The organism is Flavobacterium sp. CG_9.1 (assembly GCF_015751645.1).
Lineage (GTDB): Bacteria > Bacteroidota > Bacteroidia > Flavobacteriales > Flavobacteriaceae > Flavobacterium > Flavobacterium xanthum.
Map to the genome: position 1 here is coordinate 1 of NZ_JADOVC010000012.1, position 57671 is coordinate 57671.

General features: G+C 33.4%; 55 protein-coding genes and 1 pseudogene (1 of these 56 running past the window's edge). 31 read left to right on the forward strand and 25 right to left on the reverse strand.

What is annotated here, in order from left to right:
• The first annotated feature begins 612 nt into the window (after window positions 1-612).
• The 4 genes and pseudogenes from IWX83_RS08075 to IWX83_RS08090 all read left to right on the forward strand — a co-directional run bounded on the left by IWX83_RS08075 (window position 613) and on the right by IWX83_RS08090 (window position 3881).
• Window positions 613-876, forward strand: coding sequence for a hypothetical protein (locus tag IWX83_RS08075; RefSeq protein ID WP_073353190.1), 264 nt, complete (start codon window positions 613-615; stop codon window positions 874-876).
• 12 nt (window positions 877-888) lie between these two features.
• A pseudogene (locus IWX83_RS17455) lies at window positions 889-1266 on the forward strand (YIP1 family protein); the annotation flags it as partial.
• A 101-nt stretch (window positions 1267-1367) separates the two neighbouring features.
• The gene (locus IWX83_RS08085; RefSeq protein WP_196828909.1) at window positions 1368-1913 is read left to right on the forward strand and encodes a DUF1697 domain-containing protein; all 546 of its coding nucleotides are present in this window, start codon (window positions 1368-1370) and stop codon (window positions 1911-1913) included.
• A gap of 483 nt (window positions 1914-2396) precedes the next feature.
• Entirely contained in the window at window positions 2397-3881 is a 1485-nt protein-coding gene (locus tag IWX83_RS08090) for an aminopeptidase P N-terminal domain-containing protein (protein WP_196828911.1), read from the forward strand.
• Between the two features lie 64 nt (window positions 3882-3945).
• Here IWX83_RS08090 and IWX83_RS08095 read toward each other — a convergent pair whose 3' ends face one another.
• Complete coding sequence (locus IWX83_RS08095; RefSeq protein WP_196828913.1) at window positions 3946-4683, reverse strand: diphthine--ammonia ligase; 738 nt, start codon at window positions 4681-4683, stop codon at window positions 3946-3948.
• A 104-nt stretch (window positions 4684-4787) separates the two neighbouring features.
• Between IWX83_RS08095 and IWX83_RS08100 the strand changes: the two genes are divergently transcribed.
• From IWX83_RS08100 to IWX83_RS08105, 3 genes are all read left to right on the forward strand, one after another.
• Entirely contained in the window at window positions 4788-6488 is a 1701-nt protein-coding gene (locus tag IWX83_RS08100; protein WP_370568400.1) for a M1 family metallopeptidase, read from the forward strand.
• The gene (locus IWX83_RS17460; protein ID WP_370568402.1) at window positions 6489-6851 is read left to right on the forward strand and encodes a hypothetical protein; all 363 of its coding nucleotides are present in this window, start codon (window positions 6489-6491) and stop codon (window positions 6849-6851) included.
• 339 nt (window positions 6852-7190) lie between these two features.
• Window positions 7191-8201, forward strand: a complete 1011-nt coding sequence (locus IWX83_RS08105) for a serine hydrolase (protein WP_231379887.1) — start codon at window positions 7191-7193, stop codon at window positions 8199-8201.
• Between the two features lie 189 nt (window positions 8202-8390).
• On the opposite strand, the gene IWX83_RS08110 is transcribed toward IWX83_RS08105, so the two are convergent.
• On the reverse strand, window positions 8391-8912 hold the full coding sequence (locus IWX83_RS08110) for a hypothetical protein (RefSeq protein WP_196828916.1): 522 nt from the start codon (window positions 8910-8912) through the stop codon (window positions 8391-8393).
• Window positions 8913-9041: 129 nt separating this feature from the next.
• Here IWX83_RS08110 and IWX83_RS08115 point away from each other — a divergent pair, with 129 nt between their 5' ends.
• From IWX83_RS08115 to IWX83_RS08125, 3 genes are all read left to right on the forward strand, one after another.
• Window positions 9042-9809 (forward strand): TSUP family transporter, encoded by a 768-nt coding sequence (locus tag IWX83_RS08115; RefSeq protein WP_073353178.1) that lies wholly within the window; start codon window positions 9042-9044, stop codon window positions 9807-9809.
• A gap of 118 nt (window positions 9810-9927) precedes the next feature.
• Entirely contained in the window at window positions 9928-12261 is a 2334-nt protein-coding gene (locus IWX83_RS08120) for an ATP-dependent helicase (RefSeq protein WP_196828918.1), read from the forward strand.
• Window positions 12262-12340: 79 nt separating this feature from the next.
• A complete protein-coding gene (locus tag IWX83_RS08125) occupies window positions 12341-12961 on the forward strand; it encodes an L-threonylcarbamoyladenylate synthase (protein WP_196828920.1) in 621 nt (206 codons plus the stop codon).
• 273 nt (window positions 12962-13234) lie between these two features.
• Here the strand turns inward: IWX83_RS08125 and IWX83_RS08130 are convergent, their stop codons facing one another.
• The 3 genes from IWX83_RS08130 to IWX83_RS08140 are packed head-to-tail and all read right to left on the reverse strand — an operon-like array spanning window position 13235 to window position 15586.
• A complete protein-coding gene (locus IWX83_RS08130; RefSeq protein ID WP_073353173.1) occupies window positions 13235-14068 on the reverse strand; it encodes an OmpA family protein in 834 nt (277 codons plus the stop codon).
• 53 nt (window positions 14069-14121) lie between these two features.
• The gene (locus IWX83_RS08135) at window positions 14122-15123 is read right to left on the reverse strand and encodes a glycosyltransferase family 2 protein (protein ID WP_196828922.1); all 1002 of its coding nucleotides are present in this window, start codon (window positions 15121-15123) and stop codon (window positions 14122-14124) included.
• 13 nt (window positions 15124-15136) lie between these two features.
• Complete coding sequence (locus IWX83_RS08140) at window positions 15137-15586, reverse strand: type I restriction enzyme HsdR N-terminal domain-containing protein (RefSeq protein WP_073353169.1); 450 nt, start codon at window positions 15584-15586, stop codon at window positions 15137-15139.
• 94 nt (window positions 15587-15680) lie between these two features.
• Here IWX83_RS08140 and holA point away from each other — a divergent pair, with 94 nt between their 5' ends.
• The 3 genes from holA (at window position 15681) to ettA (ending at window position 18681) form a co-directional block, all read left to right on the forward strand.
• On the forward strand, window positions 15681-16685 hold the full coding sequence (gene holA / locus IWX83_RS08145; protein WP_196828924.1) for a DNA polymerase III subunit delta: 1005 nt from the start codon (window positions 15681-15683) through the stop codon (window positions 16683-16685).
• Between the two features lie 75 nt (window positions 16686-16760).
• A complete protein-coding gene (locus tag IWX83_RS08150; protein WP_073353166.1) occupies window positions 16761-16943 on the forward strand; it encodes a CAL67264 family membrane protein in 183 nt (60 codons plus the stop codon).
• A gap of 43 nt (window positions 16944-16986) precedes the next feature.
• Complete coding sequence (gene ettA / locus IWX83_RS08155) at window positions 16987-18681, forward strand: energy-dependent translational throttle protein EttA (RefSeq protein WP_196828927.1); 1695 nt, start codon at window positions 16987-16989, stop codon at window positions 18679-18681.
• A gap of 64 nt (window positions 18682-18745) precedes the next feature.
• On the opposite strand, the gene IWX83_RS17395 is transcribed toward ettA, so the two are convergent.
• From IWX83_RS17395 to IWX83_RS08165, 3 genes are all read right to left on the reverse strand, one after another.
• Window positions 18746-18877 (reverse strand): hypothetical protein, encoded by a 132-nt coding sequence (locus tag IWX83_RS17395; protein ID WP_255546366.1) that lies wholly within the window; start codon window positions 18875-18877, stop codon window positions 18746-18748.
• An 81-nt stretch (window positions 18878-18958) separates the two neighbouring features.
• Window positions 18959-19375, reverse strand: coding sequence for a thiol-disulfide oxidoreductase DCC family protein (locus IWX83_RS08160; RefSeq protein ID WP_196828928.1), 417 nt, complete (start codon window positions 19373-19375; stop codon window positions 18959-18961).
• A gap of 96 nt (window positions 19376-19471) precedes the next feature.
• Window positions 19472-21640, reverse strand: coding sequence for a DNA mismatch repair protein MutS (locus tag IWX83_RS08165; protein ID WP_196828930.1), 2169 nt, complete (start codon window positions 21638-21640; stop codon window positions 19472-19474).
• Window positions 21641-21808: 168 nt separating this feature from the next.
• Between IWX83_RS08165 and ung the strand changes: the two genes are divergently transcribed.
• Window positions 21809-22486, forward strand: a complete 678-nt coding sequence (gene ung / locus IWX83_RS08170) for a uracil-DNA glycosylase (protein ID WP_196828932.1) — start codon at window positions 21809-21811, stop codon at window positions 22484-22486.
• A 380-nt stretch (window positions 22487-22866) separates the two neighbouring features.
• On the opposite strand, the gene IWX83_RS08175 is transcribed toward ung, so the two are convergent.
• The 6 genes from IWX83_RS08175 to uvrA form a co-directional block, all read right to left on the reverse strand.
• Window positions 22867-23241 (reverse strand): DUF4258 domain-containing protein, encoded by a 375-nt coding sequence (locus IWX83_RS08175; RefSeq protein ID WP_073353158.1) that lies wholly within the window; start codon window positions 23239-23241, stop codon window positions 22867-22869.
• Between the two features lie 36 nt (window positions 23242-23277).
• Complete coding sequence (locus IWX83_RS08180) at window positions 23278-24477, reverse strand: alanine dehydrogenase (RefSeq protein WP_066081973.1); 1200 nt, start codon at window positions 24475-24477, stop codon at window positions 23278-23280.
• 92 nt (window positions 24478-24569) lie between these two features.
• A complete protein-coding gene (locus tag IWX83_RS08185; protein WP_073353156.1) occupies window positions 24570-25046 on the reverse strand; it encodes a GNAT family N-acetyltransferase in 477 nt (158 codons plus the stop codon).
• Window positions 25047-25056: 10 nt separating this feature from the next.
• A complete protein-coding gene (gene tsaE, locus IWX83_RS08190; protein ID WP_196828934.1) occupies window positions 25057-25464 on the reverse strand; it encodes a tRNA (adenosine(37)-N6)-threonylcarbamoyltransferase complex ATPase subunit type 1 TsaE in 408 nt (135 codons plus the stop codon).
• 73 nt (window positions 25465-25537) lie between these two features.
• Window positions 25538-27091, reverse strand: a complete 1554-nt coding sequence (locus IWX83_RS08195; RefSeq protein WP_073353153.1) for a bifunctional response regulator/alkaline phosphatase family protein — start codon at window positions 27089-27091, stop codon at window positions 25538-25540.
• Between the two features lie 562 nt (window positions 27092-27653).
• Entirely contained in the window at window positions 27654-30485 is a 2832-nt protein-coding gene (uvrA, locus tag IWX83_RS08200) for an excinuclease ABC subunit UvrA (RefSeq protein ID WP_196828936.1), read from the reverse strand.
• Window positions 30486-30599: 114 nt separating this feature from the next.
• Between uvrA and IWX83_RS08205 the strand changes: the two genes are divergently transcribed.
• Complete coding sequence (locus IWX83_RS08205; RefSeq protein WP_196828938.1) at window positions 30600-31532, forward strand: ketopantoate reductase family protein; 933 nt, start codon at window positions 30600-30602, stop codon at window positions 31530-31532.
• Between the two features lie 15 nt (window positions 31533-31547).
• Here IWX83_RS08205 and IWX83_RS08210 read toward each other — a convergent pair whose 3' ends face one another.
• Together IWX83_RS08210 and IWX83_RS08215 are read right to left on the reverse strand one after the other, a co-directional pair.
• Window positions 31548-32138 carry an RsmD family RNA methyltransferase gene (locus IWX83_RS08210; RefSeq protein ID WP_196828940.1) on the reverse strand — a complete coding sequence of 197 codons (591 nt, stop codon included), beginning with the start codon at window positions 32136-32138 and terminating at the stop codon, window positions 31548-31550.
• Complete coding sequence (locus IWX83_RS08215; protein ID WP_196828942.1) at window positions 32135-32956, reverse strand: DUF3822 family protein; 822 nt, start codon at window positions 32954-32956, stop codon at window positions 32135-32137. Before IWX83_RS08215 ends, IWX83_RS08210 begins: the two co-directional genes overlap by 4 nt.
• Window positions 32957-33186: 230 nt before the next feature.
• Here IWX83_RS08215 and IWX83_RS08220 point away from each other — a divergent pair, with 230 nt between their 5' ends.
• The 4 genes from IWX83_RS08220 to kdsB all read left to right on the forward strand — a co-directional run bounded on the left by IWX83_RS08220 (window position 33187) and on the right by kdsB (window position 37018).
• Window positions 33187-34608 carry an ATP-dependent RecD-like DNA helicase gene (locus IWX83_RS08220; RefSeq protein ID WP_196828944.1) on the forward strand — a complete coding sequence of 474 codons (1422 nt, stop codon included), beginning with the start codon at window positions 33187-33189 and terminating at the stop codon, window positions 34606-34608.
• A gap of 83 nt (window positions 34609-34691) precedes the next feature.
• Window positions 34692-35522: a 4,5-DOPA dioxygenase extradiol gene (gene ygiD, locus IWX83_RS08225; protein WP_196828946.1), complete on the forward strand. Its 831-nt coding sequence runs from the start codon at window positions 34692-34694 to the stop codon at window positions 35520-35522.
• A 329-nt stretch (window positions 35523-35851) separates the two neighbouring features.
• Entirely contained in the window at window positions 35852-36286 is a 435-nt protein-coding gene (locus IWX83_RS08230) for a hypothetical protein (RefSeq protein WP_196828948.1), read from the forward strand.
• A 6-nt stretch (window positions 36287-36292) separates the two neighbouring features.
• Window positions 36293-37018 (forward strand): 3-deoxy-manno-octulosonate cytidylyltransferase, encoded by a 726-nt coding sequence (gene kdsB / locus IWX83_RS08235; RefSeq protein WP_196828950.1) that lies wholly within the window; start codon window positions 36293-36295, stop codon window positions 37016-37018.
• A gap of 1 nt (window position 37019) precedes the next feature.
• Here kdsB and IWX83_RS08240 read toward each other — a convergent pair whose 3' ends face one another.
• Both IWX83_RS08240 and IWX83_RS08245 read right to left on the reverse strand, forming a co-directional pair.
• On the reverse strand, window positions 37020-37730 hold the full coding sequence (locus IWX83_RS08240; protein WP_196828952.1) for a potassium channel family protein: 711 nt from the start codon (window positions 37728-37730) through the stop codon (window positions 37020-37022).
• An 89-nt stretch (window positions 37731-37819) separates the two neighbouring features.
• The gene (locus tag IWX83_RS08245; RefSeq protein WP_196828954.1) at window positions 37820-38488 is read right to left on the reverse strand and encodes a spermidine synthase; all 669 of its coding nucleotides are present in this window, start codon (window positions 38486-38488) and stop codon (window positions 37820-37822) included.
• A 61-nt stretch (window positions 38489-38549) separates the two neighbouring features.
• On the opposite strand from IWX83_RS08245, the gene IWX83_RS08250 reads away from it, so the two are divergent.
• A complete protein-coding gene (locus IWX83_RS08250) occupies window positions 38550-39101 on the forward strand; it encodes a 1-acyl-sn-glycerol-3-phosphate acyltransferase (protein ID WP_196828956.1) in 552 nt (183 codons plus the stop codon).
• A gap of 361 nt (window positions 39102-39462) precedes the next feature.
• On the opposite strand, the gene IWX83_RS08255 is transcribed toward IWX83_RS08250, so the two are convergent.
• Window positions 39463-39939 (reverse strand): helix-turn-helix transcriptional regulator, encoded by a 477-nt coding sequence (locus IWX83_RS08255; RefSeq protein ID WP_196828958.1) that lies wholly within the window; start codon window positions 39937-39939, stop codon window positions 39463-39465.
• A gap of 311 nt (window positions 39940-40250) precedes the next feature.
• Here IWX83_RS08255 and IWX83_RS08260 point away from each other — a divergent pair, with 311 nt between their 5' ends.
• The 4 genes from IWX83_RS08260 (at window position 40251) to IWX83_RS08275 (ending at window position 45174) form a co-directional block, all read left to right on the forward strand.
• Window positions 40251-41405, forward strand: coding sequence for a M14 metallopeptidase family protein (locus tag IWX83_RS08260; protein ID WP_196828960.1), 1155 nt, complete (start codon window positions 40251-40253; stop codon window positions 41403-41405).
• A gap of 76 nt (window positions 41406-41481) precedes the next feature.
• Window positions 41482-41961: an Lrp/AsnC family transcriptional regulator gene (locus IWX83_RS08265; protein ID WP_066082003.1), complete on the forward strand. Its 480-nt coding sequence runs from the start codon at window positions 41482-41484 to the stop codon at window positions 41959-41961.
• 101 nt (window positions 41962-42062) lie between these two features.
• On the forward strand, window positions 42063-44648 hold the full coding sequence (locus IWX83_RS08270; RefSeq protein WP_196828962.1) for a phosphoenolpyruvate carboxylase: 2586 nt from the start codon (window positions 42063-42065) through the stop codon (window positions 44646-44648).
• A 10-nt stretch (window positions 44649-44658) separates the two neighbouring features.
• Window positions 44659-45174 carry a DinB family protein gene (locus IWX83_RS08275; protein ID WP_196828964.1) on the forward strand — a complete coding sequence of 172 codons (516 nt, stop codon included), beginning with the start codon at window positions 44659-44661 and terminating at the stop codon, window positions 45172-45174.
• A gap of 1 nt (window position 45175) precedes the next feature.
• Here IWX83_RS08275 and IWX83_RS08280 read toward each other — a convergent pair whose 3' ends face one another.
• From IWX83_RS08280 to aroB, 6 genes are all read right to left on the reverse strand, one after another.
• Window positions 45176-45652 (reverse strand): DNA-deoxyinosine glycosylase, encoded by a 477-nt coding sequence (locus IWX83_RS08280; protein WP_196828966.1) that lies wholly within the window; start codon window positions 45650-45652, stop codon window positions 45176-45178.
• Between the two features lie 8 nt (window positions 45653-45660).
• Window positions 45661-47772 carry a DNA helicase RecQ gene (gene recQ, locus IWX83_RS08285; RefSeq protein ID WP_196828968.1) on the reverse strand — a complete coding sequence of 704 codons (2112 nt, stop codon included), beginning with the start codon at window positions 47770-47772 and terminating at the stop codon, window positions 45661-45663.
• A gap of 88 nt (window positions 47773-47860) precedes the next feature.
• Window positions 47861-48268, reverse strand: a complete 408-nt coding sequence (locus IWX83_RS08290) for a DNA primase (RefSeq protein ID WP_196828970.1) — start codon at window positions 48266-48268, stop codon at window positions 47861-47863.
• Between the two features lie 9 nt (window positions 48269-48277).
• The gene (locus IWX83_RS08295) at window positions 48278-49249 is read right to left on the reverse strand and encodes a deoxyhypusine synthase family protein (protein WP_073353127.1); all 972 of its coding nucleotides are present in this window, start codon (window positions 49247-49249) and stop codon (window positions 48278-48280) included.
• A gap of 93 nt (window positions 49250-49342) precedes the next feature.
• Entirely contained in the window at window positions 49343-50743 is a 1401-nt protein-coding gene (locus IWX83_RS08300; protein ID WP_073353126.1) for an arginine decarboxylase, read from the reverse strand.
• A 288-nt stretch (window positions 50744-51031) separates the two neighbouring features.
• Complete coding sequence (aroB, locus tag IWX83_RS08305; protein WP_196828971.1) at window positions 51032-52099, reverse strand: 3-dehydroquinate synthase; 1068 nt, start codon at window positions 52097-52099, stop codon at window positions 51032-51034.
• A 93-nt stretch (window positions 52100-52192) separates the two neighbouring features.
• Here aroB and IWX83_RS08310 point away from each other — a divergent pair, with 93 nt between their 5' ends.
• From IWX83_RS08310 to sufD, 7 genes are all read left to right on the forward strand, one after another.
• On the forward strand, window positions 52193-53362 hold the full coding sequence (locus IWX83_RS08310) for a proline dehydrogenase family protein (protein ID WP_196828973.1): 1170 nt from the start codon (window positions 52193-52195) through the stop codon (window positions 53360-53362).
• A 633-nt stretch (window positions 53363-53995) separates the two neighbouring features.
• Window positions 53996-54478, forward strand: coding sequence for an Rrf2 family transcriptional regulator (locus tag IWX83_RS08315; RefSeq protein WP_073351071.1), 483 nt, complete (start codon window positions 53996-53998; stop codon window positions 54476-54478).
• Between the two features lie 18 nt (window positions 54479-54496).
• Window positions 54497-54823: an iron-sulfur cluster assembly accessory protein gene (locus IWX83_RS08320; RefSeq protein WP_074723354.1), complete on the forward strand. Its 327-nt coding sequence runs from the start codon at window positions 54497-54499 to the stop codon at window positions 54821-54823.
• Between the two features lie 76 nt (window positions 54824-54899).
• Window positions 54900-55253 (forward strand): 4Fe-4S binding protein, encoded by a 354-nt coding sequence (locus IWX83_RS08325; RefSeq protein WP_074723353.1) that lies wholly within the window; start codon window positions 54900-54902, stop codon window positions 55251-55253.
• A gap of 65 nt (window positions 55254-55318) precedes the next feature.
• Window positions 55319-56767, forward strand: coding sequence for a Fe-S cluster assembly protein SufB (gene sufB / locus IWX83_RS08330; protein ID WP_196828975.1), 1449 nt, complete (start codon window positions 55319-55321; stop codon window positions 56765-56767).
• A gap of 49 nt (window positions 56768-56816) precedes the next feature.
• Window positions 56817-57575 carry a Fe-S cluster assembly ATPase SufC gene (sufC, locus tag IWX83_RS08335; protein WP_196828977.1) on the forward strand — a complete coding sequence of 253 codons (759 nt, stop codon included), beginning with the start codon at window positions 56817-56819 and terminating at the stop codon, window positions 57573-57575.
• An 11-nt stretch (window positions 57576-57586) separates the two neighbouring features.
• Window positions 57587-57671, forward strand: the 5' end (the start) of a protein-coding gene (sufD, locus tag IWX83_RS08340; protein ID WP_196828979.1) for a Fe-S cluster assembly protein SufD. 1238 nt of this gene lie beyond the right edge of the window; 85 of the gene's 1323 nt are visible here — the first part of the coding sequence; it begins with the start codon at window positions 57587-57589; the stop codon falls past the right edge of the window.

The following is a 57671-nucleotide window of genomic DNA, read 5'->3' on the forward strand; positions in this document are numbered from 1 at the left end:
TTATCGGTGAATTCTAAAATACTTTCTCCTGTAAATTTTTCCATTCTTTAAATTTACATAAAAAGTATAAGTAATTATCCGAACACCTCAAAAATAATATTTTAAACTACTGCAGTTTGTTGCTAATTCACGTTGCATTTTAGTAGTGAAAGCCTCCACCAAAACGATGTTTTGTTGGAGGCTTTTTTTTATTTTTTTTAAGCGATTACAGGAAAATGGAAACAGGTGCGTTTATTTAGGAATAATTTTGGGAAAGTATTGTAACATAAAAATTTAAACTTATTAGTACTATATTTGGAAAACACGAAAAATCAAAATTAATCCAAGATAAAAAATAATAGGCATTGTCGTGGATAATTTTTACACTTATTATAAAGTGCGAAAATTATTAGAATGTAGTATTATCAAGTGTAAGGTGTTATAAACAAGATAGTAGCTAATTATTTTTTGATATAACAGTTCAATGAGCTCTATATATTACAAATGTAATCTTGAGACTAATTTTAACAAATAAACTGCTGCTGATGTACTTTTATAATAAGAAAGAAGTATATTATTTTTGATTATTCCAGCGCCTGAACAAATAATCAATTAAAAAATGACAATAATACTATGAATGAAACAGAACAACCACCGGAAAGAATTAAAATCGCTGAGAAAGAGCTGTTCCTAAAATTAATGATCGCTCCACGAACAGCTTTTCAATTTATAAATGAATACAAATATGAGAAACATTTGTATATTTTATTATTTCTAGCTGGTATTGTAAGAACTTTTGATAGAGCATCAACGAAAAATATGGGAAATAACTTTTCCCTTTGGAATACCATCGCTGTCTGTGTTATTTTTGGTGGTATTTTTGGCTGGATTTCCTAATATCTATATGCTGCGCTTATTAGCTGGACTGGCGCTTGGTTGAATGGAAAGGGAAATACACAATCTATAGTAAGAGTTTTAGCTTATGCTTTTTTTCCTTCTATTTTCATTTTAATACTTCTGATTCCGCAGCTTGCGTTATATGGAAATCAATTATTCCAATCAGATTCTGATTTATACAATTTAGCTTCAACTAAAAGTGTGATTTTGTATCTACTGCTTTTTGTAGAGTCGGGACTGGGAATTTGGTCGCTTGTATTGTGCATAATTGGAATAGCTGAAGTACAGCAATTATCTATTGGTAAAGCAATATTAAATGTATTATTTCCTGTAATAATACTAATTTTTGCTATTTTAGTTTTGGTCTTAATTATTAAAATATTCGAATAATCACCCTAAAATGAGTATTACTAAGTTGAGAAGAACTGATAATAAAATATGTATTTATCTTTTTAAACACAATACCTTCGCAAAAAATAAAATTTCAACAAATGATAACTCATCTCGCATTACTTCGTGGCATCAACGTTTCTGGTCACAGTATGATAAAAATGGAAGCCCTAAAAACGACTTTGGAAACCATTGGTTTTCAAAATGTGCAAACGTATATTCAATCCGGAAATGTTTTTGTGGATACCGAAGAAGAAAATGGAGCTGCCGTTGGATTCAAAATAAAACAGGAAATTTTTAAGATTTTTGGATATGAAGTGCCTGTTGTTGTTATTAAAAAAGAGGATTTAGAAGCTTGTTTCAAAAAGAATTCATTTTTGAAGGAAAAAGACATTGATACAAAGAAGTTGTATGTGGCTTTTATTTCGACCACGTTGCAAAGTACGAGTATGAATGATTTGAAAATTAGCCAATTCAAACCAGATGAAGCAAGTATTGATGGTAACAAAATCTTTATAAAATATGCTGTTGGCGCCGGAAAGACCAGATTTGATCAAAAATACATCGAGAAAAAACTGAATGTTATTGCAACAATCCGAAATTGGAATACAGTGACACAATTGCTGAAAATGTACGAAGAACGATAATAAGACTTCTAGTCCGGTTCAACCGCTAATTTGCAAATTATAAATGGTATAATCCATCTTAAATTTGCGAATTAGCGGTATTTTTTTGGAGTTTAAACAAAGATTTTTAAGACTCTATTTTAGCTTTAGAAAAAAATAGTTAAAATTTGACGCAACCTATTGCAAGAAGTAGCATCTATAAAATATATATAACCGAAGTCAAATACTGTTTTATAATTTTAGTTAAAAAGTAAATTATAAGTGCTTATTAAAACATTTTCATAAGGTTTAGATTTGGTTAATTTTAGGATTATGAAGCACTTTTGTCAAAGAGTATTCAGAAGTTGTAAAAACTTCTGGTGCTCTTTTTCTATTTTCAATCGAATAGAAGAATCAGTCTTTCAATAAAAAAATAGTTGGTACGCACAAAAAAATTATATTTACGTACTAATTAATGCTATCAAAATCTTTTATTTATTTTGCAAAACCCTAAAATGTAGCGCTATGAATTTAAAACTTTCTTTTGTTTTTACTGTCTTTTTTGTTTGTGTCTCCATAGCGCAAAACGGAAATCCAAACGATTATTTGTCGGCTCAATTCCATAAAGAACGCAGAGAAGCCTTGCGTGCCAAAATGCCTCAGAATAGTGTGGCGGTATTTTTTAGTAATCCTATTCGGAACCGAGCCAATGATGTGGATTTTATCTACCATCAAGATCCGGATTTTTATTATTTAACAGGATACAAAGAACCTAATTCAGTGCTAGTTGTTTTTTCGAACAATAAAACCAATACAGACGGAAAGTCATTCAATGAATTGCTCTATGTTCAGGAAAAAAATCCAAGAGCAGAGCAATGGACAGGAGTCCGCTTAGGAACGGAGGGCGCCAAAAAAGAGTTGGGTTTTGATAATGCTTTGAATGGAGCGGCGTTTTTAAATTCGGGGATTGATTATGCAAATTTTGATACTGTTTTCTTTAAGGAATTTGAAGAAGATACCCGAAATTCGAAAAATGAAAAAGCCGATTTATATAAATTAATTAGTGCTTTTAACTCTCAAATTGGCTACAGCGAAAAAGAGAGACCACAAATGGATTTGAATGTGCAAAACGAAATGAATACTAAAAATAGCATCACTTCAAAAAAGGCTACAATAAATACCAAATCGATTTTGACATTTATGGCGAGTTTGCGCGAGAAAAAATCCAAAGAAGAGTTGGTTTTATTGACTAAAGCGGTTCGGATTTCGGCAATGGGACAACGTGAAATCATGAAAGCGATGCATCCTGGAATGTCGGAAACGGAAATACAGGGAATTCATGAATTTGTATACAAAAAGTACGGCAGTGAGTTTGAGGGTTATCCATCAATCGTGGGCGCAGGAAATAACGGTTGCGTATTGCATTATATTGAAAACAGCAAAATGAAAGTCGAAAACGAGTTGGTTTTAATGGATTTAGGAGCTGAATATCATGGGTATACTGCTGATGTAACCCGAACCATTCCAGCTAACGGAAAATTTTCTACGGAGCAAAAACTAATTTATGATTTGGTTTATGAAGCGCAAGAAGCTGGTATTGCTGCTGCAAAAGTGGGGAATAGTTTTAATGCGCCGGATGTTGCTGCACGCAAAATAATCACTGCTGGCTTAGTGAAACTAGGAATTGTTAAAACGGAACAAGAATCCAGAAAATATTTTCCTCACGGAACTTCCCATCACATTGGGTTAGATGTTCACGATCCAGGTTTGTATACTGTTTTTGAAGCAGATATGGTCGTGACCGTAGAGCCTGGAATTTACATTCCAATAGGTAGTGATTGTGATAAAAAATGGTGGGGAATTGCGGTACGAATTGAAGATGATATTTTAATTACAGCAAATGGACCGGTAAATTTATCATCGGAAGCACCAAGAAAATCAAATGAAATTGAAGCACTTATGAGTGAAAAAAGTGTTTTAGATACTTTTTCTGTACCAAGTTTAGATTAGTGTATTTTACTATTCTTTACAAATAGAACTCCGTTGTCTTATTGATTTCGGAGTTTTTTTTAAATCATTTACCAACCAAATCACAATACCAAAACCCAAAATCAAACACATCGGATGCACTTGTATCACAAGCAGTATCGGATGAATCTTCTTTTTCTGGTTTTTCATATTTTCGATACACAACTTCTCCAATTTCAAATTTGATAGGTTTGGAGAAAATGGGACCGTCAAAAGTGAAGGTGTGGAATTCGCCATTTTCGCCACAAACATCTACATTTTCTGGTAAATCATTTATGAAATCCTCATCGATAACGCGACCTACGAAGCTTTTATCCAAATGGCGTTCGTTCACACAAACCACAATTGTTTTAAAACCTAAACGTATAAATTCCTGAATGATTTCGTGGGTTGGGGTTTTCCAAAGTGGAAAAATGCATTCGAAACCTATTTCGGCTAATTTATCTTCACGGTATTTACGCAAATCTTCCAGAAAAATATCTCCAAAAATAGAATGGGTGACACCATGATTTTTTAGTTTTGCCAATGTTTTTCGCATCACATCTTCGTAGGCTTCCATAGTTGGCATTTCAGGAATTTGCATGATTTCAAGCGGTAATCCAATGCTTTGGGCTTGTTGTTGTAATAATTCAACTCTAACTCCATGCATAGAAACACGTTGATGCTGTTGGTTTACACTGGTTAATAAACAAGAGATTTCAATTTCTGGATTTTGTAAGGTTTTATATAAGGCCAGCGCAGAATCTTTTCCACTGCTCCAATTAAATAGTGCTTTCTTTTTCAATGTAGTTTGACTTATAGTTTTCTGGAGGTAAACTTACAAAATTAGCCGGATTAGTTGGGGAAACCTTTGTAACTTTGGAAATCGCATCATTAAATATGTTAGTAATGAAATACCTATTCCTTTTTATTTCCACATTCACATTTGCCCAACAAACCCAATTTGTTGATTTTAAATCGGTTTTGGGTAGAATTGCAATAAATCCAATTGAAAAAACTGTGTCAGGAGATGTCAGATATAATTTTGAAGTGTTACAATCCATAGATACTATTAAAATTGATGCACAAAACATGGAATTTTTTGATGTTATGCTGAACGGAAAACCAATCGATTTTAAAAATACCCAAAAGCAATTACAACTTATTTTCTCCTTTGAAAAGGGAAAAAACAACCTGACTTTTCAGTATTTGGCAAAGCCAAAGCAAACAATGTATTTCATTGGTTCAGAAGCAAATGATAATGTACAAATTTGGACACAAGGACAAGGGAAATATACGAGTCATTGGTTTCCAAGTTTTGACGATGTGAATGAAAAAGTAGTTTTTAATATGAACATCGTATTTGATAAAGACTATCAGGTCATTTCAAATGGTACGTTGCAATTTAAGTCGGAATTGAATGGACTTTCCGTTTGGAACTACCGTATGCAAAAACCAATGAGTTCTTATTTATTGATGCTTGCCATTGGAAAATTTGAAAAAAATGTACAAAAATCAAAGTCGGGAATTCATTTAGAAATGTATTTGGAACCAAAAGATGCAACTAAATTTGAACCAACCTATCGTGATTCAAAAAGAATGTTTGATTTTTTAGAAAATGAAATAGGAGTGAAGTATCCTTGGGAAATATACAAACAAGCACCTGTTCGAGATTTTCTATATGCTGGAATGGAAAATACATCAGCAACGCTTTTCAACACGCGTTTTGTAGTCGATTCAACAGGATTTGAAGACAGAAGCTACACCAATGTCAATGCACATGAATTAGCACACCAATGGTTTGGAAATTTAGTCACTGCCGAAAATAGTAAACACCATTGGTTGCAGGAGGGTTTTGCTACGTATTATGCACTGCTTGCCGAAAAAGAAATCTATGGTGAAGATTATTTCTATTCCAAATTATATGAGTCGGCACAACAATTAAAATTTGCCTCTCGTACGGACCCGATTCCTGTTCTGAATGCAAAAGCAAGTTCATTGACATTTTATCAAAAAGGTGCTTGGGCTTTATTTAGTTTACACGAGGAAATAGGCGATAAGGCGTTTAAAAAAGCGGTCAAAAACTATTTGAAAAAACATGCGTTTCAGAGTGTGAATACCAATGATTTTTTTACTGAAATTAAGAAAGTATCAAATTATGATTTGGATAATTTTAGTAAAGTATGGCTTGAAACTACTGTTTTTAATACCCAACAAGCTAATATTTTATTGTTAAAAAACAAATCAATTCAGGTCTTGTTTGCGGTAGAAAAATTAAAAAATAAACCGTTGTTAGATAAAAAGGATTTTTTTAAAAAAATAATGGAATCTGACGTTTATTTTTCGGTGAAAGAAGCGATTCTAAATCAATTAAAAAATGAAAAATGGGAAGATAAAGAGAGTTTTTTTATTTTAGCTTTAGAAACTAAAAATGTGCAATTACGTCAAACAATTGCGGGAACAGTAAATGAAATTCCTGAAAGTTTCAGAGTGCATTATGAAACTTTATTAGAGGACAAATCATATCAAACACAAGAACTGGCGTTATATAATTTATGGAATAATTTTCCAGAAAAGCGTTTTAAATATTTAGATCAATCCAAAACTTGAATGGGTTTTAATGATTATAATTTAAAGACTTTGTGGTTAACACTCGCTTTATCAACACCTAATTATACTAGAGAGAAAGAAACATTGGTCAATGAATTAATAGAGTATTCATCTATAAATTACGAGGCGAATACCAGACAAAATGCTTTGGATAAATTGCTTGCTTTCAAAATAATTAATGATATTGTTTTGAAAAATCTTGTAAATGCAACTACACATCACATGTGGCAATTTTCTAAATTTGGTAGAGATAACCTAAGAAAATTATTAAAAAATCCAGAAATGAGATTTGCTTTGGAAAAAATAGTTCCTGACCTAAATGAAGCAGAACAGTTTCAGTTACAGCGTTTGCTAAAAGAATAGCTATGTTTTTTGAAGCTATTTCCTCGCAGTGGTGCATGTAATTTAAAGCGGCGCTGCTAAAATTTAAAATAACGGATAGAAAGGATATAAAGAGGTTTACATAGTATTTTAAAATAGTAATGGTGTTGCTCTATTTGAAGTAAAAGTATTTAATTTAGCAGCTAATAGCACGCAGAATCTTATTTATAGCGCAAGAATATCAATTCAAATAAGAAAAATAAGATGGTTATAAAAAAATATATTTTTGCTTTTTTAGTACTATCGACATTTAGTTGTAGTATGCAAAATGACCTGTTAAAAAAGACATTGGCCTCCGATAATCCTAACATAAAAAGGGTGATGGAAAATCCAAAGCAATATGAGCTTCAAATTATCTACACTCAGATTGTAAGAGATAAAAAGGGAAAAATTTCATTTAAGGATTACACGTATCATTTAGACGCTAAAACTTACTTTTATCCAGCGAGCACAGTAAAATTTCCTATTGCAATTTTGGCTTTGGAAAAATTGAATACAATCCCTAATACTTCTATTAATACCTCATATACGATAGAAGGGAACACAGATAAAATAAAATTTTCTGAAGAAATTTCAAAAGTTTTTGCTGTGAGCGATAATGTAGCCAGTACAAATTTACTTGAATTCATTGGTTTTGATTTTGTGAACCAAAAGATGAAAGAAAAAGGGCTGTTTCCTTTTCGATTAAGCCACCGTCTTTCAGCTCCAGACTCGAGAAACCCTTTAGTAAAATCAACTACAATCTACAAAGACGACCAAACGATCGAAGTTTTTCCTTCAAAACTCAATGAAAGTCCCGTTCCTTTAGCGCTCTTGGGTATCAAAAAAGGAGTGGGTTATCGGGATGCCGATGATAAATTAATAAATACACCTTTCGACTTTTCTAAAAATAATTACTACCCACTAGAAACCTTACACAATACACTAAAACGAATGGTATTTTCTCAAGCTTTCAAAGAAGAAGAACGTTTTAAAATAACAGAGAAAGACAGAGAATTTATTCTTTTTTCAATGCAAAACCTACCTAAAAATGCAGGCTTTGATCCGATTACCTATTATGATGGTTATTGTAAATTTTTTATGTTTGGAGATACGACAGCAAATATTCCGTCGAATATAAAAATTTACAATAAAGTGGGCACTGCGTATGGCACCATGATTGATTGTGCTTATATTCTTGACCAAGAAAACAAGGTTGAATTTATGCTGTCTGCGACTATTTTAGCAAATAAAGATGGTGTTTTTAACGATGACATTTATGAATATGAAAGTATAAGTCTTCCTTTCTTAGCTGAATTAGGGCGTCAATTATATGATAAAAGTAGACAATAATCTAGTTTGTCTATTCGTGAATTTATTTTTTGGACAGGTAGGAATATCCCCAACTGTGGAAAATAAAAATGCAAGGCAGAATTGATCTCTTCTCCAGAATTATAAAGGTATTGCATTCTTAAAAAGTAGAATGATTTTGAGAATGAGTAACAAATGCTTTAATAAATCTCAATTTGCAGAATGGATTGCTTACCACAATTGTCCCACTTCGTTTTTGATATAAGCCAAAGCTGCATTGCTTGGAGATTGTTTTTCCATTAAATCATTCAATAGAACTTCACGTAACTTATCAGCAGAATCCACACGGTCACTTCTATTTGCAGCACGTATCATTTGGATTGTCGCATTTTTTGCAGTTACAATTATGGTCCAGCATTCATCTGACATGTAAATTTGTTGTGTCGAATTATGTTCAAATTCTTGCTCTATTTGCGCCATTATAAGATTCTCATAATCATTCTTATCTTGGGAAAGAGGAGTTATGCGGATCAATAATTTGGTAAGATTGATGCGTTCTAAATACAAAGCCATGCGTTCGTATGCTTGCAAACGCAGCGGTAAAGCATCTTTCTGAGCTTCCTTTTGTAATAACCAGCGTCTGGTATTTTGCTGATCTTTAAAATAAGAGTCAAATAAAAAATAGGCAACGCTACCGGTTATTAGCGAAGGTATTGTATAAGCTAGAATTTCTATGATTTTTGTTGAGTCCATTTTGATGTAAAAATTTTGAACAAAAATATACTTTTTTGATTAAAAATCAATTTCTATTTAATAGCAATTAATCAAATCGAATAGTATTTTTGTCGCTAGTAACGCTACTTTTTAAAATAAAATACCGTAATGGAAACTTATGTACTTGTTTTACTTTGTTTAGGCGCCTTTGCTGCAGGATTTATTGATGCAATTGTTGGTGGTGGTGGATTGATACAAACTCCTATGGGATTAATTTTGATGCCAAATCTTCCCGTTGCTACAGTTATTGGAACCTTAAAAGTTCCTGCGTTCAGTGGTACTTCCTTTGCAGCGTATCAATATCTAAAAAAGGTGGACATGAACTGGAAATTATTGTCTGTTATGATGCTTTTGGCATTTCCATCAGCATTTTTGGGTTCTACTTTATTGACGTATGTGAGTAATGATTTCATGAAACCATTATTATTAGTAGTGCTATCTTTTTTGGTGATTTATACTTATGCCAAGAAAAATTTTGGTCAACAAATTGAAAAAAATCATTCTCCAAGAACACAAATTTTTAATGCAATTGGTATTAGTTTTATAGTGGGTTTGTACGATGGATTTATAGGTCCTGGAACAGGTAGTTTTCTTGTGGTTGCATTTATCGCTATCATGGGATTTGATTTTTTACATGCTTCTGCAAATGCTAAAATGGTCAATCTTGCCACAAATTTTGGTTCTATTTGTTTGTTTATTTTAAAAGGAAAAATTATTTGGGCAATAGCAATACCCATGGCTGCGAGTAACGCTTTTGGTGGATGGATGGGTGCAAAATTAGCTATAAATAAAGGAAATAGTTTTATACGAGTGTTCTTTTTGGTGGTAGTAATTGGTACTTTAGTCCGTTTTGCCTACGATGTATTTTTTAAATAATAAATTCAGAATCTCTTATAATAATTAGCAGCAAAATGAATTCGCGGATTGTTCTTTTTTGGTACTTAAAACCTCATTCAAAATCGCTATTTTTGCATAATATAATTTAAAAATTTCCATGCATAAATATATCGATCAACTTAACGAAGCACAACGCGAACCCGTTTTACAAAAAGACGGTCCTATGATAATTATTGCAGGAGCAGGTTCTGGTAAAACGCGGGTGTTGACTATAAGAATTGCTTATTTGATGCATCAGGGAATCGATGCATTCAGTATATTGTCCCTGACTTTTACCAACAAGGCAGCCCGAGAAATGAAAAAGCGGATCTCTGACATTGTAGGTGCAGGTGAGGCTAAAAACCTTTGGATGGGAACTTTTCACTCTGTTTTTGCACGAATTCTACGTTCCGAAGCAGACCATTTAGGATATCCTTCCAACTTTACCATATACGATTCTCAAGACTCACTGCGTGCCATCTCTGGAATTATCAAAGAGATGCAATTGGATAGAGATGTGTATAAACCCAAACAGGTTTTAAGTAGGATTTCTAACTTCAAGAATAGTTTGATTACGGTAAAAGCCTACTTTAATGATCCGGATTTACAAGAAGCGGATGCGATGTCTAAAAAACCTCGAATGGGAGAAATTTATCAAAATTATGTCGACCGATGTTTCAAAGCAGGAGCCATGGATTTTGATGATTTGTTATTGAAAACAAATGAATTACTCACTCGTTTTCCTGAAGTTCTAGCTAAATATCAAAACCGTTTCCGATACATATTAGTAGATGAGTACCAAGATACGAATCATTCTCAGTATTTAATCGTTCGCGCATTATCAGATAAATTTCAAAATATTTGTGTGGTAGGTGATGACGCGCAAAGTATTTATGCTTTTCGTGGAGCCAATATTAATAATATTTTGAACTTCCAAAAAGATTATGAAGGTGTAAAAACCTTTCGATTGGAACAGAATTACCGTTCCACAAAAAATATTGTGGAAGCAGCAAACACCATTATTGATAAAAATAAAGTTAAACTCGATAAAATCGTTTGGACAGCTAATGATTTTGGTCCAAAGATAAAAGTGCATCGCAGTTTAACGGACAATGAAGAAGGCCGTTTTGTGGCGAGTACCATTTGGGAACAAAAAATGCAAAATCAGTTGCCTAATGGCGCTTTTGCTATTTTGTACCGTACCAATGCACAATCCCGTGCTATGGAAGATGCTTTGAGAAAAAGAGATATTCCGTACCGAATTTATGGAGGACTTTCCTTTTATCAAAGAAAAGAAGTGAAGGATGTTTTGTGTTATCTTCGATTGGTTATTAATCCAAAAGATGAGGAAGCTTTAGTGCGGGTAATCAATTATCCAGCCCGTGGAATTGGGAATACTACTATAGAAAAATTAACCATTGCCGCCAATCATTACAAACGTTCCATCTTTGAAGTAATGCAAAATATAGAACGTATTGATTTAAAATTGAATTCTGGAACCAAGCAAAAACTACTAGATTTTGTTACGATGATTCAGAGTTTTCAGGCTATAAATGAGAATCAGGATGCGTTTTATCTGGCTGATCATGTTGCTAAAAAAACGGGATTGATACAAGAATTAAAGAAAGATGCAACTCCGGAAGGAATGGCTAAAATTCAGAATATTGAGGAGTTATTAAACGGGATAAAAGATTTCACCGATGGCCAAAAAGAAATAGATGGTGCTCGTGGCGCTTTGTCTGAATTTATGGAAGATATAGCTCTAGCAACAGATCTAGATAAAGATACTAGCGATGAAGATCGTGTGGCGTTAATGACCATCCACTTGGCAAAAGGATTAGAGTTTCCGCTTGTTTTTGTCGTTGGAATGGAAGAGGATTTGTTTCCAAGTGCCATGAGTATGAGTACCAGAAGTGAACTTGAGGAAGAACGGCGTTTGTTCTATGTGGCTTTGACCCGCGCGGAACATCAGGCATATTTGACCTATGCACAATCACGATACCGTTGGGGAAAGTTGACCGATAGTGAACCTTCTCGTTTTATCGAGGAAATCGATAGTCAATATCTAGAATATATGACGCCTCCTGAAAACAATTACCGCTATAAACCGATGATTGATAGTGATATTTTTGGTGATGTAGATAAATCTAAATTGCGTCTGGCAAAACCAATAGGGGGAACACCACCTAAATACAACACGGATACTGAACCTAAATCAGATATAAATATTCGAAAATTAAAACCGGTTTCCAATAATTTGGCTTCAGGAGCGGCAAATTTATTTGATAATAAACTGGCAGCAGGAAATATTGTCATGCACGAACGCTTTGGAAAAGGGGAAGTTATAAATCTGGAAGGAATAGGCGCGGATAAAAAAGCTGAAATCAAATTTGATGTAGGCGGTATAAAAAAATTACTATTGCGATTTGCAAAACTAGATATTATTGGATAAAAACGTGTTTTAGGGTGCAGGTTTAGGTTTCTATCATGAATTCATTAAACTGCAAACCCTTAATTTTAAACTAAATAAAATGGCTCAATTTATAAAAATATACCCAGATAAACCCAACGAAGCGGCAATAGCCAAAGTAGTTAAGGTTTTACAAGATGGAGGATTAGTGATTTACCCTACAGATACCGTTTACGGATTGGGTTGTGATATTACCAATACGAAAGCTTTGGAACGCATTGCAAAGATAAAAGGAGTAAAGCTTGATAAAGCTAATTTTTCCTTCGTTTGCCATGATTTAAGTAACATCTCTGATTATGTGAGACAAATTGACACGGCTACTTTTAAAATCTTAAAAAGAGCTTTACCAGGACCATATACCTTTATTTTACCGGGAAATAATAACTTACCTAAGGAATTCAAAAAGAAAACGACTGTCGGAATCAGGGTTCCTGATAATGCGATTGCTTTAGAGATTGTCAAGTTTCTTGGGAATCCTATTGTTTCTACCTCAATTCATGATGATGATGATGTGATAGAATACACCACTGATCCAGAACTGATTTTCGAAAAATGGCAAAACCTTGTAGACCTAGTTATCGATGGCGGTTATGGTGATAATGTAGGTTCTACTATTATTGATTTATCGGGTGATGAACCAATTGTAGTAAGAGAAGGAAAAGGAAATATAGATATTTTGTAAAATTTAAATTTTTGGCAAAATATTTGCTGATTTATTATATATTTTTATATTTGCGGATAAATTATATTTTTTAATTACAAAGTAATAGCATGTTATTCTTAATTATATTTAATTGGTTGTTAAAGAAAAATTGAGGATACATAAAGGCAGGCCAATTGGCCTGCTTTTTTTGTTTCGATCTAAAGTCAATTTTTGTCAATGTTTTAGAATAGAAATAAAGCAAAAAAAAACGCCTCAAAATTGAGGCGCTTGTTTTTTGATATTGGAATGAAATTATGGTCTTTGTTTTTTCATTTCTTTTTCAATCATTTCGTAAAATTGATCAATTTTTGGTAAAACTACGATACGAGTTCTTCTGTTGCGAGATCTGTTTTCAGCAGAATCATTGGCAACTAAAGGAATGTAAGAACTTCTTCCTGCAGCAATTAATTGCTCTGGTTTAACACCTAATTGATTTGTTAATACACGGATAATAGAAGTAGAACGTTTCACGCTTAAATCCCAATTGTCTAACAGTACACCTGTTCCATTGTAAGGAACATTGTCCGTATGACCTTCAACCATACATTCAAAATCAGGTTTGTCGTTAACCACTTTGGCAACTTTAGCCAAAACCATTTTAGCTCTATCTGTTACTTCGTAACTTCCGCTTTTAAATAATAATTTGTCAGCAATAGAGATAAAAACAACTCCTTTTTCAACATTTATTTCAATATCTGGATCAGAAATTCCTACTGAACTTTTTAAACTTGTCACTAATGCTAATGTTACGCTATCTTTTTTAGTTAACGCATCTTGCATTCTGCTTATTTTCAAATCTTTCTCTTTAATAGATTCTAAAGCTTTTTCAATATTTTGAGCACCCTTAGTTGACAAAACAGTCATGTCTTTGGAAACACTGATTAAACCTTGATTTTGTTCTTTTAAAGTAGCGGCAGTTGCTGCAAGACCTGCTTTTTCTTCTAAGCAAGAATTTAATTTTACAGTCGCAGTATTTAATAAATCTTGTGTCTCTTTGTTTCTAGCTTCTAAGTCCGTGTATTTCTTTTTAGAAACACAAGAAGTTAAAAGGGCCATTACTGATAAGGCAATTACGATTTTTTTCATAAATTGTTAAAATTTAGTTTATATTGTGAAAGACAAATTTAGCCTTTTATATTTTATTTAATTCTAAATAAATCGTTAAAAACTATAATTTTTCTAATAAAATAGAGGTAAACGATGCTTTTTACATTATAGTATTCTGTATGTTGAAATTTATTTCTTTTTTTATAGTAAGCCATAAAAAGACCATAAAAGGACCAATGAGCCTTCAGTACTGCCAAAAAATGCTTGGGTTTTCCTTGTGCTAAAAATTGGATTCCTGCAATTCCATCCAAAAGCATTCGACCCAAAAGAATTTTATACAATTGTTCTTTAGGAAGATTTTTAGTCAACATCAACAAGGAATTTCTAAAATTCAAAAAAGTCTTTTTTGGATTCCCCTGTTGTAAAGTTGCTCCACCTATATGATAGACCACGGATTCCGAATTGTATTTTATTTTATTTCCTTGATTAAAGGCACGCCAGCACAAATCAATTTCTTCTTGATGTGCAAAAAATTCTCCATCAAAACCATTGAGGTCTTTGTACACTTGGCTTCTAATAAAAAAACAAGCTCCTGAAGCCCAAAATATCTCGCAATGATCATCATACTGTCCAATATCTTTCTCTAAAGCATCAAAAATACGACCACGGCAATACGGATAGCCGTATTGATCTATGAATCCTCCTGCAGCTCCTGCATATTCAAAATAATCTTTGCGTTTAAAATCTAATATTTTAGGCTGAATGATCGCCGTATTTGGTTCACTTTCAAACGTTTTAATAATGGGTTGCAACCAATTCTCGGTTACTTCAATATCAGAGTTGACTAAGGCATATATTTCCGCGTCGATGTATTTTAAAGCTTGATTGTAGCCATCTGCAAATCCTAAATTGCTATCATTTTTTACTATTTGTACCGCAGGAAAAAAAGCTTTGACAAAGGAGATAGAATCATCTGTCGATGCATTATCAGCGACATAAATTGTGGCTTCAGCAGAATATTTCAATAGGGAAGGCAAAAATTTTTCTAACAATAAAATTCCATTCCAATTCAGTATTACAACAGCTATTTTCATCTTTTAATTTTGATTACCGGATTTGATAAATTGGTAATTCGGTAAGAAATTGATATTTTTCATTTTCGAAATCCATTTGGCAAAAGTAATGATTCAATCCGTTAGTCACCATCAAATATTGGGCTTTCATTGTCATATTATAGCGCGCAATTTGGTCGAAAGTCGCTTGCGCAATTTTAATTTCGGGTGCTTTACATTCGATTAAAATAAAAATAGACCCATCAGAATTAAAAACGACGACATCGTATCTTTTGCGTAAGCCATTCACTTTTAAAACCTTTTCTACATTAATTAATGATTTTGGATATTTTTTTTCTTCTAATAAAAACTGGACTACGTGCTGGCGAACCCATTCTTCGGGTGTAAGAATGATAAATTTTTTCCTGATTTCATCAAAAATAGAGACTTTATTTTCGCTATTTTTGAAACGAAAATGATAAGTAGAAAAATTTAATTGCTGCATGAAGCAAAAATAGTTATTTAGTTGAAAGTTTCAAGTTTAAAGTCTCATGTGATTCAACAAACTTTAAACGGTAAACTTCACACAAAACATAAAAATGGACGAAGTACTAAAAATTGTAAATGATATAAAAGGGGGCAACATTAAACCGCTTTATTTTTTGATGGGTGAAGAGCCATATTATATCGATAAATTATCGGACTACATTGAAGGGAAAGTGCTTACGGAAGAGGAAAAAGGATTCAATCAAACGGTTTTGTACGGCAGAGATGTCACAATTGAGGATATTATTTCTACCGCTAAACGCTATCCTATGATGGCAGAACGTCAAGTTGTAATTGTTAAGGAAGCACAAGATTTGATTCGAACCATTGACAAACTGGAAAGCTATGCCGAAAACCCAATGGCAACAACGGTTTTGGTTTTTTGTTATAAATATAAGACGTTGGACAAGCGAAAAAAATTGACCAAATTATTGGCTAAGTCAGGCGTGGTGTATGAAAGCAAAAAATTATATGAAAATCAAGTTGGGGACTGGATAAAACGTGTCCTCGCTGGTAAAAAATATGCTATTGAACCCAAAGCTACAGCCATGTTAGTAGAATTCTTGGGAACAGACTTGAGCAAAATAAATAATGAACTCGAAAAATTACAAATTATTTTGCCAGTTGGAAGCACGATAAGTCCAAAGGATATTGAGGAAAATATAGGATTCAGCAAAGACTTCAATGTATTTGAATTGCGAAAAGCACTTGGTGAACGCAACCAATTAAAAGCCTATGCCATCGCTGAAAATTTTGCCCAGAATCCAAAAGATAATCCAATGGTGGTGACGACTAGTTTAGTTTTTGGTTTTTTTATCCAATTGCTGAAGTATCACGGTTTGAAGGACAGAAATCCAAAAAATGTAGCAGCGGTAATAGGCGTAAATCCATTCTTTTTAAAAGAATATGATGTGGCTTTGAAGAATTATCCGATGAAAAAAGTAAGTCAAATTGTAACAGCTCTACGTGATATTGATGTCAAAAGTAAAGGTGTTGGTGCCAATGCATTGTCGCAATCTGATTTATTAAGAGAAATGCTTTATAAAATATTTAATTAAAGGGTAAAAAATCCCGATATTTGCAAACCCTTTATGAGGTTTCAGAATGGGAATTAAAAACGAAATTCCATAAATATGGCAATGAATAAAAATACGATCCTAGGTTGGGCCACGCTTATAATGATTATCATGGGTTTATTACTTATTGGCTTAGGTGCTTTTAGGTACGATGACGTTGCAGGTTGGGGCTTTGCTGCCGTAGGAGTTGGTTTTTTAGCTAACGCATGGGTTTTCAGTTCGCTCAAGGGCAGACTATAATAGTTATTTCAAATGTTGAATTTTAAATTTTAAATTAAAAAAAATGTCAGACGATAAAAAAGTAATCTTCTCAATGTCCAAATTGAGTAAAACTTATCAAGGAGCAGATAAACCAGTACTTAAAAATATTTATTTGAGTTTCTTTTATGGAGCTAAAATTGGTATTTTGGGTTTAAATGGATCTGGAAAATCTTCTTTATTAAAGATAATTGCTGGTGTTGATAAAAATTATCAAGGTGATGTAGTTTTTGCACCAGGTTACACTGTTGGTTATTTAGAACAGGAACCTATTTTAGATGATAGCAAAACGGTGATTGAAATTGTAAGAGAAGGAGTGGCTGAGACAATGGCTGTTTTAGACGAATTCAATAAAATCAATGATAGTTTTGGCTTGCCGGAAGTCTATGAAAATGCCGATAAAATGGAGCAGTTGATGGATCGTCAAGCGCTTTTACAAGATAAAATTGATGCATTAGGTGCATGGGAAATTGACACTAAATTAGAAATCGCCATGGATGCCTTGCGTACTCCTGAAGGTGATACTCCAATTAAGAATTTATCTGGAGGAGAACGTCGTCGTGTAGCTTTATGTCGTTTGTTATTGCAACAACCGGATGTTTTGCTTCTAGATGAACCTACCAATCACTTGGATGCGGAAAGTGTACTTTGGTTAGAACAACATTTAGCACAATATGCCGGAACTGTAATTGCAGTAACACACGATAGATATTTCTTGGACAATGTGGCAGGTTGGATTTTAGAACTAGATAGAGGAGAAGGAATTCCTTGGAAAGGGAATTATTCTTCTTGGTTGGACCAAAAATCAAGCCGTATGGCACTAGAAGAAAAAACAGCTTCCAAACGAAGAAAAAATTTAGAGCGCGAGTTGGATTGGGTTCGTCAAGGTGCCAAAGGTCGTCAGACGAAGCAAAAAGCGCGTTTACAGAACTACGATAAATTATTGAATGAAGACCAAAAACAATTGGATGAAAATCTGGAAATTTACATTCCAAATGGTCCACGTTTAGGAACAAATGTAATTGAGGCTAAGAATGTGTCTAAAGCATTTGGAGAAAAATTACTTTATGATAATTTAAACTTTACATTACCACAAGCAGGAATTGTTGGAATTATTGGGCCAAATGGTGCGGGTAAATCAACTATTTTCAAAATGATAATGGGCGAAGAAAAGCCAGATTCAGGAGAGTTTTTAATCGGTGATACTGTAAAGATTGCTTATGTTGATCAAGCACATTCAAATATTAATCCTGAAAAATCAATTTGGGAAAACTTCGCTGACGGTCAAGAATTGATTATGATGGGTGGAAAGCAAGTGAATTCAAGAGCTTATTTATCAAGATTTAATTTTGGTGGTGGAGAGCAAAACAAGAAAGTTTCGATGCTTTCAGGTGGAGAAAGAAACCGTTTACATCTTGCCATGACATTAAAAGAGGAAGGAAACGTTTTGTTACTGGATGAGCCAACGAATGATTTGGATATCAATACGCTTCGTGCTTTGGAAGAAGGTTTAGAAAATTTTGCAGGTTGCGCAGTAGTAATTTCTCACGATAGATGGTTTTTAGACAGAATTTGTACGCACATTCTAGCTTTTGAAGGCAACTCAGAAGTGTATTATTTTGAGGGTGGTTTCTCTGAATATGAGGAAAATAAAAAGAAACGTTTAGGTGGGGATTTAACTCCAAAACGATTGAAATATAGAAAACTAATTAGAAGTTAATTTCTTCTGCCTAGCGTAATAATAGCAAGAGGATGTCCAAAATTGGTCATCCTCTTTTTTTTTGCTATTTTTTTATTTTTTTATCAGAATTCATCATAATAAAAACGGCAGAAACGATTCCAACGATTACTAAACCGAATACGACAACCATTATAAAAGTTCCGTTATCCCAAGAAAAAAGTGTAGTGTCTTTCATGATTTATTTATTTATTTTAAGTTGGGCCAAATATAGTATTGATAATAAATAAAAGTCATGATAAATATCATGCTCGGTCGTTTATTCTAAAAATTTGGCTTGCAACTCCTTGGTGGGAATCATGCAGTGGTCCTTTTTACCATACCATTTGTAACGGTTTTTTGCAATATAATCATAAATATAGTTGTTAAATGATACCGGTAATATAGAAAAGAGATTGGCAAAATAAAATATTCCACCTAAATTTTTAGCAATTTCCAGTGCAGCTTCCGACTTATAATAATAGGCAAAACCAGGCTGATACAAAATAATACTGTCTGTTTTATGTGTGTCAATTCCTAAATGTGTAGTAATTTCTTGTCCTAAATCAGATTGCAAGGATACAAATCTAAAAATGTCTTTTTGGTCATGCTTAATTATAAATTGCACCGCTGAATCACACAAATTGCATAGGCCATCAAACAGGATTATTTTTTTATGTTTAGGTAATTTATCCATATATTTTTAAGTTGAAGTATACAAGGAATTGGATTTCTATTCTAATTACTCCTATCATAACTCCTGTTAGTGCGATTGATTCGTTCCTAGGGTGCCTTATTTATTTTTACCAGCCTCAACAAACTCCAGTGCTTCAAGACTTACTTTTGAAGTGAATACGCCATAGTTTACCGTTGCTTTATTTTTTTCTATCGCATCAAGGGTACCCACTGCTTTTCCATCAAACATGCGCACGCGATCACCTACTTTTAGAATGTGTTTAGGTTTTTCAACCACTACTTTTAGTTTCTTTTCCTTCTTCTCTTTTCTAATTTCTTCAACTTGAATAGTCACTTCTTGAATGACTTCTTTCTTCTTTTCTATTAATGCTTTGCTCTCTTTAGTTGAAGCTTTTTTGCGTTTTGAATTTTCTATTTCAATTATTTTTAAAAATTCGCCAAGTAATTCCTTCTTGTTCTTATTGTTGAAATATTTCTCCGCAATATCTTCTATTTTAGTACCTATATAAATCGTTTTCTGATTACTATCATACAATTCCTGATAGCTTTCGAGTTTTTGTTTAATTTTTACATTTATGGTTTCCATTTTCTTGCCTTCTTCGCGCGCTTTAGTTTCTTCCTCTTTTAGCGTTTGAGAAGTTTTCTCCATTTTTGAACGTTCTTTTTGTAGCGTGGCAATTGTTTTATCGAAACGTACTTTTCCAACTTCAATCTTCTTTTTGGCTCGATTTATCAATCCGAATGGAATTCCATTTTTTAAGGCTACTTCAAATGTAAATGAACTTCCCGCTTGTCCCAAAGCTAATTTGTACATAGGTTCTAATGACTTTTCATCAAAGAGCATGTTTGCGTTGGTAGCAAAAGGCAGTTCATTAGCTAATATTTTTAAATTTGAATAATGCGTTGTAATAATCCCGAAAGCTTCCCGATGGTAGAATTCTTCCAAGAAAATTTCGGCCAATGCACCACCCAATTCAGGATCAGAACCGGTACCAAACTCATCAATTAGGAACATGGTTTTTTTGTTACACTTCTTTAAAAAGTAGTTCATATTCTTTAATCGGTAACTGTATGTACTTAGATGATTTTCAATAGATTGATTGTCTCCAATATCTGTAAGTATTCGATCGAATAAGAATGTTTCACTGCGTTCATGAACTGGAATTAACATACCAGATTGTAACATCAATTGTAATAATCCCACGGTTTTTAACGATATGGTTTTTCCACCAGCATTAGGACCAGAAATTACAATGATTCTGTTTTCCTGGCTCAATTCAATCGTTTGTGGATGTGTGATTTCATTTTTTAGCTTGTTGTTCAAAAGTAAAATAGGGTGGAACGCCTCTCTAAAATACAACCTTCTGTTCTCTGTAATTGCAGGTAAAATTCCATTGATTCGATTTGCATATTTAGCTTTGGCAGCAATTACATCAACATCACTCAAGAAGTCTTGGTATTTGATTAGCAACGGTAAATAGGGGCGTATATAATTTGATAATTGTTTTAAAATTCTTGTAATTTCCTCTTTTTCTTCATATTCTAAATTGCTAAGTTCTCTGGAATAATTCAGTGTGGCTTCAGGTTCGATATAAGCAATACTTCCTGTTTTAGAGCTGCCTAAAATCGATCCTTTTACTTTGCGTCGATACATTGCTAATACCGCCAAAACTCTGCGATTTTGAACAAAACTCTCTTTGATATCATCTAGATATCCTAAGGCATTGTATTGTGTTAAGGCGGTTCCAAAACTCTGATTGACTTTGCCTCTAACTGAATTCATATTTCGACGAATGTTCAACAAATCTGGAGAGGCATTGTCTTTTATTTCGCCATATTTATCAACAATTTCATCTACCATGACAATTATGTCTTTGGTAAATTCAACCTGTAAAGCTCTGGCATTTAAATTTGGATAATAATCTTCAAATTTTTTGAAATAGGTCAATAGGAAATTGACCGTCGAGGACAAAGTAGCTATTTTTCTAAAGCTTCCCACTTCAAGGAAACTATCCTCAATGGCGAGAAATCTAATTTCGTGCGTAATAGCATCGAAACCATGATTGGGGATTGCATTGTTGTTTTGAAAAGAGGAAACATATTCTGATGTTTGCATTAAGGCTTGCATCAAGGTTTCTTTATCTTTAAAGGGTGTTATTTCAAGCGCTTTCTGTTTGCCAATATCGGTATTACAAATTGCCGAAATCGTTTCTAGAACAGTTGGGAATTGTAAATCTTGTAATGTTTTTTCGGTGATGGATATCATTTATCTGTAAATTCTTTTTTAGACAAAAATAGTTAATAGTTAAGACTATTTAACAGTCATTCACAAAGAATTAATGAATGTTTAGGATCGTTTTTTAGGAATTAAAAAATGTAATTACCACGCATCTCTTTTATTACTCTGTGTATCTTTGTAAAATAATAATTATTTATGCAAATCAATCTTAATCCCGAATGGCAAAATATTTTGTCAGATGAAATTCAGCAGCCTTATTTTCATGATTTAATGGAATCTGTGGGTGAAGAATATAAAAATTATACCTGTTATCCTCCTCAAGACTTGATTTTTTCCGCTTTTAATTATTGTAATTTTAATGATTTAAAAGTGGTCATCATTGGTCAGGATCCTTATCATGGAAAAGGCGAAGCCAATGGTTTGTGCTTTTCGGTAAATAATAATGTCCGAATTCCACCTTCTTTACGTAATATTTTTAGAGAATTAAGCGATGATTATGGAACAATTTTCCTGCCCAGTTCTGGAAATTTGGAATCTTGGGCAAAACAAGGAGTTTTATTGTTGAATGCTTCGCTAACAGTTAGGGAAGACACAGCAAACAGTCATAAACATTTAAAATGGAATCTTTTTACTGACGCTGTTATCCAGAAAATTTCTGAGGAAACCGAACAAGTTGTTTTCTTGTTATGGGGGAATTTTGCCCATAAAAAAGGACTTAGAATAGACCGAAATAAACATTTAGTTTTGGAGTCCGGACATCCATCGCCATTGAGTGCGAATCAAGGAAAATGGTTTGGTAATAAGCATTTTAGTAAAACAAATGCATATTTAAAGCAGAATAATAAAGCATTAATTGATTGGATTTCAACATAATAGTTTTTAGGAGTTTACCGCCAGAGCTTAAAACTTTGTGCCTGTAGTTTATTTTGCTTTAGCGACTAAAAAAGATATTTTGCCATAAATTGTATCAATTTCAACCAATTAATTCGTGATACGGATTTAATGGTACAGATTTTAATTTGAAAACTAAATCAGAAAAATGCTTAGCCTCTATGTTTAGTTTAAAAATTACGTCTCCTTGTGTATTGTTCTGCGTGAGTGATGGGAGTGGAGCTCTTTTTTGAGAGGCTCTTTTGCCTCGAAAAAAAAGCGGGAGCGGACAGCAGGACCCGAAGTTTTTACGCAGGGGCACGCCCAAATTCTCAGGGGGAGTACTAGAAAAATCAGCTTATAATTAGGACTGATTTCTGGATTTACTTTTTGATGATTTCTTCTAAAATGGCTTTGTCAGCATAATTAATTACTTTTAAAGTCACCTCTTGATTCTTAATTGTTTTACCTTCAATGACGTACAGTTTTCCTTTTTTTAGGACAACGTTACTTTTATCAAAATCGATATCTCCAAATTGTAATGTATTCTTTATATCGGCAGTGTCAATCCATTTTTCAGCTAAAATCAAAGAAGCTTGATCGGAATAGTAAAAGGGTTTATTCCTCAAATCATTTAGTACTCTAGCGTTTGGAAAATAATTACAACGGGTATCTTTGCCACTAAAAACCAAAGCAACAAAGAAAAGTCCTATTACTAAACCTACCAAATAATAGGCAAAACGGTGTATAAACTTCATGAATTATATTTTTGGCAAAGGTAACTGAAAGTTTTCTTAAAAAACAATTAAATTGATATCGTTATACGGTAAATCGAACCAATCACCGATGGCACTATTTGTCAAGATTCCGTGGTACATATAGACCCCATTTTTTAATCCTTTATCACAACGGATGGCACTTTCTATACCGCCATCCTCTGCAATTTTCATTAAGTAAGGGGAAATTATATTGCTTATGGACAACGAAGCAGTTTTAGAATATCGGGAAGGAATATTGGGCACGCAGTAATGCAACACATTGTTTTTGATGAAGGTTGGTTTTTCATGCGAGGTTACTTCGGAAGTTTCAAAACAACCTCCTGTATCAATACTCACATCTACAATTACGGCTCCGTTTTTCATGTGCTCGACCATCGTTTCCGTTACTATTACAGGACAGCGATCCTTGCCACGCATGGCACCTATAGCGACGTCACACCTTCTGAGTGCTTTTAGTAATGCTTTTGGTTGAATGGTTGAAGTAAAAATTCTTTGGTTTAAATTGTTTTGTAGTCTTCGCAATTTAGTGATGGAATTATCAAAAACTTTAACAGATGCACCTAATCCAATCGCCGTTTTGGCAGCAAATTCACCTACAGTTCCTGCTCCTAGAATTACCACATCTGTAGGAGGGACACCAGTAATATTACCAAATAATAACCCTTTTCCAAATTCATTGGTAATCATTAGCTCGGCTGCAATTAGTATGGAGGCAGTTCCGGCAATTTCGCTTAATGATTTAACAGCAGGATAGGTTCCGTCTTCATCCTTAATATATTCAAAAGCTAATGCAGTAATTTTCTTTTTGCTTAAAGCCTCAAAATAGGTTTTTTTTCGGGTTTTTAACTGAATGGCTGACAAAAGAATCGTCTGTGGATTCATCATGGCGATTTCTGCAAGAGTTGCAGGTTCTACTTTCAAAATCATTGGACAACCAAATACCTTTTTAGCGTCATTAGTCATTTCAGCACCCGCATCACTGTATTCCTTATCAGTATAACTAGAACTCAATCCTGCTCCTGCTTCTATCATCACCCGATGTCCATGATAAGTAAGCGAGTTTACCGCATCAGGAGTAAGGCAAATACGGCGTTCTTGGTGACTCGTTTCCTTTGGAATACCAATAAAGAGTTCGCTTTTTTGTCTTGCAATCTCCAATTTTTCCTCCTGCGGTAATAGTTGTTGTTTTGTGAATGGTGTTATAGTTATTGACATTGATGTTGTTAAATTAAGGGTACAATTTACGCAAAAAGTTTTATAAAAGGCACTTATCGCATTTTTGGTAAACGCATTAGTACCTGATAAAATTAGTGGTGGATGGTTCGTTCCATTTTTATGTCGGCTCTTTCATAAACACCACCTTCCAATGGCACTTCTAAAAAACCGTATTTCTCGTATAAATGAATGGCTGGTAGTAATTTCCTATTCGAATATAAAATTAGTTTCTCCATTCCTTTTTCTTTAGCAATAGCAAGGCAGTGAAGTATTAATTTTTTTCCGATGCCCAAACCTTGTACACCATCTTGAACCGCCATTTTGCTCAATTCAAAAGTCGTATTGTCAATTTTTATCAAAGAAACAGTGCCTACAATAATCTCATTATATTGGGCATAAAAAATCATTCCACCTTTGTCTATAATTTGGCCTTGAGGATCTGAAAGTACAATTTCATCTTTGGGTTCGACCCTAAAATATTTTTTCAGCCATTCCAGATTTAATGTTTTTATTGGCTCTTTTAAATCTACTGAAAATGGAATAATTACAACTTTGTTTTCTACATTCATGAGGCTCTTTTTAACTTAATTGTAAATAACGTTTTCCATCAGCAAGCGATGAAATGGTAAGTACTGAATGTGCCTCAGGAATCAAATTTGGAATCTTTTCTGCCCATTCAATAAAACACCAATTCCCGGAATACAAGTAATCATCAATCCCCATATCTAATGCTTCTACTTCCTCATTCAGTCTATAAAAATCAAAATGATAAATAAGTTGATTTACACTCGTTTCGTACTCATTAACTAAAGAAAAAGTTGGACTGCTTGTTGCTCCGGTTACCCCAAGCGTTTTGCACAACTGCTTGATTAAAGTCGTTTTTCCAACGCCCATTTCTCCATGAAAAAGGATTACTTTTTTAGGATTACTGGCTATAATTTGCTGAGCAACTTCCTCGAGTTGGTCGATAGAAAAAATGATATTCATGCTTTTAAAATTATTTAGAGTTTAAAGTTCTGGGAGGCACCAAAAACTGAAAACGGATACAGACTGCTTTTTTCTATTTCGGGTTAAAAACTAAAAACGGGATAATCATTTCCTCTAATGAAATTCCCCCATGCTGATAGGTATTTTTATAATAACTCACGTAATGATTATAGTTGTTAACGTAGGCTAAAAACAAATCATTTTTTGCAAAAATATAAGAACTACTCATATTTATAGTAGGTAATCCAATATTTTTTGGTTCTTTAACCGCATACACATCTTTGTGTTCGTAGGTTAAACTGCGGCCTGTTTTATAACGTAAATTCAAGCTGGTGTTTTTATCACCCACGACTTTGGATGGGTTTTTAACATTGATAGTCCCATGATCGGTAGTCAAAATCAATTTGAATCCCATTTTTTGCGCTTGTTGGATAATTTCTAGCAAAGGGGAATTTTTAAACCAGCTTAGGGTAAGTGATCGATAGGCTTTATCGTCTGAGGCTAGTTCTTTTACGACATCCATCTCTGTTTTTGCATGGGAAAGCATATCTACAAAATTGTATACAACAGTCACTAAGTCATTATTTTTCAATGCTTTAAATCCTTCGACTAGCTTTTTACCACCGGCAAGATTTGTTATTTTAAAATAATCCTCTTTAATATTGAGGCCCAATCGTTTCAATTGAGCTGTTAAAAATTCTGCTTCAAAAAGATTCTTTCCGCCTTCTTCTGGATCATTTTTCCAATATTGCGGAAACTGTTTTTCCATTTCCAACGGGGTCAAACCAGAGAAAATAGCGTTTCTCGCATATTGTGTCGCCGTAGGAAGAATAGAGTAGTAAGGCACTTCTTTTTCCAGCTTGTAGTAATTGCCCACCACACTTTCAAAGGTCTTCCATTGGTCATAGCGCAAGTTATCAATTACTACAAATAAAATTGGTTTGTCTTTTTTCTTGAGTTCAGGAACGACTAATTCTTTGAATAAAGTATGCGATTGAATGGGCTTTTCTGCTTTTGGTGCAAACCAATCCTCGTAATTACGCTCAATGAATTTACCAAATTGGGAATTAGCTTCGGTTTTTTGAGATTCCAAAATGTGAACCATACTCTGATCATTGATATTCTCTAATTCCAGTTCCCAAAAAATTAATTTCTTATACAATTCGATCCAGTCTTCATACGAATTCACCATCGCCATTTCCATGGTGATTTTTCTAAATTCCTTTTGATAATCCAAAGTTGTTTTTTGCGAAATGAGTCGGGAATGATCCAGATTTTTCTTCAAACTCAACAAAATTTGGTTCGGGTTCACGGGTTTGATCAAATAATCAGCAATTTTAGAACCTATGGCTTCCTCCATAATATATTCTTCCTCACTTTTAGTAATCATTATCATAGGAACCGAAGATTTTTTCTCCTTCATCTCTGATAACGTTTCTAAACCGCTCATTCCAGGCATATTTTCGTCCAAGAACACAATATCAAAATTGTTTTCCTCAAAAATAGTAATGGCATCAAGTCCATTATTGCAAGTAGTTACCTCGTAATTTTTTTTCTCCAAAAATAATATATGTGGTTTCAAAAGGTCGATTTCGTCATCCACCCAAAGTATTTTTATTTTATCCATAAGTTCTATAAACAAGTGTTGTAAAGTAGTAATTCAAAGTGCCAAATTACATTTTTTTGCAACTCCTATCTACTAATATTATGATAATTTTTAAAGATTATACAATTTCAAAATATAAATTACAATGTAGTATTTGCTCACTTTGCGTTTACTTTTGGGCATGCCCCAGCCTCCGTAAACTCCGGCTGGGTCGTGCTGTACGCTGTATCTTTCCTTTTTTAAAGAAAAAAGGAAAGGATGCCGCTTCCATCACTCACGCAATCGCAAGCATACTTGGACTTTAGCAGTACAAAACAAAAATAAATATAGAAATTAGCTATGAGAAAATAGAAACAGTCCCTATTTGATACTCAAAAGAGCACTAAATAGTAGTTTAACCAGAAAAAAAGAGATAATTGATTGCTTAAGGTGCTTTTTAGCAATGGGTCATGTTGCAGAAGGAGATCGCAGGTAGTTGCAGTTGTGAAAAGAGGAAAAGCTGAATAGTTGTGTCTATTTTAAAAATTTGCACTTAATTGTATGTTGGTATAAATCCAATTAAGTGCACTAATTTTATAAAAAGCTATTGTAACTCCTTTTTCAAAAACTGAGCGGTATAACTTTTTTTATTTTTTATTATTTCTTCGGGAGTTCCTTTGGCAACCAATTGGCCACCGCCTTTTCCTCCTTCAGGACCAATGTCAATAATATAATCCGCTAGTTTAATAACATCCATATTGTGTTCGATAATCAATATGGTATTTCCTTTATCTACCAGTTTATTAATCACTTCCATCAACACTCTGATATCTTCAAAATGCAAGCCAGTGGTGGGTTCGTCCAGAATATAAAAGGTATTTCCAGTATCTTTTTTAGACAACTCTCCCGCCAGTTTAATGCGTTGTGCTTCACCACCGGAAAGTGTCGTACTTTGTTGTCCAAGTGTAATATAACCTAAACCTACATCTTGGATGGTTTTTACTTTTCGGTAAATCTTTGGAATCATTTCAAAAAACGGAACTGCTTCGTCCACCGTCATATTTAGTACATCTGAAATGGATTTTCCTTTGTATCGAATTTCCAGTGTTTCTCTGTTAAAACGTTTTCCTTGACAGGTTTCACATTCTACATAAACATCCGGTAGAAAGTTCATTTCAATAGTTCTCACACCAGAACCTTCGCAGGTTTCACAACGGCCGCCTTTTACATTAAAACTAAATCGACCCGCTTTATATCCCCGAATCATACTTTCGGAAGTCATCGTAAAGAGATTTCTTATTTCGGTAAAAACTTCGGTGTAGGTTGCTGGATTACTCCGTGGCGTTCTACCAATTGGGCTTTGGTCGATATCAATTACTTTATCGATATGTTCCAAGCCTTCTATTTTTTTATAGGGTTTTGGCTTTTTGACTCCATTAAAATAGAAAGCGTTTAATATCGGATATAGCGTTTCATTAATCAAAGTAGATTTTCCACTTCCAGAAACTCCCGTTACGCAAATCATTTTGCCCAACGGCAATTCTATTGAAACATTTTTCAAGTTGTTTCCTGTTGCTCCAGTCAGTTTTAGGAATTTCCCGTTTCCTTCTCTACGTTTTTTTGGAACTTCAATTTTCATCTCGCCATTCATGTACATCGCTGTAATGGTATGGTGTTTCAAGATTTCAGCAGGCGTTCCTTTACTAATAATCTCACCGCCATATTTTCCGGCTTTTGGACCAATATCAATCACATAATCGGCACGTTCAATCATGTCTTTATCGTGTTCCACCACAATTACAGAGTTTCCTATATCGCGCAATTGTTCCAGCGAATGAATCAGTTTTTCATTGTCTCTTTGGTGTAAACCAATGCTTGGTTCATCCAGAATATACAAAACTCCAACCAACTGTGAACCAATTTGAGTAGCCAAACGAATGCGTTGTGCTTCACCACCCGAAAGTGATTTGGAACTTCGGCTTAAAGCCAGATAATCTAAACCTACATTCATCAAAAAGTTCAATCTGTCCTTAATCTCTTTGATTACTTCAGTAGCGATACGCTTTTGTTTATCAGACAAATGACTATCTAAATCATTAAACCAAGCGGTCAAATCCGAAATGTCCATATCGCACAATTCGGTAATGTTTTTTTTATTAATTTTAAAGAACTGTGCTTCTTTTTTCAAACGGGAGCCTTCACAAACGGGACATTTTATTTCGTCCATAAATTCTTTTGCCCAACGTTTAATACTTGTCGAACCGCTTTCGTCATGTTGATTTTTGATGAAATGCGAAATACCTTCAAAATCAATTTTGTAGTCTCGGGCAACACCTAAATCTTTAGAGTTGATGGTGAATTTTTCTTTTCCGCCATTCAAAATCATTTCCATAGCTTCGTCCGGAATAGTTGATACAGCATCCGTCAATTTAAAACCATATTTTTCGCCTATGATTTCCAATTGCTTAAAAATCCAGGAGGATTTATATTCGCCTAAAGGAGCAAAACCGCCCGCTTTTATGGATAATTTAGGGTTTGGAATAATCTTTTTTGGATTGATTTCGTTTACGGTTCCTAAACCGTTGCAATGATCACAAGCGCCTTTTGGAGAGTTGAAAGAAAATAAATTAGGTTCAGGATTTTGATACGAAATTCCAGTTGTAGGACACATTAAATTCCGACTAAAAAAGCGCACTTCATTTGAATCTTGATCTAAAACCATCAATACATTCTCCCCTTGATTCATAGCAGTATTGATGCTTTCTGTTAATCGTTTTTCATTATCAGCAGTATCTTCAATCACCATTCTGTCCACAACGATTTCGATGTCATGAGTTTTATAACGGTCTAGTTTCATTCCCAAAGTAATATCCAGCACGTCGCCATTCACCCGAACTTTAAGAAAACCTTGCTTGGCAATTTGTTGAAAAAGTTCAGCATAATGTCCTTTTCGAGCGCGGATTACTGGTGCTAAAATATTGATTCTTTTACCTGTAAAATCTTGAATTATTAAATCTTTGATTTGCTCATCAGAATAAGAAACCATTTTCTCGCCTGTATTGTAACTGTACGCATCAGCGCCACGAGCGTACAACAAACGAAGGAAATCGTAAATTTCAGTAATGGTTCCCACGGTGGAACGTGGGCTCTTGCTAGTCGTTTTTTGTTCAATAGCAATTACAGGCGAAAGTCCATCAATTTTATCTACATCAGGACGTTCTAAACCACCCAAAAATTGACGCGCATAAGCAGAAAAGGTTTCTACATAACGGCGTTGCCCTTCGGCATATATCGTATCAAAAGCTAATGATGATTTTCCAGAACCAGAAAGCCCAGTAATCACAACCAGTTTTTCACGAGGAATCGAAATATCTATATTTTTTAAGTTGTGCACGCGAGCGCCTTGAACTTCAATGGTATTGTCTTTGTCTAACATAATTTTTTGCAAAACGCAAAGTTACCATTTTGATTTATTCTTTCGATACAACAGTTTAGAAGTTTATGTTAAAGATTTTGTACTTTTGATAAAATCTGAAACAGTAAAATAGGTATGCGAACAAGAATCGGAATTTTAGGAATGGGTGGAGTTGGAGGCTATTTTGGCGGGTTACTAGCAAAAGCTTATTTTGAATCAGATACGATCGAAATTGTATTTATTGCAAGAGGTGAAACTCAAAAAATAATTGCGAAGAACGGACTCAAAATTACTACTGAAGAAAAGGAGTCAATCGTTTTTCCAACTGTAGTTTCTAATGACCCAGTAATAATTGGAAAACTTGATTTTCTTATTTGCGCCACCAAAACCTATGATATTGAAGAGAGCCTTCTTGCTATCAAAAAATGTATTACTAAAAACACAGTAATTCTACCGCTGTATAATGGTGTTGATGCGCCAGAGCGCATTAGTGCTTTATTTCCTGAGAATGAAGTTTTACAAGGCTGCGTTTACATTGTATCGATGATTGTATCGCCTGGAGTGATCAGAAAAGTGGGGCCTTTTGAAAAACTATTTTTTGGATCAGCAACTGCTCCACTTACTGTATTAAATAAATTACAATCTATTCTTGAAAATGCGAAAATGGAAAGTTATTTGGTGGAAAACATCGAAGAAATCGTTTGGGAGAAATTCATTTTTATCTCGGCATTGGCTTCAGCCACTTCGTATTTGAATCAAAATATTGGCGAAATTTTAGAAAGTCAAGCGAGTCGGTCTGTGTATGTTGCCTTATTAAACGAAATTACGATGATTGCTGCCGTAAAAGGATTGAGTTTACCAGCTGACATTATTATGCAAACCATTCTAAAATTAGAAAAAACACCTCATTATGCTACTTCCTCCATGCATCGGGATTTGATGGCAGGACGAGAAATTGAATTAGCTTCTTTGACTAAATTTGTGGTGAATGAAGGCGCTAAGTATGAAATTGAAACACCAACATATCAAATGGTTTTGGATAAATTGTCAAGTGTTTCAACTTCCTAATTAGATAAAATGGGATTATTCCTCTTCGCTGTAGTTTTCAAGTGATTCCTCAGCTTCTTCTTCGTCTTTTCCTATTTCGAAGAAACTAAAAATAGAACCTCCATAACTTTTTTGAAACGAAAAGTGAATCATGTGCTCTAGTTTAGTGTATTTTGAATGTTCAATTACCATCATTCCCTCTTCATTGAGCAATTCCTTTTCGAAAACTAAAAGAATGATTTTTTCAAATGTTTTTTGGTCCAAAGCATACGGTGGATCAGCAAAAATGATGTCATAAGAGGTTTTACATCTTTCTAAATACGTAAAAACATCACTTTTTGTAGCAGCAATATTAAAATCATATTCGGCTGCGACTTGCTTAATGAATTTTACACAACCAAAATCACCATCAACAGAGGTGATTGGCGTGCTTCCGCGAGAAGCAAATTCATAACTGATATTTCCTGTTCCTGCGAATAAATCTAATATTTTTAGGCCTTCAAAACTGAAATGGTTGTTCAAAACATTGAATAATGCTTCTTTAGACATATCGGTTGTGGGACGAACGGGCAAGCCTTTTGGTGGAAAAATGCGTCTTCCTTTGTATTTTCCTGAAATGATTCTCATGAGTTGAAAAGTATAAAATGATTTCTGTTTTCGGCCTCAGAAAAATAATTGTTCCATCGCAAATCTTCCACATCGATAAGGGAAACGTTACGAATGTATTTGTAAGCAATTTTGAAATAATCGCTTTCGGGGGTTATATTCCCAATAAGTTCTAGTAGAAAATTTTCGGGATTTAAGTTTAATTGTTCAGCAGTAAATAAAATGTAATATATAAAATCTTCTGGCGTAGTGTAATCGAAAGAATTGAAAAGTAATAATTTTTGGTTCTGAACCACAATGATTTCAAAATGACCTTTATTAATATGTACGAACATTTTTTTGTCCTCCTTGTTTTTGGAGGATAATAAAAGCTTAGAAACTAAAATACTATTGGCGTGTTTGTAGTCGAAAGCACCAAATTGGTCAATAAAAAAATTGTTGATATTTACGTAGGGAATGTACACCGCATTCATCTGATAATTTGGAATTTCATCAAAAGCAAAAAAATCAGTTTCAAAAACTTTAGTATTGTATTGCAAATAACTGCCTAGAAAGTTGTCGTCAAAAAGTGCTTCAGGCACAAACGTAGAAAGGTTGTTGCTGTGAATTACCAAAATTTCATCATACGAATCTTTTAATTCTGGATAGTCCCGAAAAGCAGTAGCAAACAAATCTTCTATTTTTATTCCTTTTTGAAAAGGATCAAAATGTACATCGTTAAACGAACTAACCGTATTATTTAACGTATCGAAACAACAAAAAGAAAGACCAGTCAAGGAAACTTGAATGGAAAGTTTTTTATAGACTTTTTCAGTTATATTTGGATTTGGTGTTAACATAATATGATTTAAAATTCAGCTCTGATTCAGAAATTAGAAAGAATTAAATGAGTTGACAAACTTACAAATTTAAAAAACAATATCAATTGCAAAAAGCAATTGCAAATATTAATCTCGCTTTTAAAATAAAAAAAGTAGGATCAATTAATAGATACATTTAAATTACTATTTCAAATCAAAATTGATTTTTGATTTTGAAAATGCTTACTTTGCATTTAAACCATTCTCAGATGAATTCCTCCTCGTTTTATAGTCTTTTACAAAAAAAATTCCCGTTCCAACCCACTTATAAACAGGATATTTTTTTTCAAAAAATAGCAATATTTTTAACCGAAGCAGATAATAATACCATTTTTGTCTTAAAAGGATATGCTGGAACAGGAAAAACTACGGTGATTTCCACCATAGTCAATAGTTTACTGGACATCAATAAAAAGTATGTTTTGCTCGCGCCAACAGGTCGCGCGGCAAAAGTAATTGCTAATTATTCGAACAAACCTGCTTTTACAATTCACAAAAAAATATACTTTCCTAAGAAATCCTCTGGAGGTGCCGTTTCTTTTACGTTGCAACAAAATAAACATACGAACACTATTTTTATAGTGGATGAAGCTTCTATGATTTCAGACACGAATTCCGATTCGAAGTTGTATGAAAATGGCTCTTTGCTGGATGATTTGATTTCTTATGTGTATTCAGGAACCAATTGTAAGATGATTTTATTGGGAGATACTGCCCAGTTGCCTCCGGTGAATTTAGATATTAGTCCTGCATTGGACATTCGTACTTTGGGAATGAACTATAATAAAGAAGTGGAACATATCGAACTGGACGAAGTCATGCGTCAGGAGGAGAATTCAGGAATTTTGCACAATGCTACAGAACTTCGAGAATTGCTCAAAGATTCTTTTATCGATGAATTCAAATTTGATGTTAAGAAATTTAAAGATATTGTTCGACTAACGGATGGGTATGATATTCAAGATGCCATTAATTCGGCTTACAGTAATTATAGCATCGAAGATACCGCGTTTATTGTTCGTTCGAATAAAAGAGCGAATCAATATAATGAGCAAATCCGGACCAAAATTCTAGGTAAAGAAAGCGAACTCTCAACAGGCGATTTCTTGATGGTGGTGAAGAATAATTATTTTTGGTTAAAAGATTCGGATGAAGCTGGTTTTATTGCCAATGGTGATATTATTGAAGTATTGGAAATTTTTAACATCAAAGAATTGTATGGTTTTAAGTTTGCCAAAGTAAAAATTAGAATGATCGATTATCCCAATCAGATTCCGTTTGAAACGGTATTATTAATGGACACCATAAAAAGCGAATCACCTTCATTAACATACGAAGAATCGAACCGCTTGTATCAGGAAGTATTGAAAGATTATGAAGGCGAAACCAAATTTAAGCAATTCCAAAAAGTGAAAGTCAACGAATATTTTAACGGCCTTCAAGTTAAATTTTCGTATGCAATAACCTGCCATAAGTCACAAGGTGGTCAATGGAATACGGTTTTTATAGAACAACCGTATTTGCCGGATGGGATCAATAGAGATTATATCCGGTGGTTGTATACTGCGATGACCCGAGCCAAAAATAAATTATATTTGATAGGGTTTAAGGATGAAAGTTTTGTGGAATGATTTTAAAAATAACCGCAAATTCGCAAATTTTTCTATTTAATGTTAAAATATATAATTTGCGAATTTGCGGTAAAAAAATAACTATGAACACACTAAACGACTTACATAAAATATCAGGTTTTTTTTCAAATACCGAAAAAATGCCTGTTTTATTCCTGGGACACGGAAGTCCGATGAATGCGATTGAGGAAAATCAGTTTGTAACTGGTTTTCGGAACTTAGCCAAAACTTTACCACAACCCAATGCCATTTTGTGTATTTCAGCGCATTGGTTTACTAATGGAACAAAGGTTACCGCAATGGAAATGCCTAGAACCATTCACGACTTTGGAGGTTTTCCGCAAGCGTTGTTTGACGTGCAATATCCTGCCATAGGAAGTCCCGAATTAGCTATAGAAACTCAGCAATTATTATTACCAACAGCCATAGAACTCGATGAAGAGTGGGGTTTAGACCATGGTGCCTGGAGTGTAATCAAGCATTTATATCCCGAAGCTAATGTTCCCGTAATCCAGTTGAGTATTGATTATACCAAACCGGCCCAATACCATTTTGATTTAGCTCAAAAATTAAGTGCGTTACGCCACAAAGGAATTTTAATTGTAGGCAGCGGAAATATTATTCATAATTTACGAATGGTTGATTTTCAAGATTTTGATAAAGACGATTATGGATATGATTGGGCGATAGAAGCCAGAGCCACTATAAATGAGTATTTAACAGACGGAAATTTCCAACCGTTGATTGATTTCGAAAAGCAAAGCAGGGCTTTTCAATTAGCCATTCCTACGCCAGAACATTATTTGCCTTTGATTTACACTTTGGGACTAAAAGGAAAACAAGAAGAATTAAGTTTGTTTAATGATAAATTATTGGGTGGTTCGTTGAGTATGACATCGGTGAAGATTATGTAGAATAAATCTTATATTTTAACTATGAAAACAACTAAATTTTCATTTAAGTTATTCCGTTTTCCACCTTGTTTCAATAAACTTAAAAATATATAATAGATTATTTTAAGTTTTAAAAGAAGTTGCTAAAAATAATAATTTTGTAAAGACAAAAAACTCGGGGTATTGAAAGATTAAACAAAAAATATGGAAACAAAAGATTATTTAATAATTGGATTAGGTCTGCTTGGTTGGGTTTGGTGAATTATACAATTCAAACTGAATAGAAATATCAAAGATCTGATAAAGCTTTGGAAAAAAGATTTGATGTTTATTCAAACTTCATGAATCAAATGGACGAAATAATCTTTAACATGAGAACTGATCCACAAATGACATACGGAATTGGAAATGAATTTATGGAAGAGATGCTCACTGGGGATGAAATTAGAATTAATAATGCTTTATTAAAATTTAATTCTGATTTACTTGAGAAAACTAAAAAATCCTTACAGCCAATGATGATAGTAAATCAGGAATTAAATAAATTAAAATTAGTAGCAAGTAATAAATTACTCCCAAAATTAAATGATTATAAACGTATCGTAAATGATTTTACTAACGATTATCAAACTGTTTTAAATAGAATGTCTAATTCTAATAGTTTAGAACAAAATGCAAATGAATTGAAAAGTATAGGGCAAGTAGAAAGAGGTAATCAAATGACCGAATTGTGGCAGGAAATTGAACAATTAAGGAGAGACGAAATTGATTACTACAAAAAATAAATAAACATGAAAATAATAGCAGTCATTCCCGCACGTTACGCCTCAACACGATTTCCAGCAAAATTAATGCAGGATTTGGGAGGCAAAACGGTCATTTTAAGAACCTATGAAGCAGCGATAAACACTAAATTGTTTGATGATGTTTTTGTGGTAACGGATTCGGATTTAATTTATGACGAAATCGTTTCTCACGGAGGAAAAGCCATCAAAAGTATCAAGGAACACGAATCAGGAAGTGATCGAATTGCGGAAGCAGTCGAAAATCTGAACGTTGATATTGTGATTAATGTTCAAGGGGACGAACCATTTATTGATGTGGAACCTTTGGCAAAAGTCATTGAAGTTTTTAGAAATGATGTGGATCAAAAAGTGGATTTAGCTTCGTTGATGCGCGAAATTACAAATGAAGATGACATCAATAATCCCAACAATGTAAAAGTAGTGGTGGATCAAAATGGATTTGCATTGTACTTTTCACGTTCGGTAATTCCGTATCCAAGGGAGAAAAATGTAGGTGTTCGCTACATGCAACACATCGGGATTTATGCGTTTAGAAAACAAGCGTTACTGGATTTTTACAGTTTACCGATGCAATCCTTGGAAGCATCCGAAAAACTAGAGCAATTGCGTTATCTTGAATTTGGAAAACGAATCAAAATGATTGAAACTTCTCATGTTGGAATCGGAATTGATACTCCAGAGGACTTAGAAAAAGCAAGAAAAATGCTGTGATTTAGTTCTGATTTTCATGATCAAAATAGCCTTTCGTTTTTACTTTGGTAGAAAAGAAATTCAAAAAAAGCACAATGAAAAACAGAAATAATAATGCTTGTGTAGTTACTAGAAATTTTCCAATGGTAGTTATTGGATGATAGTCGCCATAACCAATAGAAGAGGAAGTTACGATACTAAAATAAACTGCGTCAAACCAGTGATAAAAAGGTCTGTTTAGGTAACTGCCAACAGAATAAAAGACAGCATACGCAAATGCAATCTCTAAATAATTAAAGAAAAGCAACAACATGGATCTCTTGTATGAGCGTGGTTTTGAGAATAAATCAGAGGCAAAAATTAATGTTGGAATGTAAAAAACGGTTTCTAAAAAAACATAAACAAGAATCCAAATTAGCCATTCGTGACTTTGCCAATGGTTTATTAATATCACTATTGGAAAAACCACTTTGAGTAAAACATAAAAATCCAATGCTAAATCTTGATATTCTACTCCTTTCTTACTAGCCCAATATTTAATGTAAATCCCAGGAAAAAGTAATTGCGAAGAAGCTAATAATAACCGGACTATTTTTTCAATTCCATTATCTTCCTGATGGTCGTTGTTCCAAATGGATTGTATGTTTTGAATCCGTTTTTGAATGGGATTGAATTGGGGCTGAGCACCTTGAGATGGTTTCCCTAAAAGCAATTTTTTTATAATTTTTTTCATTCAATACGCGTTTAAAATAGGCGATGTAAGAGTACAAAATAATTGTGCTGCAATGCTACTAAATTGGATTATAATTTATTTCTAGTTTTTTAGCGTTCCAATTTTTCGATTAAAATTAACTCGTTGTGAATTTCAATTCGCGGAATTGTTTTAATTTGAAATTGAGGGTTGTAAAATTCAGCGACATATTTTTTGTTTCTTATGTTTTGCGTTTCATTCAAAATCATCGTATTGAAAAGAATGAAACCTTTGCGTTTTACCAGAAAGCAGATTCGTTTAATAAAAAAATCTTCAAATAGAAAATTAGGCATTGCTATATCTTGAAAAACATCAATAATAATCAAATCATATTTATTCTGGGTTTTTAAAACAAATTCGAAAGCATCATCAATCACAATTTCAAGGTTTTTAACTTGGTCTAGTTTAAAATAGGCATTGGCTATTTTTATAATCTCGGCATCAATTTCAACTCCGGTAATTTTCCCTTTAAATTTAATTTCCTCCACCAATGTTTTTATAACGCTTCCGCCGGCAACTCCCAAAACAAGGATATGATTCATATCAAGTATTTTTTCATATCCAATATTTTTTAATCCTAACCTCAAAATACGTTGCAAACTGCCATAAGAATAATTAGCATTTTGTGAATCTAAAACTAATTCTCCATTAGCCCAAGTGACTTCAATGGATTTACTCAATACCGATTTTTTTTCATAAATTTTTATCGGAATAAGATAACTGAATATTTTTTTTATCATTGTAAGGTGTTTTACTCAAAAATAAGATTTAAATTATTTAATTTACGCTAAATAGAAAAGAATGAAGAAACAATTATACAAATGGATATTTTTCAGACTCATGGGTTGGAAAATAGTGGGTAGCATTAATGCCGATATAAAAAAATGTGTTATGATGGTAATGCCTCACACTAGTGCACATGATTTTTATTTGGGTATTTTCACTAGAGGAATTACCGAATTAGAAATGAATTGGGTTGGTAAAAAAGAATTATTTCGTTTCCCATTTGGATTTTATTTTAGATATATGGGAGGAGAACCTTTAGATCGCTCTGGAGGGCTGAATAAAGTCGATTCTATTGCAGCTATTTTTCAACGAAAAGAAATCTTTAGACTTGCGGTTGCTCCAGAGGGAACACGTGAAAAAGTAACCGAACTAAAAACGGGATTTTATTACATCGCTTTGAAAGCAAATGTGCCCATTGTACCAGTAGCTTTCGATTTTGGAAAAAAAGAAGTTAATTTAGGGAATCCTTTATCGCCGTCAGGTGCAATTGAAAATGATATGGCCATTTTAAAAAAGCATTTCATAGGAGTTAAAGGTAAAAATCCACAAAAGGGCTATTCAGTGTAAATACAAGTCAAAATAAATTGTTTAAAGTTAAAACCAGTTAAATGGATTTTTACTAATTACAAAAACACTGATTTGCAACAGATCACTAAAAAATTTAATTTTGTAACCTCATGGATACATTTGAATAAAGTACTTGCGGAACTGAATTCATGATGAGGCGAACCGCTACATAATTTGAAATGTTTTCACAGAATAGACCACCATTCAATAGTATGACCAAAAGGAAGTCTCTCCTATAATGTTATTCTCCTATTATCGGATGGGTAAAGCACTGACTAAAGATTCCCTCTCAATCGCAGTATAGATCCGAGAAGCGCCATTATGTTATTCAACGAAAATAGAAGTAGCATTTGGAATTGGTCTACTCAGGAACGTAACTTTTAAAGGTTCCATTTTTATAAAAAATCACGATTTTATCAATTGCATTAGAATCAGGCTCTTTATTGCCGTTTGGATTTTCTACTTTTTTTGTTTCTAAGGACGTTCTCGGATCTGGGATATTTATTTCCGAAAATAAATTCTCTGGAATTGCCTCCGTTGCAGGAGGAGTTGGAGCAGTAGAGTTTACCATTGGCTCAATCGTATTTTCATTTTTATCAAACTGCTCCGAATTTTTGGGAAAGGTTCCTTTTCCATTCAAAATCCAATACAAATCAACATCAGGAAACACGGCTAATATTTTAAGAATAAAATCCAAGCTGGGTTTGTTTCTGCCTGAAAGAAGATGGGATAAACTCGAACGCTGCACCCCAATTTTATCGGCAAAAGAAGAGGCATTCAAGCTGTAATAATCTAGTATAAATTCTAACCTTTTTATAAAATCCTCGATGTTTACCATTGTAAATCACAATTAAATATTAACTAGTTACAAATGTAATTAAAACAGCTTGAAATAGCAAAATTACAAGTGTAATTTGTTTCATTTCCTCATTTTTTATTAAAGTTTTTAATTATATATAATGTATTAAAATATTGATAATGTATTATTTAAGTATCATTAAAATAATTGGTAACATTTGTGTATCTAGAACCGATTGCTTGTCCTGATTAACACTAGAATACTGTTTACATTAATAATATTATTTCATTTTTGATTGTTTACAATTGTAAATATAAAGATGTTTACTTTTGTAAATCAAATAAAACAGCATGAATTTAGAATTATTGTTTAGTCAATATAAAGAAGAATCTCTTCACGGTCGGTACATCACTTTGGATTCGATTGAACCGTTATTGCAAAAATTAAACACCGATAATCAACTGCAAATTATTGGAAAATCAGTTTTAGGAAAGTCGATTTATTCGTATCAAATTGGAGAAGGTAAAACCAAAATTTTCCTTTGGTCACAAATGCATGGAAACGAAGGTACAACTACCAAAGCCTTATTTGATTTTATAAATGTGTTGCATAGCGGTTCAGACTTGGCGCACCAATTACTAACTACATTTACTTTTTGCAGTATTCCAATGTTAAATCCTGATGGAGCTACATTATATACGAGAGAAAATGCCAATAAAGTGGATTTAAATCGCGATTCGCAGGAGCTAACGCAGCCAGAAAGTAAGATCCTAAGAGCTACTTTTGAGGTTTTTAAACCGGATTATTGCTTTAACCTGCATGATCAGCGTACTATTTTTGGCGTGAGCGACACTGGAAAACCGGCTACATTGTCCTTTTTAGCCCCTTCATACAATAAAGAACGAGAAGTTAATGAATCTCGATTGAAGGCTATTCATTTGATTGCTAGTATAAATGAATCGTTGCATCAGTATTTACCCAATCAAATTGGTCGTTTTGATGATTCGTTTAATATCAACTGTATTGGGGATACTTTTCAATATTTAGGAGTACCCACGGTGTTGTTTGAAGCAGGGCATTTTCAAAATGACTATCAAAGAGAGATAACTCGAAAATACGTTTTTATGGCATTGATTCTAAGTTTCACTGCACTGAGCGAAAACGTTATAGTTAGCAACGGAATTAACAAATATTTGAATATTCCTCAAAATAAAGTCGTTTTTTATGATTTTATGTATAAAAACATCAAAATAAATTATGATGGTATCGAAATAATCACCAATTTTGCAGCACAATACAAAGAAGAGTTAATTGAAAATCAGATTTGTTTTAATGCCTTCGTTGTTCAGATAGGCGATTTAGAGAATTATTTTGGTCATTTTGAATACGATGCTAAAGGAGCACTTTATAAAGATGATTTTGATTCAATTCCTAAATTAAACCAAAAAACTGATTTTTATTTAGATAATAACATAAAAGTTGTTAACGGAATGATAAAAATATAATATATATGTCATTTTGTTGTTTTTATGTATATTTTTATACTTTGTTAAAGCAATTAATAATATTAATTTAAGAGTTATGAGTAAATTTCGTTTAGATGAAGTAGATCACCAGATTTTAGATATGTTGATAGACAATACAAGAGTTCCATTTACGGATATTGCAAAAAAATTATTAATTTCGGCAGGTACAGTGCATGTTAGAGTTAAGAAAATGGAGGATGCAGGTATTATAATGGGATCTTCATTAGTGCTTGATTACGATAAATTGGGATATTCATTTATTGCGTATGTAGGTGTTTTTCTAAACAATACTTCTCAAACAAAATTCGTTTTGGAGCGAATTAATGAAATTCCGTACGTGACAGTAGCCTCTGTTACTACAGGGAAATTCAATATCTTCTGTAAAATCAGAGCTAAAGATACGAAGCATGCAAAGGATGTTATCTTTATGATTGATGATATAGATGGTGTTTATAGAACTGAAACTATGATATCTCTAGAAGAAAGTATTAATGACAAGAAGCGCTTGATGCATACTATTTTCAAAAATATGTAATTAGTCTTGAATGCGCTATATAATAAATATAACCTCAAGTTAATTCTTGGGGTTTTTTTTATGAAAAATGAACTAACTAAACCAACTACAACCGAATAACTATGTACACACTACCTAAAATTGAGCGTTTCAATCAAGACGTTCTATCGAAATATAATATTTACAATAGTGTTTTTATTACGCTACCGTTTCACTCTATAGATAATACAGGAGCTTTACTTCCTCTATTTACAGATAGTTGCGATACAGGCTTCAAAAAACAAGAAACACCAAAGGAAATAGTTGATTTTTTTGCTCAACGTTATTTACATGATGCCTCAGAGGCTGATAAAATTGACATCATGTTTCGTTTTATTCAGTATATAGAGCGCCAAATCGTATTATTTGATGCTATCGAAGATGCTGCTTTTCCGATTGTCAACAATATGGAAGGTAGAGGATCTCTTCGAGATATAAAAGAGAAGTCTGACGCAAAAAATAAACAAGAGGAATTAGTTGATTTCTTAGAAGATTTCAATGTGAGAACGGTTTTAACGGCTCATCCTACACAGTTTTATCCTGGAGCAGTTCTTGGGATTATCAATGATTTGACAGAGGCAATCCGTAAGAATAATTTATTAGATATCAAGCAATTGCTAGCGCAATTAGGTAAAACTCCTTTCATTAAAAATGAAAAACCGAATCCTTTTGATGAAGCAGTAAGCTTGATTTGGTACCTTGAAAACGTATTCTATGAAACTTCTGGTGAAATGGTTCATTATCTTCAAAAAAATATTTTTGATGGTAACTCCATAAAGAACCCTTTAATTAAGCTTGGTTTTTGGCCTGGCGGAGACCGTGATGGGAATCCATTTGTAACAACGGAGATTACTTTAAATGTAGCTGAGCGCTTGCGAACTTCCATTTTGAAATGTTATTATATTGAAATGAGAGGATTAAAAAGAAAATTAACTTTCTCAGGTGTAGATACTTTAGTTAATCAGCTTGAACAAAAACTTTATAGATCTGTTTTTTACTCAAAGGGGGAAATTTTTATCACTTTAGATGAATTTAAATCACAATTGAATAAAATAAAACAGATCATTATTGATCAACATCAATCTTTATATTTGGACGAATTAGATGCGCTTTTGATAAAAGTGAATTTATTTGGATTTCATTTTGCTTCTTTAGATATTCGTCAAAACAGTAAAATACATGACTCCGTGTTTAATGACATCGTCACGTATTATTTAAAAACCGATGAATCTGTTTTTCCGAAAAATTATTTTGAATTAACCGAAGAAGAAAAATTTAAGGTCTTGTCAAATACTAGTGGGAATCTTGATCCCGCTGTTTTTGAAAATGAATTGACACGCTTAACTATTGAATCTGTTCAAGCTATCAAAACAATTCAACAAAATAACGGAGAATTTGGTGCTAATCGCTATATCATTAGTAATAATGAAAGTGCGCTTAATGTAATGGAAACCTTTGCGTTATTTCGTTTGAGTAATTGGGAGGATCCTACAGTTGATATTATACCTCTTTTTGAATCAGTTGATGATTTGCAAAATGCGCATGCCATTATGGAAAAATTATACACTAATCCGGCTTATGCACAACATTTAATTAATAGAAATAATAAGCAAACCATCATGCTTGGTTTTTCTGATGGTACAAAGGACGGAGGCTACCTTATGGCAAACTGGAGTATTTACAAAGCCAAAGAAGAACTTACAGAAATATCTAGGAAATATGGCATTAAGGTTATTTTCTTTGATGGTCGTGGTGGTCCGCCAGCTCGTGGGGGTGGAAAAACACATAAGTTTTATGCTTCTTTAGGACCAAAGATTGAGAATAATGAAATTCAGGTTACAGTGCAGGGGCAGACTATTAGTTCTAACTTTGGTACATTAGATTCTTGCAGGTATAACTTGGAAAATTTACTGAGTGCTGGTGTGACCAATCAAGTTTTTGGTAAAGGAGATAATGAATTGACTTTAGAGGAAAAAAGTATATTAGATCAATTGGCAGGTTTAGGATATGAAAAATATTTAAGTTTTAAGAATCATCCCAAATTCATTCCTTATTTAGAACAAATGAGTACACTAAAGTACTATGCCAAAACGAACATTGGAAGTCGGCCATCGAAAAGGAGTAAATCAGAACACCTAGATTTTGCTGATTTAAGAGCCATTCCTTTTGTGGGTTCTTGGAGTCAGTTGAAGCAAAATGTACCTGGATTTTTTGGTGTTGGTACAGCACTTAAACATTTTGAAGATACTAATCAGTGGAATAAAGTTCAAGATTTATATGATCATTCTTTGTTCTTCAAAACCTTGTTAGAAAACAGTATGATGTCATTGGCTAAGTCATTTTTTCCTTTGACCGCTTACATGAAAAAAGATCCGCAGTTTGGAGATTTTTGGCAAATTATTTATGATGAATTTTTAGAAACAAAACGATTGCTTTTGAAAATTGCAGGTCATAAAGAGCTTATGGAAAATTACCCAGATGGTAAAGCATCTATACAAATAAGAGAGCGTATTGTACTGCCATTGTTAACAATACAACAATATGCTTTGTTACGAATTAACGAGTTAAACAAGGAAAAATCACCTGATGAAGCTTTAATAAAAGTATATGAAAAAATAGTGACTCGTTCTCTTTTTGGAAACACAAATGCTAGTAGAAATTCAGCTTAAATAACATAAAATGAAATCAACACAATTACCTGTAAACGAATATGCCGCTTATTATATTCCCTACATAAACGCTTTGGGAGAAGTCACATTAATGGATGAATTAGAAATTTCATTACACGATTTTATTCATTTTGTACAAAACATTCCCATGGACAAATTTGATTATCGCTATGCAGAAGGGAAATGGACTATCAAAGAAATTATTCAGCATGTAATTGATACGGAACGCATTTTTGCTTATCGGGCATTGCGAATTTCGAGAGAGGATCAAACACCTTTACCCGGTTTTGATGAAAATGATTATATTGACAATACGAGTGCTAACAGCAGAAGTATTCAGGATTTACTAACTGAATTTTCAGCGGTTAGACATTCCAATTTGTTTCTTTTCAAAAGTTTGTCCGAAGAGCAGTTAAAGAGAATGGGAACTGCTTCAAATGCAGTTGTTTCTGTTCGTGCGATTGGTTTTATTATGATTGGTCATCAAAAACACCATCAAAAAGTTTTTCAAGAAAGGTATTTATAGTTTATTGAAAACCGGCTGACCAGATTTTTAGCTTGTTTTCAAAAGACATGGTATTAGCAGGACTAGTAGAAGGCATCACATAATACGTGATGCTTTTTATTTGTCCAAATTTTTTCAGAAAGTATTTATGACTTTCTTTGCCATTAAAAATGATTGTGGTGATTCCGGGGAATTCTAAGAATAGTGTTTCAAAATCATTTGCTTTTTGATTTTTGATATGAATGTCTAAGCTTCCTTTTCTTTCGCAATTTTCTAAAACATCCCAAAGTCCAATTTTATTCGCTTGGAGTAATTGTATTTTTTTTTCGAAAACTTCAGCTATTGGTAAATTATCCAACAGCGTGTACATTATTTTCCAAAAATGATTTCTTTTGTGCGCATAATATTCTTGTTTTTCCAATGAAGCAATGCCAGGCATAGTTCCTAGAATCAAAATTTCTGTTTGTGAATTCACAAAAGGAGGAAAGGAATGAATCATAATACTTGCTAAACTATTGCGTTTTCTTTTTCTAATATTGCTAAGGCTAACCGAATTTTTCCATAATCTATTTTTTCTTCAAAATAATCAAAATAGGGTTTTAAGGCATTTGGTGATTCCAGTTTTATTTGCGCTTCCGCAATTTGCGTAACTTCTTCTTTTGAGATAAAATAATCCAAATCTATATCAGCACCATCAACGTACAATTTAGCTAAATGAGACATAATCGTACTAAGACCTAATTTTCTTTTTTGAGCAATTTCTTCAACAGAAAATCCATTTTTATACAATTCCAATGTTTCTTTGAAAGTAGTAGCTTCTTTCTTTTTTCTGACAACTTTAGATTTTTGAAAATCAATTATCGCATTGATAAATGCATCGCCATATTTTTCTAGTTTTGCTTTTCCAACGCCGTCAATTGCCAGTAATTCTTGATCGCTCATCGGTCTTTCGGTTTCCATTTGGCGCAAAGCTGCATCACTAAAAATTACATAAGCTGGAACGGATTCTTCTTTGGAAATTTCGTAGCGTAGTTTTCGTAAGGTTTCAAAAAGTGAATTCGTAACCGATTTACTTTTTGTTTCCTTTATAACTTGCTTGTCAATATTAATTTTTTGGATAGTTGTGAGTTGTACTTTTTCGCCTTCAAATAATACTTTTTTTGCTAAAGAAGTAAGTCGAATTTTATTTTGTTTATGAAAAGCGATTTCACAATAACCAAGATTTATCAGTTGGATTAAATATTGGTTCCAATCATACCAAGAGAGTTCAACTCCAACACCATACGTTTTTAGGTTTTGGTATTCTTTTTCATAAATATAAGCATTTTTGGATCCGCGCAAAAAGTCAATTATCACCGGTAATGGTTCCGTTTCCTGTAAACGAAAAATTGCCGATAATGCTTTTTGTGCAATGATGGTTCCATCGAAAAATAGCGGTGGATTTTTACAGATATCACAATTTCCACAATTCTCTGTAACGAGTTCGCCAAAATAGGACAGCAATATCTTTCTGCGACAGCTCAAAGCATCAGCATATTGTTTCATACGCTCTAGTTTGGCTAGTTGGACTTCAGCATTTAAGCCTTGTAAGGCAAATTTTTGCAATTGAATCACATCGCCGTAACTTTCGAATAATACGGTTTCTGAGGGTAAACCATCTCGGCCGGCTCGACCAATTTCCTGATAATAACCTTCTATATTTTTAGGCAAATTATAGTGAATCACCCAACGCACATTTGATTTATCGATACCCATTCCAAAAGCGATAGTGGCGCAAACGACTTGACATTCATCATTAATGAATTCATCTTGAGTTTTGGAACGGATTTTATTATCTAAGCCAGCATGATAGGCCTTTGCATTGATTCCAATTTTTTGTAGTTTTTCGGCCAATTCTTCGGTTGTTTTTCGGCTTAAGCAATATACGATTCCGGATTCGGTTGGTTTTTCTTGAATAAAATCTATAATTTGTTTTACTCTGTCCAAAGCGGAACGAACCTCTAAACTTAGATTTTTTCTATCGAAAGAAGCAATAAATATTCTAGGATTTATTAAGTTTAATTGTTGGCTAATGTCTTTACGTGTAGCTTTATCAGCAGTTGCAGTTAAAGCTAAGATTGGAGTAGAAGGGAAGCGGTTTTTGAGGTATCCAAGATTTGTATAGGCGGGTCGGAAATCATGTCCCCAAGATGAAATGCAATGTGCCTCATCAATAGCAATAAGACTTATGGTTAAACTATTAAAAATATTGTCCAGAAAAGATAAGCTTTCTGGAGCAATGTATACCAGCTTAATTTCATTCGATTTTAAGCTTTCGATATAAAACTGACGTTCCTCTTCGGTTTGACTGCTGTTGATATAACAGGCTTCAATTCCATTAGCTTTTAAGCCATCGACTTGATCTTTCATCAAAGCTATTAACGGGGAAATTACGATTGTAATTCCAGGAAAAAGTAAAGCTGGTAATTGAAAACAAATTGATTTTCCTCCACCAGTTGGCATTATAGCTACTGTATCTTGTCCAGAAAGAATACAATTTATTATTTCTTCCTGATTGGGTCTGAATTTTTCAAAACCAAAGTTCTCCTTTAGTTTGGCGTGTAAAATTTCTTGAGTCATTGTGGCGTATATTTAGAGGTCTAAAGTTATAAAAAAAGGAACTCGTGTAGGAGTTCCTTTTTATAAATATATTCAAAAATGGGATTAATTAATCCTCATCTTCGTCATCATCGTCATCTGAAAAATCTTTTTCATCCGCATCATCGTCATCGTCATCATCACCTGAGTCAGCATCTAGTTTGTCAACAGCATCCTCGTCCTCGTCCTCATCTTCAATATCATCGTCTAAATCCAATCCTTTAATTGGCTCAACAACTTCATCAATCATGATTTCATCATCTTCATCATAATTTTCAATTCTATCAGCTAGTTTAGTACTTACTTTAACTAAATAAATAGTGTCTTCAGTTCGTACTTCAACTGCTTCAATCAATTCATTTTTAGCGTTTCTAAAACTAATAATGTTTGAATCATCATAACCATCTGGAAATTTATCAACCAAAAGATTTAAAATTTCATTGGTAAGTTTTGCGTAATCAACTATTACTCTTTTCATAAAATAATTCTATAGGTCTAATAAATAAGCGAAAATTAAAGGTGCTACAATGGTAGCATCTGACTCAATAATAAACTTAGGCGTTTTAATATCTAACTTACCCCAAGTAATTTTTTCATTTGGTACCGCCCCAGAATACGAACCATAACTGGTTGTTGAGTCTGAAATTTGACAGAAATAACTCCAGAAAGGAATGTCATGCATTTCCATATCTTGATACAACATTGGCACCACGCATATTGGAAAATCTCCTGCAATTCCTCCACCAATTTGGAAAAAACCTACCCCATTAGTACTGTTTTTTGGATACCAATCTGATAAGAAAACCATGTATTCAATACCTGATTTCATTGTAGATGCTTTTAAATCTCCTTTTATTACGTACGATGCGAATATATTTCCCATGGTACTATCTTCCCATCCTGGTACAATAATAGGTAAATTTTTCTCGGCCGCTGCATACATCCAACTGTCTTTTAAGTCGATTTCGTAATATTCCTCAAGAACCCCGGATAGTAACATTTTGTACATGAATTCATGTGGAAAATATCTTTCTCCTTTGTCATCAGCATCTTTCCAGATTTTGTAAATATGCTTTTGCAAACGACGAAATGCTTCATGCTCAGGAATACAAGTATCTGTAACGCGGTTTAAACCTCTTTCCAATAAATCCCACTCATCTTGTGGAGTCAAATCACGGTAATTTGGTACTCTTTCATAATGAGAATGAGCAACTAAATTCATGATGTCTTCTTCTAGATTTGCACCTGTGCAAGAAATGATATGCACTTTGTCCTGACGAATAATTTCAGAAAATATTTTTCCAATCTCGGCCGTACTCATAGCACCGGCCATACTCACCATCATTTTTGCACCATTGGCTAATTGTTCTTCGTATGCCTTAGCTGCGTCAACTAAAGATGCAGAGTTGAAATGCAGGTAGTGCTTTTCAATAAACTGACTGATTGGTCCTTTGCTCATTTTTTTTAATTTAAATACCTAATAATCATTACGTTAAAATTATTATTTCAAATTTAACGATTTTTTAAATTGAATAACTGAATGTTTGTTAATTTATTTTCGGTCGTATCCTAATATTTTTAAAACGTCCTCTGAGGTTTGTTGCTCTGAGAAAACTTCAGTAGCTAAAATCCCGTTTTCATCTCTATCTATTAATATATGTTTGGGCTGTGGAATCAAACAATGGTGTAATCCTCCGTATCCTCCTATAGTTTCCTGATAGGCTCCGGTGTTAAAAAAACCAATGTACAATGGTTTCTCTTTGTTGTATTTTGGCAAGTAAATAGCATTCATGTTCTGCTCGGAGTTGTAATAATCATCGCTATCACAGGTCATTCCGCCTAGTAGTACTCTTTCATAAGTTTCATTCCAGCGATTGACTGCTAACATGATAAAACGTTTGTTGATAGCCCAAGTATCTGGTAAAGTGGTAATAAAAGAGGAGTCGATCATGTTCCATTTTTCTCTATCATTTTGTTGCTTCTGATATAAAACTTGATAAATAGCACCGCCGCTTTCTCCCACTGTAAAGGAACCGAATTCGGTAAAAATATTTGGTACATCTACTTCAGCTTCATCACAAGCAATTTTTATCTGATTGATAATTTCATCAATCATATACTGATAATCATACTCAAATGCCAGCGAGTTTTTTATTGGAAAACCGCCACCAATATTTAATCCATCAAGAGTAGGACATTCTTTCTTTAATGCCACGTATACTTTAATACATTTTACTAGTTCATTCCAATAATAGGCATTGTCATTTATACCGGTGTTGATAAAAAAGTGTAACATTTTCAGTTCCAATTTTTTATTTTCTTTGATTTCTCTTTTATAGAAGGGAACAATATTTTTGTAACCAATTCCTAATCTTGACGTGTAAAATTCAAATTTTGGCTCTTCTTCGGCAGCAATACGAATACCAATTTTGAATTTGCTTTTTATCTGTCCTTGCAGTAGATCTAGCTCTTCAAAATTATCAATAATTGGAATCGTGTTTTTATGACCATTATTGATAAGACGCGCAATATTATCAATGTATTGGTCTCTTTTGAAACCATTACAAATCACATAGGTACTTTTATTGATTTTTCCGTTTGCCAATAAATTTTCAACAATGTTTATATCGAAAGCAGAGGAAGTTTCAATATGAATATTATTTTTGAAAGCCTCGTTCATAATATACTCAAAATGAGAGCTCTTTGTACAATAACAGTAATAGTATTTTGCCTCATATTTATTTTTTTCCATCGATTTACGAAACCAGCTTTTGGCTTTATTGATGTTATTTGAAATTTGAGGTAAATAAGTGAATTTTAATGGCGTGCCGTATTGCTCAACCAATTTCATCAAATCAATGTTGTGAAATTGCAGGTTATCTTTGTTTAAAGTAAATTCTTCTTGAGGGAAATAGTAGGTTTGATTTATTAAATCAGAATATTTTGTGTTCATTAGATGTCGTAATTATAGATTAAAATATTGTAAAAATAAAGTAACCGATAATTCAAACCCGAATATTTGCATAAACGATCTGAAGCTTTTCGTGGTCTGCTTTTAAATATTGGAAAACATCAAAACTAAAGTTGCCTTTGATAGAATAAAACCGTTTTAATATCTTTAGAAAAGACATCTTTTTTTGGGTTTTATTAGAACTATAATTTTGTTTGTTTTGACTTTTTTTCATTGGGGCAAATGTAAAAAATATTATATACGCAATGCAATCCTTTTTATAAAAAATAATTAAGATTTATAATCCAGAAACGCCTTAAGAATTAATTCATTTTCAACCGATTGATTGATTTTTATTTTTCCGATACCATCAATCAAAGCAAACTGTATGTTTCCAAACTCATTTTTTTTGTCGTGTATCAACAATTCTAAAATAGGCTCTATATCTTTTTCTTCAAAAATGATATCGTTATAGATGGATTTTATGCCAGATTTTATCTCAGAGAATTCCTCTTTATTGATTAGTTTTTTATGCAATGAGATGAAACTTTCCAAGATCATCCCAACGGCTATGGCTTCTCCATGTAACAAAGTTGTTTTATTTTCATTTTCCAAAAAATAGCTCTCAATAGCATGACCTAAAGTATGACCAAAATTTAATGACTTACGAATATTTTTCTCTGTTGGATCTTGGATAACAATTTCATTCTTTATTTCAACCGAACGGTAAATTAAGGAATCAAAATCAGCAAAATCAATGGATTTTAGATCTAAAAATTGCTCCCAATAGTCTTTATCATATATTAAACCGTGTTTGAGCATTTCAGCGAGACCGGAACGCATTTCATTTTGTGGCACCGTTTCAAGATATTGAGTGTCGATAAGCACCATTTTTGGCACATTAATAACACCGATTTGGTTTTTTAAATTTCCTAAATCGACCCCATTTTTTCCGCCTACAGAGGCATCAACCATTGATAGTAATGTGGTAGGAATGTGAATAAAATCAATTCCTCGCTTGAATGTTGAAGCAACAAAACCACCTAAATCAGTAACAACACCACCGCCTAGATTGAGCACAAGACTTTTTCTATCAGCACCAAGTTCAGTGAGTACATTCCAAATTTGGACGCAAGTCTCAATATTTTTATTTACTTCACCGGCATCAAATTCAATGATTTCAATAGTAAGTTCAGTTTCGAGAAAAGGGAGAAATTTTGGAATGCAAAATTCATTCGTATTACTGTCAACAATAATAAAAATTTTAGAATACTTATTTTCTTTCAAATGAATATTTAAGGCTTCGTATGCTTTTTCGTTAAAATGTATTGGGTAACTGTTGGCTTGAATTGATTGCATCTTTATGGATTAATTGGAACCGCAAAATAAGGTAATTTTTGGGGAATAATATTCAAAACTCTGTCTATATTTGTACAAAAATTATAACAAATAATGGAAAAAATATTCAATAATACCCAAGTTGCCTTTTCATTAAAAAGTGATACCGAATTAGATAGAGCTTATTTCCTTTTCAAAATGATTGCTAATCAGCCTTTAGTTCGAATTGGAACCGCAGTTACAAATTTTGCTTTGAAAGCCAATCTCCCTGTTGAAGGCTTAATTCGTGCTACTGTTTTTGACCACTTTTGTGGTGGTGTAAATGAAGTAGATTGCCTATCTGTAGTGGATAAAATGTATACAAAAGGGGTTTCTTCTGTATTGGATTATTCTGTGGAAGGTAAAGAAGAAGAAAATCAGTTTGATGCTGCGCTTGAAATGACTCTAAAAACAATTGAATTTGCAAAAGAACGTTTGGCTATTCCTTTTGCCGTTTTTAAACCAACTGGTTTTGGTCGTTTTGAATTGTATGAGAAATTAGGAGAGAAGCAAACGTTAACTCTTGAAGAACAAGCAGAATGGAATAGAGTAGTGGCGCGTTTTGATTTGGTTTGCAAAGATGCTCATTCTAAAAATGTAGCTCTTTTGATTGATGGTGAAGAAAGTTGGATGCAAGATGCTGCAGATGATTTAGTGACTGAAATGATGCGCAAATACAATAAAGAAAAAGCAATTGTTTTCAATACGTTGCAAATGTATCGTTGGGATCGATTGGATTACTTGAAAAAATTGCATGAACAAGCCAAAAATGACGGATTCTTTATAGGTATGAAATTAGTCCGTGGTGCTTACATGGAAAAAGAGATGGCTCGTGCCGAAGAAAAAGGATACCCATCACCAATTTGCGCTTCAAAAGAAGCTACAGATGAAAATTACGATGCCTCAGTTCATTATATGGTTGATCATTTAGATTTGATGTCGATTTTTGCGGGAACGCATAATGAATTAAGTACATACAAATTGATGGAATTGATGCAGGCGAAAGGCATGAAAACCAATGATGATCGAATTTGGTTTGGTCAATTGTATGGTATGAGTGATAATATTAGCTATAATTTGGCAGCTAACGGCTATAATGTGGCTAAATATTTGCCTTTTGGCCCTGTCAAAGATGTGATGCCATACTTGATTCGTCGAGCAGAAGAAAATACTTCAGTAGCGGGTCAAACGAGCCGTGAATTAGCGATGATTAAAGAAGAAAGAAAAAGAAGAAAAGGGAAATAGTTTTAAAATCTCTTTCACTGAAAAAAGCTCCAATTTTAAAAAATTGGAGCTTTTTTTTATATAACTACGCTTAATATCTAGCTCTTATAAGTATAGTTATTAGTATATAAGTAGGAGATATTATCCTATTATATTGATAATTTTGAGTATAGTGCATCATTTTTTTGTTTCAATTTTTTTATAATCGAAAGTGCTTGCTAGTTTCATAGCTAATAAAAATTACATAGTTCGTTTAATTTTTATCTACAATAGTTAGTGCGATTCCTTTGCTTTTCTACTTTTTTTAAGTCAAGTTCTTCTTTGGACAGTTGACTGTGCTGAAAAAACAACCTTCAAGGTTAATTTTACATTTTTTTTAACGGGACACTGAATTTCCGGTTAATCGCATGATTAATAAAAGGTTATTCTCTTATATTAACAGGCGTTCTGAGTCATTCAACCTTTTTATTACACTAAAGAGGTTTCAAATGAAGAGATACTTTTTATAGTAGTTTTTACTAAATTCATCAATATACTTTTTAGTATAAATTAATATATACTTTTTAGTATATATTGAAAAACAATGTTTACATTTGTCTTATAGGTTTATTTAAATATTAAAAATCCATTATTAAAACATCAAACTTTTAAACAATGAAAATAACAGCACAAGACGAGTATGGCTTAAGACTATTAGTCCGGATTGCAAAATGTAATGATCAGTCCGGCTTGAGCATTCCTCAGCTCAGTGAAGCCGAAGGGTTATCGCAACCTAATGTTTCTAAATTGACCCGAATCCTTCGTATGGAAGGTTTAATTAATAGTACCAAAGGACATGTTGGAGGATATGTATTGGCCAGACCTGCAAATACGATAACAGTAAACGACATTTTGAATGCCTTAGGCGGGCGGTTATTTGACGAACAATTTTGCGTCAATCATGTTGGCGTAATGAAAATATGCAGCAATTCAGTTGATTGCTCCATTCGATCACTTTGGACCATAGTTCAATCTGCAATAGATAAGTTACTAGATACCATCACACTATCTGATTTGTCCCATGGTGAAAAAGAAGCTACAGTTACTTTTAAAAGTTTATTTGAAGAAATAAGTGGAGAAAATAAAGAATTATTATAATCATTAATTAGAAATAGAATGATAACAGTTTCAGAAAATGCAAAAGAACACGCATTAAGTTTAATAGCAAACGAAAATAGCCCAGAAGGAACCTTTATTAGAGTAGGTGTTGATGGCGGTGGATGTTCAGGCCTTACTTATAAACTCGTATTTGACAATGTGATTACAGAGAGCGATAAGGTGTTTGAAGACAAAGGAATAAAGATTGCCGTTGACAAAAAAAGCTTTCTATACTTAATAGGTACAGAGCTCGATTATGTGGGAGGCTTAAACGGTAAAGGATTTGTATTTGTCAATCCAAATGCAAGTAGAACTTGCGGTTGTGGGGAATCGTTTGGCGTTTAATAGTAGGCTTAAGGTTTAAAGCTTGTAAGTATTTCTTGCAAAACCTTCCAACTATCCAACTATAAAAAAAAGAAAAATGGCAATTATAATTACAGATGAATGCATTAATTGTGGCGCTTGTGAACCCGAATGTCCTAATAATGCAATCTACGAAGGGGGCGATGAATGGCGCTTTGCTGATGGAACAGCCATAAAGGGAATGTTTACCTCAAAAAGCGGATTGACTGCCGATGCAAATGAACCGCAAGAACCTGTATCTAATGATGTTTATTACATAGTAGCCGATAAATGCACTGAATGTGTTGGTTTTCATGATGAACCTCAATGTGCCGCTGTTTGTCCTGTGGACTGCTGTGTAGATGATGAAGATTGGCGCGAAAGCGAAGAAGAATTATTTGCCAAAAAAGACAGCTTGCATTTAATAATTTAATCAAAATGATTTTTGGGATTGGGAATTACCGATGAACAAAATAACAATAGTAAAACTTAAATAGTATGAACGAGGTTTTAGAACAAAAACTCAGCACAGAATACAAGTATGGGTTTGTTACCGATATTGATGCTGACAACGCACCGAAAGGATTGAATGAAGATATTATTCGTTTTATTTCTGCCAAAAAAAAGGAACCCGAATGGATGTTGGACTATCGTTTAACGGCTTTCCGTCATTGGATAACAATGGAGGAACCTGATTGGGCTCATGTTTCTTACCAAAAACCAGACTTTCAGGATATCATTTATTACTCGGCTCCAAAGCCAAAAGCGGTATTAAACAGTTTAGATGAAGTAGATCCTGAATTATTGAAAACATTTCAGAAACTTGGTATTTCAATCTTAGAACAAGAACGTTTAACAGGAGTAGAAAACAGAATAGCCCTTGATATTATTGTAGACAGCGTTTCAGTGTCAACAACATATAAAGCAACATTGGCTGAAAAAGGAATTATATTTTGTTCGTTTGGCGAAGCAATTCAAGACCATCCGGAATTGGTACAAAAATACATGAGCTCTGTCATTCCATATACCGATAATTTTTATGCGGCACTAAATTCCGCTGTTTTTACGGATGGTACTTTTTGTTATATTCCAAAAGGAGTTCGATGTCCGATGGAACTTTCTACTTATTTCCGAATAGAAGCGGCTGGGACAGGGCAGTTCGAACGCACCTTAATTATTGCTGATGAAGATTCGTATGTGAGTTACCTCGAAGGCTGTACGGCACCAATGCGTGATGAAAATCAATTGCATGCCGCAGTGGTAGAACTTGTAGCCCATAAAAATGCGCAGATAAAATACAGCACCGTACAAAACTGGTATCCCGGAGATAAAGACGGTAAGGGAGGAATTTTCAACTTTGTTACTAAACGTGGTATTTGTTTAGAAGAAAATTCTAAAATTTCTTGGACACAAGTAGAAACAGGTTCTGCAATTACGTGGAAATATCCATCAGTGATTTTAAAAGGAGACAATTCGATAGGTGAATTCTATTCTGTTGCACTTACCAATAACTACCAACAAGCCGATACTGGAACAAAAATGATCCACATTGGTAAAAACACTAAAAGTACTATCATATCCAAAGGGATTTCGGCAGGCTATAGCAACAACAGTTACAGAGGGTTAGTCCGTATTGGAAAAGGTGCAGACAATGCCCGTAATTTTTCACAATGCGATAGTTTATTGATGACTGATCAATGCGGAGCACATACCTTTCCATACATCGAAATAAAAAACAACACCGCCATTGTCGAGCATGAAGCAACAACTTCAAAAATTGGTGAAGACCAATTATTTTATTGCAAACAAAGGGGTATTGATAATGAAAAAGCCATTGGTTTAATTGTAAATGGCTATTGCAAAGATGTATTAAGTCAATTGCCAATGGAGTTTGCTGTTGAAGCCCAAAAATTGTTGGAGGTTTCCTTGGAAGGCTCAGTAGGATAAGGAGAGATCTTTTATAACCTATAAATTTTAACTCATAAATTTTAAAAAAATGCTATCAATAAAAAATCTACACGCGTCAATTGACGGGAAAGAAATATTAAGAGGGATTAATCTAGAAATAAAAGCGGGAGAAGTACATGCTATTATGGGCCCTAACGGTTCTGGAAAAAGCACCTTATCTGCAGTACTTGCGGGTCGTTCCGAATACGAAGTTACAGAAGGTGAAATAATCTATAACGGTATAAATTTATTAGAACTAGAAGCGGAAGATAGAGCTAGAGAAGGCATATTTCTTGCGTTTCAATATCCCATTGAAATTCCGGGGGTAAGCAACATTAATTTTTTAAAAACAGCTATTGGCGAAATTCGCGCTTATAAAGGCTTGGAACCTCTGGCAGCAAAAGAGTTTTTAACTCTGATGAAAGAAAAGCAAAAGTTAGTTGAGATAGATAAAGCACTTATCAGTCGCTCGATAAACGAAGGTTTTAGCGGTGGTGAAAAAAAACGAAATGAAATATTTCAGATGGCGATGCTGGAGCCAAAACTTTCCATACTTGATGAAACCGATAGTGGACTTGATATTGATGCCTTACGAATTGTTGCTAACGGCGTGAATAAATTAAAATCGAAAGATAACGCAACCATTGTTATCACGCATTATCAAAGGTTGTTGGATTATATTATCCCCGATGTTGTTCACGTTTTATACAATGGAAAAATTGTGAAAACAGGGCCAAAAGAATTGGCTTTAGAACTAGAAGAAAAAGGATACGATTTTATTAAAGAAGTAGAAGAAGTACAAGCTTAATTTAGTACAAAATGGAAACAGCAATTAAAACCAGTACGATAAAAGATAAATTGATTTTTGAATTTGAGACATCAAAATTATTTTTATTCGGCGATA

What these genes read in the sequence shown, in the direction of transcription:
- IWX83_RS08075 (WP_073353190.1), top strand. Translation starts at nt 613, where the DNA reads ATGAATGAAACAGAACAACCACCGGAAAGAATTAAAATCGCTGAGAAA.
- IWX83_RS08085 (WP_196828909.1), top strand. Translation starts at nt 1,368, where the DNA reads ATGATAACTCATCTCGCATTACTTCGTGGCATCAACGTTTCTGGTCAC.
- IWX83_RS08090 (WP_196828911.1), top strand. Translation starts at nt 2,397, where the DNA reads ATGAATTTAAAACTTTCTTTTGTTTTTACTGTCTTTTTTGTTTGTGTC.
- IWX83_RS08100 (WP_370568400.1), top strand. Translation starts at nt 4,788, where the DNA reads ATGAAATACCTATTCCTTTTTATTTCCACATTCACATTTGCCCAACAA.
- IWX83_RS17460 (WP_370568402.1), top strand. Translation starts at nt 6,489, where the DNA reads ATGGGTTTTAATGATTATAATTTAAAGACTTTGTGGTTAACACTCGCT.
- IWX83_RS08105 (WP_231379887.1), top strand. Translation starts at nt 7,191, where the DNA reads ATGGAAAATCCAAAGCAATATGAGCTTCAAATTATCTACACTCAGATT.
- IWX83_RS08110 (WP_196828916.1), bottom strand. Translation starts at nt 8,912, where the DNA reads ATGGACTCAACAAAAATCATAGAAATTCTAGCTTATACAATACCTTCG.
- IWX83_RS08115 (WP_073353178.1), top strand. Translation starts at nt 9,042, where the DNA reads ATGGAAACTTATGTACTTGTTTTACTTTGTTTAGGCGCCTTTGCTGCA.
- IWX83_RS08120 (WP_196828918.1), top strand. Translation starts at nt 9,928, where the DNA reads ATGCATAAATATATCGATCAACTTAACGAAGCACAACGCGAACCCGTT.
- IWX83_RS08125 (WP_196828920.1), top strand. Translation starts at nt 12,341, where the DNA reads ATGGCTCAATTTATAAAAATATACCCAGATAAACCCAACGAAGCGGCA.
- IWX83_RS08130 (WP_073353173.1), bottom strand. Translation starts at nt 14,068, where the DNA reads ATGAAAAAAATCGTAATTGCCTTATCAGTAATGGCCCTTTTAACTTCT.
- IWX83_RS08135 (WP_196828922.1), bottom strand. Translation starts at nt 15,123, where the DNA reads ATGAAAATAGCTGTTGTAATACTGAATTGGAATGGAATTTTATTGTTA.
- IWX83_RS08140 (WP_073353169.1), bottom strand. Translation starts at nt 15,586, where the DNA reads ATGCAGCAATTAAATTTTTCTACTTATCATTTTCGTTTCAAAAATAGC.
- holA (WP_196828924.1), top strand. Translation starts at nt 15,681, where the DNA reads ATGGACGAAGTACTAAAAATTGTAAATGATATAAAAGGGGGCAACATT.
- IWX83_RS08150 (WP_073353166.1), top strand. Translation starts at nt 16,761, where the DNA reads ATGGCAATGAATAAAAATACGATCCTAGGTTGGGCCACGCTTATAATG.
- ettA (WP_196828927.1), top strand. Translation starts at nt 16,987, where the DNA reads ATGTCAGACGATAAAAAAGTAATCTTCTCAATGTCCAAATTGAGTAAA.
- IWX83_RS17395 (WP_255546366.1), bottom strand. Translation starts at nt 18,877, where the DNA reads ATGAAAGACACTACACTTTTTTCTTGGGATAACGGAACTTTTATAATG.
- IWX83_RS08160 (WP_196828928.1), bottom strand. Translation starts at nt 19,375, where the DNA reads ATGGATAAATTACCTAAACATAAAAAAATAATCCTGTTTGATGGCCTA.
- IWX83_RS08165 (WP_196828930.1), bottom strand. Translation starts at nt 21,640, where the DNA reads ATGATATCCATCACCGAAAAAACATTACAAGATTTACAATTCCCAACT.
- ung (WP_196828932.1), top strand. Translation starts at nt 21,809, where the DNA reads ATGCAAATCAATCTTAATCCCGAATGGCAAAATATTTTGTCAGATGAA.
- IWX83_RS08175 (WP_073353158.1), bottom strand. Translation starts at nt 23,241, where the DNA reads ATGAAGTTTATACACCGTTTTGCCTATTATTTGGTAGGTTTAGTAATA.
- IWX83_RS08180 (WP_066081973.1), bottom strand. Translation starts at nt 24,477, where the DNA reads ATGTCAATAACTATAACACCATTCACAAAACAACAACTATTACCGCAG.
- IWX83_RS08185 (WP_073353156.1), bottom strand. Translation starts at nt 25,046, where the DNA reads ATGAATGTAGAAAACAAAGTTGTAATTATTCCATTTTCAGTAGATTTA.
- tsaE (WP_196828934.1), bottom strand. Translation starts at nt 25,464, where the DNA reads ATGAATATCATTTTTTCTATCGACCAACTCGAGGAAGTTGCTCAGCAA.
- IWX83_RS08195 (WP_073353153.1), bottom strand. Translation starts at nt 27,091, where the DNA reads ATGGATAAAATAAAAATACTTTGGGTGGATGACGAAATCGACCTTTTG.
- uvrA (WP_196828936.1), bottom strand. Translation starts at nt 30,485, where the DNA reads ATGTTAGACAAAGACAATACCATTGAAGTTCAAGGCGCTCGCGTGCAC.
- IWX83_RS08205 (WP_196828938.1), top strand. Translation starts at nt 30,600, where the DNA reads ATGCGAACAAGAATCGGAATTTTAGGAATGGGTGGAGTTGGAGGCTAT.
- IWX83_RS08210 (WP_196828940.1), bottom strand. Translation starts at nt 32,138, where the DNA reads ATGAGAATCATTTCAGGAAAATACAAAGGAAGACGCATTTTTCCACCA.
- IWX83_RS08215 (WP_196828942.1), bottom strand. Translation starts at nt 32,956, where the DNA reads ATGTTAACACCAAATCCAAATATAACTGAAAAAGTCTATAAAAAACTT.
- IWX83_RS08220 (WP_196828944.1), top strand. Translation starts at nt 33,187, where the DNA reads ATGAATTCCTCCTCGTTTTATAGTCTTTTACAAAAAAAATTCCCGTTC.
- ygiD (WP_196828946.1), top strand. Translation starts at nt 34,692, where the DNA reads ATGAACACACTAAACGACTTACATAAAATATCAGGTTTTTTTTCAAAT.
- IWX83_RS08230 (WP_196828948.1), top strand. Translation starts at nt 35,852, where the DNA reads ATGGACGAAATAATCTTTAACATGAGAACTGATCCACAAATGACATAC.
- kdsB (WP_196828950.1), top strand. Translation starts at nt 36,293, where the DNA reads ATGAAAATAATAGCAGTCATTCCCGCACGTTACGCCTCAACACGATTT.
- IWX83_RS08240 (WP_196828952.1), bottom strand. Translation starts at nt 37,730, where the DNA reads ATGAAAAAAATTATAAAAAAATTGCTTTTAGGGAAACCATCTCAAGGT.
- IWX83_RS08245 (WP_196828954.1), bottom strand. Translation starts at nt 38,488, where the DNA reads ATGATAAAAAAAATATTCAGTTATCTTATTCCGATAAAAATTTATGAA.
- IWX83_RS08250 (WP_196828956.1), top strand. Translation starts at nt 38,550, where the DNA reads ATGAAGAAACAATTATACAAATGGATATTTTTCAGACTCATGGGTTGG.
- IWX83_RS08255 (WP_196828958.1), bottom strand. Translation starts at nt 39,939, where the DNA reads ATGGTAAACATCGAGGATTTTATAAAAAGGTTAGAATTTATACTAGAT.
- IWX83_RS08260 (WP_196828960.1), top strand. Translation starts at nt 40,251, where the DNA reads ATGAATTTAGAATTATTGTTTAGTCAATATAAAGAAGAATCTCTTCAC.
- IWX83_RS08265 (WP_066082003.1), top strand. Translation starts at nt 41,482, where the DNA reads ATGAGTAAATTTCGTTTAGATGAAGTAGATCACCAGATTTTAGATATG.
- IWX83_RS08270 (WP_196828962.1), top strand. Translation starts at nt 42,063, where the DNA reads ATGTACACACTACCTAAAATTGAGCGTTTCAATCAAGACGTTCTATCG.
- IWX83_RS08275 (WP_196828964.1), top strand. Translation starts at nt 44,659, where the DNA reads ATGAAATCAACACAATTACCTGTAAACGAATATGCCGCTTATTATATT.
- IWX83_RS08280 (WP_196828966.1), bottom strand. Translation starts at nt 45,652, where the DNA reads ATGATTCATTCCTTTCCTCCTTTTGTGAATTCACAAACAGAAATTTTG.
- recQ (WP_196828968.1), bottom strand. Translation starts at nt 47,772, where the DNA reads ATGACTCAAGAAATTTTACACGCCAAACTAAAGGAGAACTTTGGTTTT.
- IWX83_RS08290 (WP_196828970.1), bottom strand. Translation starts at nt 48,268, where the DNA reads ATGAAAAGAGTAATAGTTGATTACGCAAAACTTACCAATGAAATTTTA.
- IWX83_RS08295 (WP_073353127.1), bottom strand. Translation starts at nt 49,249, where the DNA reads ATGAGCAAAGGACCAATCAGTCAGTTTATTGAAAAGCACTACCTGCAT.
- IWX83_RS08300 (WP_073353126.1), bottom strand. Translation starts at nt 50,743, where the DNA reads ATGAACACAAAATATTCTGATTTAATAAATCAAACCTACTATTTCCCT.
- aroB (WP_196828971.1), bottom strand. Translation starts at nt 52,099, where the DNA reads ATGCAATCAATTCAAGCCAACAGTTACCCAATACATTTTAACGAAAAA.
- IWX83_RS08310 (WP_196828973.1), top strand. Translation starts at nt 52,193, where the DNA reads ATGGAAAAAATATTCAATAATACCCAAGTTGCCTTTTCATTAAAAAGT.
- IWX83_RS08315 (WP_073351071.1), top strand. Translation starts at nt 53,996, where the DNA reads ATGAAAATAACAGCACAAGACGAGTATGGCTTAAGACTATTAGTCCGG.
- IWX83_RS08320 (WP_074723354.1), top strand. Translation starts at nt 54,497, where the DNA reads ATGATAACAGTTTCAGAAAATGCAAAAGAACACGCATTAAGTTTAATA.
- IWX83_RS08325 (WP_074723353.1), top strand. Translation starts at nt 54,900, where the DNA reads ATGGCAATTATAATTACAGATGAATGCATTAATTGTGGCGCTTGTGAA.
- sufB (WP_196828975.1), top strand. Translation starts at nt 55,319, where the DNA reads ATGAACGAGGTTTTAGAACAAAAACTCAGCACAGAATACAAGTATGGG.
- sufC (WP_196828977.1), top strand. Translation starts at nt 56,817, where the DNA reads ATGCTATCAATAAAAAATCTACACGCGTCAATTGACGGGAAAGAAATA.